Here is a 57,671-nt window from a genome sequence, read left to right as displayed (position 1 = left end):
GTTTCATAATTACCACTTTTGGTTTTTTTGAAAAGGCTTTTATTTTTAGAATTAGATAAAAATATATTGAGAGAACTAAAAAAAGGGACACAAAACAAACTTTGTCTAGTTGTTATCAAACATTTCCTTAAATTTGCTTCCATTATTTAGTTATAAAAATCAAACTATGTTACAAATCGCATTTATTAGAGAGAATCAGGAGAAAGTAATCAACGCTTTGGCAAAAAAAAATATGGATGCCAAATCCGTTGTTGAAGAAGTGGTACAACTAGACGAGAAACGTCGCGCTACACAAGTAGAGCTAGATGGTATTTTGTCTGAATCTAATAAATTATCCAAAGACATTGGAGATTTGATGAAAGGTGGCGAAAAATCGAAAGCTGCGATTCTAAAAGAAAAAACAGTTCTATTAAAAGAAAAAAGCAAAGTTCTAGCCGAAAATGCTGTCGCTTTGGCCAATGAATTAACCGAAAAATTATATACTCTACCCAATCTTCCAGCGGATATTGTTCCTGTTGGAAAAACGCCTGAGGAAAATCTAAACGTTTTTCAGGAAGGGGATATTCCCGTTTTGCACGAAGGAGCGCAACCACACTGGGAATTGGTTAAAAAATATGACATCATAGATTTCGAATTAGGGAATAAAATAGCGGGTGCTGGATTTCCAGTTTACAAAGGAAAAGGAGCTAGATTGCAACGTGCGTTAATTTCTTATTTTTTAGATAAAAACACCGATGCAGGGTACAAAGAATACCAAGTGCCGCATTTGGTAAACGAAGCATCAGCATACGGTACTGGACAATTGCCGGACAAAGAAGGACAGATGTACCATGACGCAACCGATAATTTGTATTTGATTCCAACGGCTGAGGTTCCTGTAACCAATATCTTTAGAGATGTCATTTTATCCGAAAATGAATTGCCTGTTTTATGTACCGCTTACACACCATGTTTCCGTCGTGAAGCAGGTTCTTATGGAGCGCATGTACGTGGCTTGAACCGTTTGCATCAATTTGATAAAGTAGAAATCGTTCGTGTTGAGCATCCGGATAATTCATATGCTGCACTTGACGGAATGGTAGAACATGTAAAAAACATTCTTCAAGAATTGAAATTACCCTACCGAGTTTTACGTCTTTGTGGTGGCGATATGGGTTTTGCTTCGGCTTTGACCTATGATTTTGAAGTATATTCTACAGCTCAAGAGCGTTGGTTGGAAATTTCTTCTGTGTCTAATTTTGAGACTTTTCAAGCCAATCGTTTGAAATTGCGTTTCAAAGACAAAGATGGTAAAAACCAATTGGCGCATACTCTAAACGGAAGTTCATTGGCTTTGCCAAGAGTTCTTGCTGGTATTTTAGAAAACTACCAAACTCCGGAAGGAATCGTAATTCCAGAGGTATTGCGTTCATACTGTGGGTTTGATATTATAAATTAGTAATCAGTTTTCAGTCGCAGTTTTCAGTTTTCAGAACTGCGACTGAAAACTGTGACTGCGACTAAAAAACTGGTCAATGAAAAAAATATTTCTATATATTGCATTGTTTTTCTCACTAGCGGCGTTCGCCCAAAACGAGCAGTTGGCGCAGTATTATTATGACAAAGGCGATTTTGATAAAGCATTGGTCAGTTACCAGGAACTATTGGACGGGTTGCCTTCTAATCCGTTTTATTTTCAGCGAAAAATAGATTGTCTCCAACAATTGCAACAGTTTGATCCTGCCGAAAAGGCCATTCAGGAACGATTGAGCAAATACAAACAAGCCACTCTTTTGGTCGATTTGGGGTACAATTTTCAATTACAGAAAAATGAAGCTAAAGCCAAAAAGTACTATGATGAGGCGATAGAGAAAATCAAGAAAAATCCAAATGAGGTTTACGGGGTTTCCAATTCTTTTGAGAAAAAAGTATTGCTCGAATATGCCTTAAAATCCTATCAGGTAGCCAGTGCATTGGTGCCCACTTTCAATTTTAATTATCAAATGGCATTGCTCTATGGGCAATTGGGTGATACCGATAAAATGGTGACAACTTTTCTGGACGAAGCGATGGCCAATCCCCAAAACGCCATGTTGATTCAGAGTCAATTGGCGAGATATATGTCCAATGATGGAGATTCAAAATACAATGAAAGTCTGCGAAAAGAATTAATTATAAGAGTCCAAAAAAGTCAAGATGTTTTTTGGAATCACTTTTTGAGTTGGTTTTATATGCAACAAAAAGAGTTTGGAAAAGCCTTTATTCAAGAAAAAGCCATTTATAAACGGAATCCAGAGTCCCTTTCGAACATCATCAACTTAGGTCAAATGGCAATAGAAGAAGACGATTATGAAGAGGCCAAAGCTATTATGGATTATGTCTTAGAAAACACTACAGATATAGAGCTGATTGTGCAAGCCAATACCTATTTGATGAAAATGAAAATAGAAAAGGCTTCAGAGAAAGATTTTGTAGCCATCAACACACAATTTGACGTTTTGTTAAAACAATATGGAATAGCGCCAATTACCTTATCTTTGCAGCTGATGCAGGCGCAGTTTGTGAGTTTTGAATTGAAAAATCCCGTTGAAGGAAAAGCGATAGTAAAGCGGGCTTTAGAGTTGCAATTAAATGCGTACGACCAAGCGAAATGTAAAATGGAATTGGCTGATATTTTGCTTTCGGAAGAGAAATTCAATCAGGCTTTATTGTATTATTCACAAATACAGGAAAATTTAAGCAATGATGTTTTGGCACACGAAGCAAGTTTAAAATCGGCGAAAACGAGTTATTTTAAAACTGATTTCGAATGGGCTTTGAAACAGTTCAAAGAGTTAAAATCGGCAAGTACGCAGTTGATTGCCAATGATGCCTTGGAGTATTTTTTGTTGATCAATGACAATACGGTTGCCGATTCGACTCAAACGGCTTTGAAGCAATTGGCCAAGGGAGATTATCTGTTGTATCAAAATAGAAATCAAGAGGCGATTGCTCAATTTCAATCGATTCTGAAAAGTTTCAAAGGACAGGAAATAGAAGCCGTAACTTTGTTGCGATTGGGGAGAGTCTATGAGAAAACAGGAGATTATGCTTTGGCTTTAAGCCAATATCAAGAATTAATAACCCATCATAGTGATGGAATTTATATAGACGAAGCCCTGTATTTTTCAGCAGATATTTATAACAAACAATTGCAAATGCCAGATAAAGCCAAGCCTTTGTATGAAAAAATAATTTTCAACCATCAAGACAGTATCTATTTTGTGGATGCGAGAAGGAAATTTAGGGAATTGCGAGGGGATACGATAGCCCCCTAACCCCAGAAGGGGGAACTTTATAAAAATAATTCATTCTTTAAACCCTACTTACCCCTAGTAGGATTCCCCCTTCGGGGGTTAGGGGGCTGATATGATCATATACAACGTTACCATAAACATACACGAAAGCGTTCACGACCAATGGATGATTTGGATGCAACACAAACACATTCCCGAGGTTCTGGCAACAGGGAAATTTAGTGCGGCTCGATTAGTGCGAGTGTTGATTGAAGAAGAAATGGGTGGTGTTACTTATTCGGTTCAATATACAACGGATAGTAAGGAAACATTAGAGAAATATTACCAAGAAGATGCACCTAGATTAAGGGAAGAAGGTCTGAAATTGTTTGGTGACAAAATGCTGGCTTTTAGAACGGAATTGGAGTTGATTAGTGATTATTAGTATTCAGTCTCAGTTTACATTAAAACCGTAATTATTGAAGTTTGAATTTTAGACTTAAGAGTAATTGTAGAGAATAAATTGGAGGTCACAATTTGTGACCTCCAATTCTGACAAGATGGGTTTGCGTTATGCACCAATGGCTTTTACGGAACACGGAGTATTGATGTTATCGAGTATTTTGAATAGCGACAAAACAATTCAAACAAATATTCAGATTATGAGTCCCGATAGCTATCGGGATTACAAAAACGAGACAAATGCTTTTGGATAATTCTGATTTGAGAAATGATTTTGAAATAATGAAAAAGAAAATTGTGAACCAAGGAAAGAATATAGAACTTGTTTTTCAATATGTAGATGAGCTGATGGAAAAGAAAGAAACAACGCCAGAGCGAGAAAAAATCGGATATAAAAAGTAGTGTTCAGTTAAGACATGAAGAATTTCTGGAGGTCACAAATTGTGACCTCCAATTAAAAAATTAAATAAAAAAACACTTTGCGCCTTTGTGCCTCCCGATAATTATCGGGAGTGGCCAAAAATAAAAAACAAAATGGAAAAAGTAAAAGCCAAAAAACACCTCGGACAGCATTTCTTAAAGGATGAAAGCATTGCCAAAGACATCGCGGACACCTTGAATTTGGTAGGGTATGAGGATGTGTTAGAAATAGGGCCGGGAATGGGTGTTTTGACTAAATATTTGTTGGATAAACCCATCAATACCTATGTGATAGAAATTGATGAGGAATCAGTAACTTATTTGGATGCCAATTATCCAAAGCTTAAGGATAAAATCATCTCTAAGGATTTCTTGAGGTATGATATCAACGAAGTTTTTGAGGGGAAACAATTTGCCATAATTGGGAATTTCCCGTATAATATTTCGACGCAAATTGTTTTCAAGGCATTAGAATACCGCAATCAGATTCCAGAATTTGCTGGGATGTTCCAAAAAGAAGTGGCACAACGTATTTGTGAAAAAAAAGGAACCAAAGCCTATGGAATTCTATCGGTTTTGGTACAAGCGTTTTATGATGCCGAGTATTTGTTTACCGTAGATGAAAATGTGTTCAATCCGCCACCAAAAGTAAAATCGGGAGTATTGCGTTTGCGTAGAAAAGAAGACTTCAGCTTGCCTTGTGGAGAGAAACTGTTTTTTACCGTAGTGAAAACCGCTTTTCAGCAACGTAGAAAGACTTTGAGAAACAGCTTGAAAACCTTAAATTTGTCGGATAGTTTGAGAGAAGACGAGATTTTTAACCTTCGTCCAGAGCAATTAGACTATTTAGAATTTATAGCACTGACAAAAAAAATAGAAGCCGATGGAGTTTAAAATCAGCAAAGAATTAATACAAGAACTAGAGCAACTTATTCAAAACAAAAACGACCAACAACTGGAAGTTTTATTGAATGATATGCACCATGCTGATATTGCCGAAGTTCTGGATGAATTGGACTTTGATGAAGCTACTTATATTTTCAAGGTATTAGATAGTGAAAAAACCGCCGAAATCCTTCTGGAGCTTGAAGACGATTTACGGGAAAACATCTTAAGCAGGCTTTCACCAAAAGAAATTGCCGAAGAGCTCGATGAATTGGAGACTAACGATGCCGCCGATATTATTGGAGAACTTTCTAAAGAGAAGAAAGCCGAAGTAATATCTGAGCTGCAAGACGTGGAGCATGCCAAGGATATTGTGGAGTTACTGCGTTATGCTGAGGATACTGCGGGTGGAATTATGCACAAAGAGCTGGTAAAAGTCAACGAAAACTGGAATGTACTCACTTGTGTGAAAGAAATGCGTATTCAGGCCGAAAATATCTCCAGAGTCCACTCTATTTATGTAGTCGATGATGAAGATCGGTTAAAAGGGAGATTGTCGCTCAAAGACTTGCTGACTACTTCTACCAGAACCGCCATTAGTGATGTGTACATCCGAAAATTAAATTCGGTAAATGTCGATACCGAAGATATTGAGGTAGCAAGAATCATGCAAAAATACGATTTGGAAGCCATTCCTGTGGTAGATGAATTGGGACGTTTGGTGGGCCGAATCACGATTGACGATATTATTGACGTAATCAAAGACGAGGCTGATAAAGATTACCAATTAGCCGCGGGTATTACCCAAGATATTGAAACCAATGACAGCGTTTACGAACATACCAAAGCGCGTTTGCCTTGGTTGCTTATAGGAATGTTTATCGAATTAATAGCCTCGTATGTCATTAAAGGAAATGAAGCAACTTCCCAAAAATTTTATACGCTAATTATTTTTATGCCTTTGCTCTCGGCGACAGCAGGAAATATTGGCGTTCAAGCTTCAGCAATCATTGTACAAGGTTTGGCAAACGGAACTTTAAAAGAGTTTAGCCGTAAATACTTCAGCAAAGAGATTTCTGTGGCAATGATTTCGGGAACTATCATTTCATTGTTGGTATTGGTCTATCACACCTTTATGTATGGGCAATTTCAAGTTGGGATGGCTATTTCCATATCTATCGTTGTGGTTATACTCTTCGCGGCTACTCTGGGAACTTTGGTGCCTCTTTTTTTACACAAAAACAACATTGATCCAGCCATTGCAACAGGACCTTTTATTACAACAACAAACGATGTCTTCGGAATCATGATCTATTTTGGGATCGCCAATCTTATTTTAGGATTTTAAGTATCGATATCCCTCCATTATCATTAATTAGTTAGGCTAATAAAATTTTTGGCATTCCTATTGGATTATAACAATTTGTTCGAATTTATTTAAATTTTAAAATAATAAATTCGGGATAATTCGTGTACTTTGTGGTCAAATAGTTTCGCCGCAATTCGTGCTAGCATCTAGAGTCAATACACAATAGCATTTTTGGGTTTCAGCATACTATTAACCAACTAAAGAATAAAATAAACCAAAATGAAAGTACATATTATTGGTGGCGGAAACTTAGGGGTTTCTATCGCTTTGGGAATTGCCAAATTCTCTCCAAACAATCAAGTTACGGTAACCAGAAGAAATACAGCTAGTATTCTGCATTTAGAAAAATTAGGGATCACTGTTTCGGCTGATAATACCCACGAAATTCAGGAGGCCGATGTGATTATTCTAACCATAAAACCGTATCAGGTAGATACCGTTTTGGCCGAAATACTTCCCGTAATTAACAATAAAATAATCGCCTCGGCGGTAAGTGGTTTGGCGATTGATGTGCTTCAGGAAAAAACTAAGTTAGTGCACCATGCCGTGCGTATCATGCCTAATATTGCAGCACAATTTGGCGAATCGGCTACTTGTATCTCTTTCAACGAAAAAGATAAAGCCGAGGGCGAAAGGGTAGTTGAACTTTTTAACGACTTGGGAACAGCACTTGTAATCGACGAAAAATTGATGGATGCCGCCACGGTTCTTGGTGCTTGCGGAACCGCTTATGCCTTGCGTTACATCCGCGCTTCTATGCAAGCGGGAATCGAGATTGGTTTTGATTCTCAGACCGCTTTGGCTATAGCCGCACAAACCGTAAAAGGCGCTGCGCAAATGCTAGTCGAAGAAAAAGTACATCCAGAACAACTCATCGATAGAGTAACTACACCACAGGGATGCACCATCGTGGGACTCAACGAAATGGAACACAACGGTTTTAGCTCTTCCCTTATCAAAGGTATCAAAACCTCTTTGAAACAAATTAAGGGGTAAAATCATTTGGGCGTGCCACCATAAAGAAAAGGGGCCAACTCATCGCACTGGTGAGTCGGCCCCTTTCCTTTATGCTGTCAGGCTATCCGCGCTACTTCGGTAGCTAGCTTCTATCCTTCACGCAGCTCACAAGATCTTTAGGGTAACTAGAAAATTAGCTTTCTTAAGGTCAAATGAACGCTATTCAATAATCTCTTGTTTTGTTTTGAAAATGAGGTGCTTAAGAATCTTTCGTTGCTTTTTTAATAAAAATAAGATATTAATTACAAATTAATTTGTTGTTTTCAAATTAAATAGCATATTTTTGGCATTCAATTTAGAATGAAAAATCTGTAATATTTTAATTTCGAACACATTTTATGAGAAATAGTTATATTCAATCTGTAAAAAAAGTAGCACTATATACCGGTAAAATACTGCTGTTGTTTGTTGGGTTTATTTTAGTTTACTTAGCTGCGGGCTATTGCCTTTCTAGAATAACCGTTGAAAAAGAGGAGGATTCTAAAGAGGAGATTGCTATTTATATCATGACAAATGGTGTTCATACTGATATTGTTATGCCAACCTGCAATGAAGTGGTAGATTGGAGTAAAGAAGTGAAATTTGAGAATACAATCGCCAAAGATTCTACCTGCCAATACGTTGCAATGGGTTGGGGTGATAAGGGTTTTTACTTAGAAACACCCGATTGGTCAGACTTGAAAGCCTCTGTAGCATTCAATGCGGCATTCGGATTGAGCTCAACTGCAGTTCATACTACCTATTATTCTAGAGTAGTTGAAGATGAAACCTGCAAAAAGATTATGGTTAGTAAAAGCCAATATTTGAGGTTAAAAGAGTACATCATCAATAGTTTTAAAAAGGATGAAAACGGGCACTTTATAAACATACAAACCAACGCAAACTATGGTAAAAAAGATGCTTTTTATGAAGCAAACGGAAGCTATAGTTTGTTTCACACTTGCAATACTTGGGCAAATAGTGCTTTAAAAACAAGTGGACAAAAATGTTGTCTTTGGACACCATTTGATACGGGTATATTCTTAAAATATAGTAATAAATAAAAAAACAAAAATGGTACAAAAAACATCAAATGCATTTATAGCAGCTTCATGGATAGCGCTAGGGTCTGGAGTTGTAGGATATTTAGTAGGTCTTGCAAGGGCCGAAATGCTACTAAACGAAAAGGGGTATTATTTTACGGTTCTAATGTTCGGATTGTTTGCAGTAGTCTCATTGCAAAAAAGCGTAAGGGATCGGTTAGAAGGGTATCCGGTAACAGATATTTATTATGGTATTTGTTGGTTTGGAACCATTCTTTCTATAGTTTTATTGACAGTAGGACTTGTTAATGCTACAATTCTTCCAAGTGAAAAAGGGTATTATGCTTTTGCCTTTTTATTGGGGATTTTTGGCGCAATTGCTGTTCAGAAAAACACCAGAGACAGTCTTTTAAGCGAGAATTCATAATTTCTTAGCCCCATATTTTTAGATAAAATGCTGGGATAGCGTTTACAATATTTCCAAAAACAGTTTGAAAAACGTTGCTAGTACAAGCAACGTTTTTTTTGTGTCGTTATGTCACGTCCCGAAACAACAATACTTAAAAAAACATCCTTATTTGATAATCGAAATCAACCTTTTTTTTTCCTTGGTTTGCAAACGAGCTCGAAAATAACCTAAATTATTTTCCTGTGTAAGATCAATTGCTAAGGTTTCAAATGGCTTTAAAAGCTGTAAACTCTTATTTTTGGCAATTATAAAACGCCAATCTTGCGGTTTCAGTTTGTTAAAATTCACTTGTAAATAAGCTATTTTCGGAATGGAAGGTTTCAAAGTCCATTGTTTTTGGAGATTGGCTTCCAGTACGAAAGTATTATTTCTGAAAGAAGTTTTGGTTTGTGCCAAAGGAAAATTCACAAATACTTGATGGTTGTCAATTGCCTTTTGTGCTTTCAAGTAATTAAAAACTTTTTTGGAATTCTGCGTTTGTATCGAAAAGCAAAAAGAGGGTTCGCGGCTAGTATGCACAACGACTTTCTTTATGGGATTGAAATCATCATCATAGTCATAACTAATAGCCGAATCCTTCTTTTCGACTATTCCGTTGAGAACTAACTCGGTTTTGGTTGGGTTGTGAATGAGAATTGAATCCAAATCAAAACCAATTATTTTGTTGTTTCGAACCGAATGGCGTTTGAGACTATTTTGATCCCGAATCATTTCAAAATTAAAGCCCAAAGATAATAAAGCATTAGGGTTTTGTGTAAATGGAGTTGTTTTTCGGAATTTTGGTTTCCATTTGAGTTGTCCTTCGGCGACTATTTCTTGGTCTTTCAAATTTACATTTACGATTCCATCTTCTTCTAGCAGGCTGTTTTTCTTGATCCAAACAGTAAATGCATTTGGAGTGCCAATGGTTTTTTCTGTTTTTTTAGCATCCAAAAATTGGTGTTTAAGAAACAAGTCTTCGGCTACTTGAATGGCGGTTTGCCGTTGTTTTAGATCGGTGGTACAGCATAGAATTTGATTGGAATACCGAACAACAAAAAGCCCCAAAGCTTTGGAATAATAACCAATAAAAGGATTATTCAGTTTTATTTTGGCAAAATGAGAAGCAAGTATCAATTTCTCAAAATCAGTTTCATTTTTAATTTTTGCCACAGCGAGCCATTGATTGAGAGGTTGGTTTTCGAGGTGGAAAAGAGCCAAATAATCGGGTGTTTCTATTCCGAAATTAGAAAAATCAAATTTCTTATTTATCGCAGTAGTCCCTAATTGCCATTGAGAAGGGTTTTTTAGATAAGAAAAGATAAAGTAATTCCGAATGTTTTTTACATCCGCCATTACTATTTCATCGGCATTTTTTGGGATGCATTTTTCGTCAAAATTTTTATGATAGCCAAGCCAATACAGCATCATCATACTTCCTAGGAGGATAAGAAGCAGGGTGATTTTAAAGAAAGAGCTTTTATTGCTTTTCATATTGAATGCAAATTATTTTTATTGTCTTTTTGCAATGCGATTCAACAGTTGCAATGGCCCACATATTAGACGGATTAAACAGATTTACACGGATTTTTACATTGCACATTCTGAGAAAATCTGAAATGCTTCGCCAGTTTGCTATCGCTTAATGTCATTAAGGATAAGGAAAAACGGAAATAAATCATACCTAACAGGTTAAAAGAAACCTGTTAGGATTAGCGTTTCCTAACAGGTTTCTTTTAACCTGTTAGGTGTTACAGCTCTTAACTTAATGACATTGCGCTGTCGATCTGGTCAAAAATCGTTAATCATCATTCTTAAATCTCATGATTTTAAGTTACTCGGTAACGATTATTTCTTTTTTGCTTTCGGCATACAATTCATTGACAACATCAAAGAAATATTGCAAACTATTGGTATGATCTCCTTTGATGATATAAGAAGATTCGGTAACAATAGCGCCATTTTTGAATTTGGATTCCATTGTGATTTCTCCAGCATTTTTCAAAGCAATATCAAAATAATTACTTTTAGAGTTTTTGCTGAATTCAGTTTTAGATGCTGTGATTATTTTTTGAAGATCTATCCAAGCAGCCGAATTGTTTTTAGAAATAGATTTTTTGAAATCAGCTTGCAACGGCATCACTTTTTGTTGAATAAGGTTTTCTATATTTTCCTTAGAAGTCGTGACCATAATCACGCCGTTTTTTAGTCCGATATATAGGTTTTCAAGCAGATTGTCTTTCTCAAAATGAATGGTGTAATACCCGTTTGTCAATTGGTAATCGGTAGCGGTAAATTTACTTTTGTTCAAAGGAAGTTGTAGCAATTTGTTGGCAAAAGGCTCATTTTTGGTATTCAAAAGAAACGTAAAATCGGGTTGTATTTCTTGTTTAATGCCTTTAGTTTCTATTTGCTCGTAATTTTCATCATACTCAATAGTAACGTAATCTCTTTTTACTTTTTTTAGATCATGAAGAACAAAAATAGCATTGCCGGGAATGAGATCCGAAATGGCTTTTTCGTCCAAAAACAAGGCAATAGCATCAATCATGACGTCGGCTTCATTGCCAGTAGCGTCTTTGGTATAGGATTGATAAACGGAATTTAAAGTGTTTTTTAAGATCTTGTATTCGTAGTTCATAATGGCTTGGGTGTCCATGGCAATAGAGTAGTATCCCAACACATTAGTACCTACATAATTCAATAGATTTTTATCTATTTTTGTATCAAACATAGCTTGATACGATTTTTTGGTTTCCTCATTTTTGGGAGTCATGACTTGATTCAAACGAATTCTGTCTTTTTCAAAATAACCATTGATATGGTAATTACTGTCTAAGATTCCGTTCTTATAAATCCCCATCAAAGCGGAATTATTTCCTGCAAAACTAGAGTAGAATTGGCTGGTTAATGCATCCAAATCAGCAAAAGCAAAAAAATCGGATTTAGGATTGTTGTTTTTAAAAACAGTCGAATTTACAAGGGTTGTTTCCTTGTCGGAATCAAAAGTTTCTTTAAAAATCAAAGCCACAGCTGCATTGATTTTGATACTTTCAATGGAGTCTGTTTTTTTAGATTTGAGCTCTTCCAGTTTTCTGTTGGTTTCTTCCAATTCGGCATTTGCTTTTTCTTGCGCAGCATAAATTTCTTCTTCGGTGGGCTCGACAATTTTAGGCTGCTCTGCTATCTTTTTGGTTTTCCCTTTTTTGGTTTTGTTGTTTCCTCTAGAAGTTGATGCTTTTTTTGATTCTTCCACTGGTTTGTATGCTGGCTCAGCGGCAATGTCATAGGTAGTTGCAACGGTATCTACAAAAACTGTAGCCGTGTCTATACTCGTTAAATCAGAATAAGGTTCAATGTCACTGTGTTTGTTAGGCTTTGTGTAAGTAGCATTGACTAGAATAGCAAATTTGTCATTCCAAGCCAAATGATGGGTTTTCGAGGTAGTAACGGTATTATAAGTCCCCTGTTTTTTTACCTTAATACTATCGCCGTATTTGCCTTGAATCAGTTTTTCGAATAAAGCCGCATTATTTAAGGGGATCAACATCACATAACTCATTACGGAGTCTTTGTTGATGTAATATTGATACTGCTTGTTGGTCAGATCAATACCCGTTTGGCTTAAATCTTTCGGTAAAAATTTCATTTCTTTTTCTAACAAAGTCTGCATCCAAGGGTATTCTTGTATGGTTTTGAGAGCCACTTTATCGTTTAGGTTTTTGCCATTAAAACACAAGGCGAAAGGCGCGTTTTCTGGAACTTTGTTCGCTAAATCTTGAGCATAAAGCGTTGCAGAGAAACAAATAACAAGGAATAGTAAATAATTTTTCATTTTATCTTAGTTGAGTGTAATTGTATTTTCTATTTTTTCACTACCATTAATCACGTTGATCACGGAACCGTTTAGTTTGATGGCTTTTTTACTTTTGGATGGGGTTGCATTTTTGTTTGAAAACGCTTTTATGGTGGAATCGAATTTGTAAACCGAAGTGTATTTTGCGTTTTCAAAAACTTCTTTGTCGGTTTTTTTTAATTTATCATAAAGTGCTTTTATGGGTACTTTCTGGCTGCGTATAAATTTTTTGTCAGTGAAGGTAAAGTAGTCTGTAGTGATCGTTGGGTCTATTTTTTTGCTATTTTTCAATTTTAAAAAAACGGCATTGAGATTACTGATTTTTTGAAAATCCAAATCAACGGCAAAAATATAATTCGTTAAATCGATATTGGTTTTTACATTGGAGATTCCTGTGGTATTCTGTGCCAGCGCTTCTAGTCTTGAAGCTTCTTTTTTAATTTCCTCTTTGGATGGAATGTCATAACCATTAATTTTTTCCATTTTTAAAACCGAATTAATTTTAGTTTTGCTTTGGCTAAAATTAATGACAAAATTAAAATGTCCCGATCCGTCGTCTTTCATTTTCACCTCTTCAATGACTTCAAAGCAACTTTGAAACATAAAGACGAAACACAATAAAGGTATAAAATAAACTTTTTTCATGGTTTGATTTACTACAAGGTTTTAATGATAATACTTGTAGTGAATGGTGTTACAAAGGAAAGAATAAAATTCCTTTTTTTGGATTTCTTTAATACGTTTTTATCCTATTTATTGGGATTTAATCGTTTTGTTGGAGTTTTAAAAGTAAAGTTTAGCCATAAATAACCCAAAGTTCCAGATAAAAAGGAAGCAATCAAAATGGCAATTTTAGAAGCGGTAATGACTTCTTCTCCACCTTCATTAAAGGCCAATAAAGTGATAAAAATAGACATGGTAAATCCTATTCCGCCCAGCATTCCTGCTCCCAGTATATTTTTCCATTTCAAATCGTTGGGCAATTTGCAAATCCCTATGCTTACCGCAAGGAATGAGAATAGCCAAATCCCCAATGGTTTTCCTACTACAAGTCCTAGGAGAATTCCAAGCGAGTTGGAATGGCTCAAACCTTCATACCAATCGGTATTGATGGCAATGCACGTATTGGCGACAGCAAATAAAGGAAGAATAAAAAAGGCTACGGGTTGGTGCAAAAAATGTTGTAATCGATACGAAGCAGTGTTTTTTCCACCATCCCCAAACGGAATAACAAATGCCAATAGCACCCCAGTTATGGTGGCATGGACGCCGGAATTCAACATAAAATACCACATGAAAACCCCTCCAATTAAGTAAGGAGCGAGATGATGCACTTTGCGTCTGTTCAAAATAAACAAGAAACCCATGATGGTAAAAGCAATTAATAAATTATCAAAAGCGATGGTTTTAGTATAAAATATGGCGATTACAAGGATGGCACCCAAATCATCAATAACGGCTAAAGCGGTCAAAAATATTTTTAAGGATGACGGAATTCGTTTGCCTAGTAAGGATAAAACGCCAATAGCAAAAGCAATATCGGTAGCCATAGGGATTCCCGCTCCGTTTTGAGTTGCTGTTCCGTAATTCAACGCAAGAAAAATACCCGCTGGGACTAGCATTCCGCCCAAAGCTCCAAAAATAGGAAGAATGGCATTCTTGATATTAGCCAATTCGCCATGATAAATTTCGCGTTCTAATTCTAATCCAATCATTAAAAAGAAAATGGTCATTAATCCATCATTGATCCAATGTGTAATGGAATGATGCCCGATTTCGGTGTTCCAAATTGCAATATATTCCGCTTGAAACATTGAGTTAGCCAGTAATAAAGAAACTACCGTTACAAAAAGGAGTAATAATCCACTCGCTTTTTCACTGTGAAAAAAGGCAGTAAATGTTTTGGTTAATTTCATCTCTTGGGTTGGATTTAAAATGGAAAACGCTAATTTAAGCATTGTAGGTTAATTATCTTGGGTTAAAACGTTAAACCGTATTTTTTTATTTAATTTTGAGTCTAAAATCAAGAACATTTTTATGGATATCAAAATCCTTCATATTGACAGCAATCATCCCTTACTTTGGAAGCAATTGCAACAAGCCGGTTTTATTAATCACGAAGATTTTACGTCGCCCAAAGAAGAAATTGAAGCCAAAATTCAAGACTATCAAGGCATTGTTATTCGAAGCCGCTTCAAAATAGACAAGCAGTTTTTGGATAAAGCTACCAATTTACAGTTCATAGCTAGAGTAGGAGCGGGTCTGGAAAGTATCGATTGCGAGTATGCTACATCCAAGAATATTGCACTCATAGCTGCACCCGAAGGGAATTGTAATGCGGTTGCTGAGCATACTTTGGGAATGATATTGTCGCTTTTTAATAAATTGAACATCGCCGACAGCGAGATTCGATCTGGCGAGTGGAACAGAGAAAAAAATAGAGGATACGAACTAGACGGCAAAACCGTTGGGATTATCGGATATGGAAATATGGGTAAATCCTTTGCCAAGAAGCTCCGTGGTTTTGATGTAGAAGTATTGTGTTATGATATTAAAGAAAATGTAGGTGATGCCAACGCAAGACAAGTTTTATTAGAAGTGTTACAGCAAAAGACTGATGTGTTGAGTTTGCACATTCCGTGGACACCCGAAACCGATAAAATGGTGGATTCCGATTTTATTAATGCTTTCGCAAAAGACATTTGGATTATCAATACCTCCAGAGGGAAAAACATAGTCACGACCGATTTGGTTGCGGCCATGCAATCCGGAAAGGTTCTTGGTGCTGGTCTAGACGTTTTAGAATACGAGAAATTATCCTTTGAAACACTCTTTCAAGACAAATATACTCCTGAAGCTTTTCAGTATTTATTAGATGGTCGAAAAGTGATTCTTACGCCACATATCGCAGGTTGGACATACGAAAGTCATGAAAAATTGGCGCAAGTGATTGTAGATAAAATAAAGGCGTTGTATGGGAAAAGTTGATTTTGTGAGATATTTAATTATTTAGTAATAGAGTTCTGTGTATTTTTTTCTAATTTAGGCCCCATTATTAACTAACTAAATTAATTAATTATCAATTATGGAGAATTCAAAACAAGAAACTTGGAACACACCAAATAACCCAATTCCGATTTTTAAAGTAGACCCTGTTGTGGTGTTAATTTTGAGTTTTTTGACCTGTGGATTGTATTTAATCTATTGGAATCTAAAAGCTGCCGACGTATTAAATGCAGTTGCCGGAAGAGAAGTTATTTCGCAACCCATTGCTATTTTTGCGGGTTGTTGTTATCCGATAAATGCCTATTTCTTTTATTTGGCAGGCAAAGATGGTTTGCCAGAGGTAAATAAAAGAGCTGGGTTACCTGTAAAAGATGACTCTGTGCTTTTATTGGTTTTAGGATTATTGTTTCCAATGATTGCTGCAATGATTGTGCAAAGCGAAATCAATAAATTGTATTCATAAAAATGAAATCGCCATGATTCAAAAGCAATGTATACGAATGAAGAATGGCGATACCATATTCCTTTAAAAAACAAATGTTATCTACATATGAAACGAGAACGTAAAATATTCGGAATTATAGGGGTTGTCATAACCCTTGTAATTCCGTTTTTTTTAATGTTGCACAACCAGAACAATCATCTTGAAACCGATCAGTCTTTGTGTCCTTTCAAAATGCTTACCGGTTTTCCTTGTCCGGGTTGCGGGATCACAAAATCATTGGTTTATTTCTATCAAGGAGATTTGTACAAAAGCATGTATTATCATGTTTTAGGGCCATTTGTAGTTCTTTTTTGTGTGGGAACTATTGTTTTGTTGCTCACCGAACTAATGACCAAAAAGGAATATTTAAACGGGTTGATTTACAATAAAAAACTGGCCTATGTTCTAGCCTGTTTTCTGATTTTCTATCAAATAGTAAGAATAACCTATTTTATAGAAAATAATACGTATGATTCTATTTTGAAAGAATCCATTTGGAAATAGGCATAAAAAAATCCAGAATTTTTCTGGATTTTTTTATATAAATCTGCAATCTAAAATCTGCAATCTAAAATCTGCAATCTAAAATCTGCAATCTAAAATCTGCAATCTAAAATCTGCAATCTAAAATCTGCAATCTAAAATCTGCAATCTAAAATCTGCAATCTAAAATCTGCAATCTAAAATCTGCAATCTAAAATCTGCAATCTAAAATCTGCAATCTAAAATTTACTCTTCCTTATCATTCAACTTTCGCTCCAATTCAGCTTGGTATTCTTCCATTACTGGTTTCATGGTGCTTTCTGGAATATCCGATATTCTGAGGTAAATAAGTCCATCAATAGCATTGTTGAATAATGGATCTACATTAAAAGCGACTAAGCGAGCGTTTTGCTTGATGTATTTTTTTATTAAAACAGGTAGTCGTAAAACGCCTGGCTCCAATTCGTCAATAATTTTGTCAAATTTATTTAAATCGGCTTCAGTTTCATTAAAAACAAAATCTTTGTCGGCGTCTTTTAATTTGACTTTAAATTCTTTTTTCGGGTGAATGTATTGTGCAATATACGGATCGTAATAGTGCGATTTCATGAACTCAATCATCAATGATTTTGAGAAATCCGAAAATTGATTGCTGATACTCACGCCGCCCAATAAAAATTTATGCTCCGGATAATGTAAGGTCGTGTGAATAATTCCACGCCATAACAAGAACAACGGCATCGGTCTTTGTTGGTAATCCTTGATGATGAATGCTCTACCCATTTCGATAGATTTGTGCATCATATCATGTAATTCGGGTTCAAAACGGAAAAGCCCATTTAGATAAAAACCATCCATGCCATATTTAGGGTAGATTTCACAACCCAATCCCATACGATAGGCTCCGGCAATTTTTTTAGCTTCATCATCCCATAGGAAAAGATGACGGTAATATTTGTCGTATTTATCTAAATCAATCGATTCGTTGGTACCTTCTCCCACTTCTCTAAAAGTGATTTCTCTTAATCGACCAATTTCATGAAGGATGTTTGGAATATTTTTGGCTTCAGCAAAAAACACTTCGTAATTTTTACTCTGCAATAATCGACAATCAGTGACTCTCAAAGCCTCAACTTCTGCAATCATTTTTTCGTTATTGGCTGGAGTTACAATCTTTTTAGGACTTTTGGGAGGTTTCAAGCTAGCGGTATTCAAAAAATGATTCTCTTTTTCAAAAGGATTGGCTAGCATGTAGGTTTTCTTTCTTAAGAATTCTGTGTATTCTTCAATCGTTTTGTGTTCGTTTTGTTCGGCAACCGAAATAGGTTTTCCTACACGCACCTTGATAACGCGATCTTTCTGAGTCAATAACTCTGATGGAAGTTTTGCCGTTCTTAGCGTGTCATTTATTTTAGATAAAAAATAAAACAAACGACTGTTCTTGGCATGAAAATATATAGGAACTACAGGAACCTGTGCTTTTCGAATCACTTTTATAGCGCCTTCTTCCCAAGCTTTATCCACTACAAGTTTCCCGTCTTTATAAGTAGAAACTTCTCCGGCCGGAAACATTCCCAATGGTTTTCCGTCTCTAAGATGACGAAGCGTTTCCTTGATTCCTACCACGCTGGACTTAGCGTCTTTATGGTTTTCAAAAGGATTTACCGGCATGATATACGGTTTCATCGGATCGATGCGATGCAGTAAAAAATTGGCGATGATTTTAAAATTAGGCTCTCTTTCCAGCATTAATTTCAACAACAAAATCCCATCAATTCCTCCAAGCGGATGATTCGAAATAGTAATGTAAGCACCGTCTTTTGGCAAACGTTTAAAATCTTCTTCCGGAATCTCAAATTTAATTTGGAATTCATCTAATATGGCGTTTAGGAACGGCAACTCTTTCAAGTGCTTGTTCCTGTCGTATATTTGATTTAATGTGGATATCTTTAAAACTTTCATCAACAACCAACCTGAAAAAGTACCGAAAACGCCGTACTTATCCATATTTATTGCCTTTGCAACTTCTTTCGCGGTAACTAAACCCATTTATTTTTTCTTTTTTGAGCTAATTACAAAGATAGCAAAATACTCCATTTTTTATGGTTTTTTTTGAATCATTCTTTCTACTTTTTACTACTTTTGGATTCCACATAAAAAATAATTATTCGTAGTTTTGATAAAAAACGGGTTTTGATCAACCTGTTGCTATCAAAAATCATTTCGGATATAACACAAAAACAATTCTATGAAGATAATATCATACAACGTAAACGGAATTAGAGCTGCCATCACAAAAGGATTTATTGAATGGTTACAACAGGCTAATCCAGATGTAATTTGTTTGCAGGAAATCAAAGCCACCGAAGAGCAAATTCCCGTTGCAGACATTACCGCAGCCGGCTATCCGTATCAATATTATTATCCAGCGACCAAAAAAGGGTACAGTGGCGTTGCCATTCTTTCTAAAATAAAACCCAATAATGTGGTTTACGGAACTGGAATTCAGCACATGGATTTCGAGGGCAGAAACCTTCGTGCCGATTTTGATGACTGCTCCGTGATGAGTTTGTACTTACCGTCAGGAACTAATATTGAGCGATTGGATCATAAATTTATGTTCATGGATGACTTTCAAAACTACATTGACGGACTCAAAAAAGAGATTCCTAATCTAATTATTTGCGGGGATTACAACATTTGTCACGAGGCGATTGATATCCACGATCCTATTCGAAACAAAAACACATCGGGCTTTTTACCCCAAGAAAGAGCATGGTTGGATAAGTTTATGAAATCCGGTTTTGTAGATAGTTTTCGCCATTTCAACAGCGAACCACACCAATATTCATGGTGGAGTTACCGCGCCGGAGCTCGAGGGAATAACAAAGGTTGGCGCATCGATTACAATTTAGTGAGCGACTCGTTGAAACATAAACTCAAAAGAGCCGTTATATTGCCGGATGCTATGCATTCTGATCATTGTCCTGTTTTGGTTGAGATTGACTAGGGAATATCAATTTCAATAGCAATGACAATGAAAAATGAAAATAAAAACTAAAAACAAACTAAAAATGATAAAAAAAATTTCCATCGGACTTTTAATTCTAGCATTGTCCACTTCTTGTGTTTCCAAGAAAATCTACAATGATTTAGAGACCAAATTTGCCGATTTAAAAAAGGAAAATAGAGCCATTTCAGATGAAAATGCAGCTTTATTGGCTTCCAAAAAGCAATTAGAATCTGAAAAAGAAGCTTTAAAAACTAATCTAGATGATGTCAATGCCAACTTGGCCAAAGTACAAGCTGATTATGCAGCCGCCAAGGACAAAATGAAAATCATGCAAGATTCGTATGCCGCTTTAGAGAAAAACAGCAATGAATCGCTGGAATCCAACATGAAAAAGAACCGTGAATTACTGGCTCAATTGGATGCAAAAGCAAAAGCATTGGCACTAGAACAAGAAAAATTAAATGCAAGTAGCCAACGTCTAAAAGAACTAGAAGATTTAATTGCTGCGAAAGAAGCCAGTATGAAAAAATTAAAAGAAACGCTATCTAATGCGTTAAATGGTTTTGAAGGTAAAGGCTTGACTGTAGAACAAAAAAACGGAAAAGTATATGTTTCTATGGAGAACAAATTGCTTTTCAATTCCGGTAGTTGGGCTGTAGGTTCCGAAGGTAAAAAAGCAGTGGTTGAAGTAGGGAAAGTATTGGGAGACAATCCTGATATCTCGGTATTGATTGAAGGACATACTGATAATGACCCGTATGTTGGTTCTGGGGCAATTACGGATAACTGGGATCTTTCGACCAAAAGAGCGACAGCTATAGTTGCTATTTTGAGCGAAAACAAAAAAGTAAACAAACAAAATCTTACGGCAGCCGGAAGAAGCGAGTTCTCACCATTAACAAGCAATACCACTGCTGACGGAAAATCTAAAAATCGTAGAATCGAAATTATTTTATCACCTAAATTAGACGAAATTTCAAAAATGTTGAATGAGTTTTAGGAGGAAGATGCTAAGACTTTAAGTTTAAAAAAGGTTCGCGTGAAAACGTTGAACCTTTTTTTTTGTAACTTTGGGATTATAAATTAAGGATTATGTCTACAATAGAATTAAAGAATAAGATCATCAGGCAAATGGAGTATTCCAATGATTTTGTATTGAAGCAAATTTCAGATTTATTGGATAAATGTGAAAGCGAGATTGTTGCGTCTGATACTTCGGGATTCCCCTTGACTATTTCAGAATATAATGACAGAGTAGAAGAAGGTTTGGCAGATTTGAAATATGGTAGAATAACGCCTCATGAAGATTTGTTGAAAGAGATAGAAGGTTGGGAAAATGAGCTTTAAGGTTTTTTGGACTGCAAGTGCAAAGGGCGATTTACGCAAAATTATAGGTGTTGTTTCCAATGATAAATTTACAGAAATTGTAGAAGCCCCTTTGGGTATTGTGTTTTTAGAACAATTTCAATTTGATGAATATCGTGTAGATTGCAGAAGGATAATTGTTGGAAATTACAAACTGTTGTATCAATTTAAAGATAACGTGATTATTGTCGTTAGGGTTTTTAATACCCGTCAGGATCCTAATAAGAGTTTGAAATGAAAATAATTGCATACTAGTTAAAAGAGGTTCACGTAAAAACGTTGAACCTTTTTTTGTTAATATTAGGCAAAGCCAAACTAAAAACGAAGAACTAATTTTTATCTTTGCTTTCAAAAAAACTTAGAAACTTAGACTCTTAGCCACATAGCTACTCAAAAATGAAATACACCACTTTACCGAATACCGATATCAAAGTCAGTAAAATATGCCTTGGCACGATGACTTTTGGACAACAAAACACTGAATCCGAGGGGCATTCTCAAATGGATTATGCACTAGAGAAAGGAGTCAATTTCTTTGATACCGCCGAGATGTATTCTATCCCTGGAAAGCAAGAAACCTACGGAAGTACCGAGAAAATTATTGGATCGTGGTTCAAGAAAACCAGGAAAAGAGAAGAAGTGGTTTTGGCCTCCAAGATTGCCGGACCCAATCCAGGTTTTGGCTATATGCGTGAGAAACTGGATTTTTCTCCTGCCAGTATTCAATATGCTTTGGACAACAGTCTGCAACGCCTTCAAACCGATTATATTGACTTATACCAATTGCATTGGCCAGAGCGAAAAACCAATTATTTTGGGCAACGAGGCTACAAAGTGCAAAATGATGATGCTTGGGAAGATAATATTCATGCTGTTCTGGAAGCGTTGGATGGTTTTGTAAAAGCAGGGAAAATCAAGCACATTGGAGTTTCTAATGAGAATCCTTGGGGAATGATGCGTTTTCTGGAAGAGAGCAAATACCATAATCTGCCAAGAATCAAAACCGTCCAAAATCCGTATTCTCTGTTGAACCGCCTTTTCGAAAATGCTTCAGCCGAAGTTTGCCTTCGTGAAAATGTCGGGTTATTGGCGTATTCGCCAATGGCTTTTGGAGTTTTGTCAGGTAAGTTTTTAACGGGCGAAAGTCATCCCAATGCCAGATTGAGTTTGTTTCCTCAATATTCGAGATACAGCAGTGCACAATGTGCTGAGGCGACAAGATTGTATCAGGAAGTTGCTCACAAACACGGATTGTCATTGACTCAATTGGCTCTAGCATTTGTAGAGCAACAACCGTTTTTGACAAGTACGATTATTGGAGCAACAACTATGGAACAGCTCAAAGAGAATATTGATACTATTAAGGTTTCGCTTTCTGAAGATATTCTAAAAGAGATTGATGCTATTCAAGCTGTAATTCCTGATCCTGCACCTTAAGTCTTGATAAAATAAGAATTAAAAAGCCCTGTCAGAGTTTAAAACTTTGATAGGGCTTTTTGTTCAAAAGGAATGTCTAATTCAGTTTCTGGGTTAAACTATTCAAAAATCAGTTTCTGTGTTGAAAGTTCTCCTTGGTCATTTCGAATGGTTATAATGTAAACACCTTTGGATAAATGGTTTGTTTTTATGATGTTTACAGCCTTGTTTTCCGTTTTTTGCTGTAATAGCATTTTGCCTTCCAAATCAAAAAGAGTAACTACAGTGGGATAATTCTGGTTTGATTTTTGGATAATAATTTCCGATTTTGCAGGATTGGGATATATTACAAATTGTGTTTTGTCAAAAGTATTGAGCGCCAAAGAAGTATCTGTAATTTTGAAAATGGATCCGTTATTTAAGGCAGCAATGTAAAGTTCTCCAGTATTATCCTCTCCAAAAGTCGAAAAGCTATTCCCGGTAAATACTTCGGAATACGTTACTGTTCCAATCGATCTCATCGTTCCTATTTGTGGATTGCAATAATCTGTAAAGAAATATAGTCCTTTAAAATTTGGATAGATGGTGCCGTTGTACACATAGCCGCCAGTAATGGAACAAGCTCCTGTGGAGTGGTTTATTGTCTTTATTGGAAAATTCATGGATGATTGCGAAGGGCAACCTGCAGTATTGTAAGCGGTATTGCCTTCATAACAACGCCAGCCATAATTTAATCCAGATTGTGTAGCTACTGCAATGTTGACTTCTTCAATGTTATTTTGGCCAACATCGGCAATCCACAAATTGCCCAGTTTTTTGTCAAAGGAGAATTTCCAGGGATTTCGAAGGCCAATTGCCCAGATTTCATCGGCACCTGCGATTCCTGCATAGGGATTGTCAGCAGGAATGTTGTATGGAGTTCCTGAATTTACATCTATGCGAAGCATTTTTCCCAATAATTCATTGATATTTTGTGCTCTGTTTTCGGGATCTCCTGCGCTACCTCCATCACCCATACCAATATACAAATAGCCATCGGGTCCAAATTTTAAAGATCCTCCATTATGGTTGGCATAAGGCTGTGCAATGGTTAAAAGTATAGTTCCGCTTGAAGCATTAGCAAGATTTGGATTTGCGCTATCAACAGAATACTTTGTAATTACAGTATTTCCAGATAAGTTAGTGTGATTGGTGTAAAAGAAACCGTTGGAAGCATAATTGGGGTGGAAAGCCAAACCTAACAAACCTTGTTCGCCACCGTTGCTTACCTGACCTGTAATGTTGAGAAAAGCATTTGGATTTGTGGTTCCATCCGAATTTAAAATTTTTATAATGCCACCCTGCTCGACAATAAACAATCTACTGTCTCCAGCATTTGTAATTTCTAGAGGCCGTGTAAAGCCAGTTGCGAAAGATTGTAGTCCGATAGTTTGAGAATAGCAAAAACTCAAAGAATACAACGAGAATAATAATACCATTGGTTTCATAATCAAATGGTTTAAAATTAAACCCAAATTTACATTATTTTTGTTGTAATAAACTGTAAGTTAGGTAGCTATATTTGTATTGTTGGTTTTTACTCTTATTCTAGTTTTTATTTTAGCAAACTACTTTTGGTTTTAAACCATATAAGACACATGAGTATCGCTAAGCAAATTTAAAGGCTTTAACTTAACTTACATGTCTTATATGGTAGGAATATTTTTTATCGCTCTACCGTATAGCCTTTTGCTTTTGCCAAAGCAACGATAGAAGTGTTTATGGCATTCCCCAAATCGTCTTGTGATTTTGTTTTTTTTGCTTCGGCATCAATATATTGCTGGCGTTTTTTGCCCAATTCTCCAATTTCTTTTTGGATTGCTTCTCTTTCCTTGGTTTTTTTGGTAACAATCACTTCCAATTCGGCATCCGATTTGTTTTGAAGTTCAGCGGGTAATTCCTCTTTTTTGATTTTGGCAATGGCTTTTGGATCTTCTTTTACTCGATCGACAAGATCCCAACTTTCATTTTTGTACACCGCTTTAGATTTGCTTACGGCACGTTCGGCATAATTGGCAGCAGATACGCCCTGTGCATTTTTGTCTTGTGCTTCTTGGTTCATTTTTTTGGAAGAACCCTTTGCTCCATAGCCAATATAAGTGGTATTTATCTTTACATTGCATTTGGATATTTGATCGTCATAAGGAGTTGCAACGTATTGCACAGATAAATTAGAATCAATGTTGAAGTATTTTCCTTTTCCGTAATCGGCTCCATCTTTCCAAAAAGTATTAATGCCTTCCAAACTGCTTCCACAGAAAATAGTGTTCACATAAATATCATTTTTTATCGCATCGCTGATCGCTTCTTTGTAATTTACTCCGCCTTGGTCAAAGGCTTCGTTTCCTGCAATATAGATGAGTTTCATATTGCTGTTTTCTTTTCCCCAGTGCAATTTCTTGGTTGCATCTTGGATCACTGCACCACAATATTCATTTCCACCATTGGTTTTTAATGCAAATAATTTTTCAGAAATCAAGTCCAAGTCAGTAGTAAGAGGCGTTACTTGTCTAATATAATTGGATTGTTGCGCTAATCCATCATTACCATATTCGTACAAAGCAATTTCGATATCAGGAGTTTTACCCGAATATTTAAGTGTAGTTAGCGTGTTTACGATATTCCAAAGTCTAGATTTGGCCTGATCAATTAATCCATCCATACTATTGGAAGTGTCCAACAAAAGTGCCACTTGGATTTTGGTATTTTCTCCTGTTTTTGTTATTGTAGCATTTTTTATGGGTTTGGCATTTGAATAATTACAACTTGCAAAAGAGATAGTTGTTGCCAAAAGAGCCGAGATAAATAGAATCGATTTCATAATTTCTAGTTTTTAAGAGTTGATTACAGACCAAACTTAAAAACTTAAATAGTTCCTTTTTTGAACAAATGGTGAAACAGGCTTCCCACTTGGTGAAACGAGTTGTAAAAGGAGTTTAAAATACTTTACTTTACACTGTTGATTTGAAAGTGACTAAGAGGTTGAGTTGCTTAGATTCTCAGGATCTCAGAAACTTCTAAAAAAAAAACTAAAATGCGTTTACTAACTATATATTTCTTCTTTCTTTTTACATTGTTATTGTTTCCCATCGGAGCAATGGCTCAGGATTCTTTGTCCAAAAGTAAAGCGATGCCCATGTCAAAGATGAGTAGGGTGACCAACGATTTAAAAAAATCTTTGGACAGCAATAACGAAGCACAAATCGCCCAAAATTATGAACGATTGGCCAATGAATTTCTCAATAAAGGAGATAACGCCAAAGCCGAAGAGTACTTTAAAAAGGCAATCACGAGCTACACCAAATTAAAGCTGATAGATGACAAAACCCGTGTAACCAGAAGTCTTGCCAAAGTACAGGAGTCCCAAAAAGATTATGAATCGGCGATTAAGAATTACGAAGTGGCTGGTGCAGCAACAGCAGATAAAAGTCTTGAAAAAATAAATACCAATGATGCCAATCGTTTGCGTTCCGTGGCGAGTCCAGTTGCTCAAGCTGGTTATGTTGATTCGAATATCGAGTTGCTCAAAAAGGAAAACAAAAAAGAAGAAGTTTCGGCGGCCTATGTCCAAAAAGCCGAAAATTCCTTGCAGCAAAAAAACAAGGAAGTCGCTATAGAAAGTTACAATCAAGCGCTCGCTTACGCAAAAGGCAAACCGGCAGCCATCATCAAAATTAACAATGAAATTGCCAAAGTTTACGCATCAGACAATCAGTTTGACAAGGCGATTGGTATCAACGAAAGACTTTTGGCGGAAGCCAAAACCAAACAAGATTTCAATACTCAAATTAAACAATTGCAATCGCTGTCGACTCTTTATTTCCAAAAGGAAGATCCGAATAAAGCCATCACAGCTTTGAAGGAGGCTTTTGCTTTGGCACTCCAAAAAGGAAATTCAGCCGAAGCCAAAAAGAGTTTGATTTCGTTAACTCAGTATTACAATGGAAAAGGGAATAGCAAAGAGAGTTTGGCATTATACGATCAATTTCTTCAAAATTTCGACCAATTAGTACAATCCGATACGACTTTGATTGATGCCAAAACATTTCAGGTAAGTGAAGAAAGAATTCGTCAATTAGAAAAGGAGAAATCATTGAAAGACGAGTTAATCACAAAGAAAAATACGTTCAATTATTTTCTTTTGGGTTCGATAGCCTTGCTTTTATTGTTGTTTTTATGGATCGTAAAAGCGCTTTTTTCTATTAAAACCAAGAATAAAGAAATCGCATTGCAATCGTTGCGGAGAGAAATGAATCCGCATTTTATTTTCAACAGTCTCAATAGTGTCAATCAGTTTATATCGGAAAATAAGGAACGCGAAGCCAATAAGTACTTAACTTCTTACTCTAATTTAATGCGAAATACAATGGAGAATTCCAACAAGGATTTCATTACCTTGGATAACGAATTGGAGCAATTGAAAAAGTATTTGGAATTGGAACACCTGCGTTTTCAGGATAAATTTGATTTCAAGATAAGTGTCGATCCAGAATTGGATCCAGAAAGAACGATGGTTCCCAATATGATTATTCAGCCTCATTTGGAGAATGCTATTTGGCATGGTTTGCGGTATTTAGACGACAAAGGATTACTGCAATTGCAAGTTCAATTGACCAATGGTAAAGTAGTGATTCGTATCGAAGATAACGGCATTGGCTTAACCAAAAGTCGGGAACTGAAAACGACTAATCAAAAAGCGCATCAGTCTCGTGGAATGAGTAATACAAAGGAGCGCATTGGTTTGCTGAATGAGTTGTACAGACAGTATATTTCTTTTCAAATTTCTGAGAAAGCGTTGCCGGAAACAGGAACCATAGTCGAAATTATTTTCCCATTAATTGATAAATAGGATGAATTTTCAAAAGATAAAAAGTGTTATTGTCGAAGACGAATTGGCGGCACGAGAAGTACTCAAGAATTATTTGAGTAAGTATTGCCCGCAAGTAGAAGTTGTTGGCGAAGCCCAAAACATAAAAGAAGCCGTTCCGCTGTTGCACGAATTGCAGCCACAATTGGTTTTTCTGGATGTAGAAATGCCTTTCGGAAATGCTTTTGATGTTCTCGAAGCCTGTAAAGATTTGCATTTTGAGACCATTTTTGTAACTGCCTTTTCGGAGTATTCTTTGAAAGCATTGAATCAAAGTGCGGCATATTATTTGCTGAAACCCATAAGTATTGAAGAATTAATTGTTGCGGTAAACAAAGTGCACCACCAAATTCTGAATCACGAGATTTTTAACAGAAACAAGATAATCGTTGAAAATTTTCAGGAAACCAAACCCGAAAAACAACAGGTAATCTTACCAACACTAGAAGGTTTTGAAGTGGTCAAAATGGAAGAAATCGTTCGCCTTCGTGGCAATGGAAATTTCACCGATTTGTATCTCCATAACGGAAATAAGAAAATGGTGTGTCGATTTTTGAAACATTTCTCCGAAATCTTGCCTTTGCCTTTTATCCGAGTTCACAAATCGCATATTATCAATTTGAATTGTGTGAAATCGTATAATAAAGGAGGAATTATTACCCTAAACGATAGTACTGAAATAGAAGTTTCTCCAACGTATAAAGAGGATTTCTTGAAGAATTTTAAATAAATTAATATTTTAATGTATTTATACCTAACAGGTTGAAAAAAACCTGTTAGGATAGCGTGTTCCTAACAGGTTTTTTTCAACCTGTTAGGTATTTGAGTTCTTAACTTAACAATAATGTCGAGTTATATTGAATTTTAAATTAAAAATCAAACTCTTCCTTCACCACCATAGAATCAATAACCGTAGTATCCTGTACTTTGATGTTCAATAAGGAATGAGCACGCCCCGAAAGTGTTATAGGCGATGACAAACCAATAGTATCTTCAGGAATCAACAATCCACGACGAAACATGAGATTTCTCAAGAACGTCTGTTGGTTGGTCGCATAGGCTTTTTGCAAACCTTGTTGGTCAAATTGCCACATGAATTTCTTTGGTTTTGGGATTATAGTAGCCAGAAATAAACATTCGCGTACATTCAAATCGGCTGGTCTTTTCTGGAAATAGAATTCTGCCGCTTCGCCAATCCCATATACGTTTGGACCCCATTCGATGATGTTAAAATAAACTTCCAGCATACGTTGTTTGCTCGTGATGTGATTGTTTTCGATAATGTACACCAACAGAATTTCTTCCAATTTTCGGGATAAAGTTTTTTCTCGGGTAAGGAACACATTCTTAACCAATTGCATGCTTATGGTACTCGCGCCACGGGAGAATTTTTTGGTGCGAATGTTTTTAAGAATCGACTGTTTGAAGGCCTCGTTTATAAAACCGCAATGCGACATAAAAGAGGGATCTTCGGAGGTTAACACGCATTTTTGCAAGTAAGGAGATATCAGATCCAAAGTCGTGTAGTACGGATTACTTGAACCTACATAAACAGGACGTTGCGGCACGCCTTTGTCTATGGCGCGATAGGTGAATTCGCCGTTTAATTTGCCCAGATTTACATTGCCGTATTTGGTTATTTTTAAGTCTTTTTTGTCTATTTTACTTTCAAAAATAATTTTATGGGGTTTATTTTTGTTGAACATAAAATCCAATTTATAATCAAAATCGCCGGTAGCTTCCATGCCTTGAAAATGGGTAAACAATCCATCAGGAAGGGAAGTAATGAAATCTTGCGCTTTCATTTTAGGGATGGCCACTTTGAGTTCATAAACGGTATCTTCTTCGGTGTTATATGATAGGTAAGGATGCAATTTGATTTTATTGAATTGAAAAGTAGAACTACTATCGATAGAAATGAAATCAGAACCCAATAAAAAGCGATAATCAAATCTTGCGTTTTTGATGATGACATCTTTATTGGCAATTCGTTTATGGTTCATTTTTAAGTTCGTAATCGAGGTATAACCGTCTACGTGCAATTGGCCTCGACTCATATCAATGTTTTGAATATTCAATCGAATCGAGTCAAAACTGGCTTTTAGATCGTAACGTTCGTCAAAATAGGGGACTTTAATAGCGCCCGTATCAATATTAAAAAAGCGCAAATCCCCTTTTTTATTTCTAGGGTCGGCGTAACCATTTATTCTCCATCTTTGTGCGAAAGTATTGGTTTGAACATCTATTGATGATTCTAATCTAGTTTTAAATAAGGTTAGTTTTTTGATGTCAATAGTTGCCTTTTTCCCATTATCATCTAGTTTGAAAACTAAATTTTCAAGAGACATGTCGGTTGGTACCAAGTTGAGGACTTTGGAGATAATGCGATAGGCAAATTCGGCATAATCTCTTTTTTTATTGGATATTTTTGGTTCGTTTTTGTCTTTTTTCAAGAAAGCACCAAAGTTTTTGATATTTCCTTTCTTGGTTAATAGAACATTCCCATTTTTTATTTCGAGAGTGCCGAGCTGAACATCACCAATTAGTAATCGCCATAAATTGACAGTTGTTTTTATTTTTTGAATTTTAAAAATTGTGTCTAGGTTTTTTGGTGCTAAAGTAATTTCATCCAATTCTATTCCCGAAAGTCCGTCAAAAGATGCTTTTTTTATCGCAAAATCACTGTTGTATTCCAGTTTCATAGTTGTTGAAACTTTGTCAATGGCTTGGTCCAAAAGTTCGTCTCTGAATACAAGAAAACCAATTAGGAGTAGAGCAATAACGATTCCAAGTATTTTGGAAGCCAATAGTAACTTTTGTTTGTTAGTTCTCATGTTTGAAGTGGGAAAAGGAATTTTTTGACACAGATTTAGCTCATTTTGAATTTTTAATTTTCGGATTCGCTGATTTTCAATTCACAAATTTACACAAATTAATCTGTGCAAATTTGTGAAATCTGTGTCTCTTATTTAATTGTATTTATTGTGTTTTCTGACATACTTGTTTTGGGTTTTACCCAAATAACTGGCTTGCCACATCTTCTATTTTGGCAACCAATTGGATTTTTATTCCTGTGTTTTTTAAAGTGATCTTGTTGTATTTGGATACAAAAATAGTAGAAAACCCTAATTTTTCAGCTTCTTGAATGCGTTGGTCCACTCGATTTACAGGACGTATTTCGCCAGAAAGTCCCACTTCGCCAGCAAAACAAAAATCTTTATTGACCGGAATGTCTTCGTTAGATGATAAAATGGCAGCGACTACGGCCAAATCAATAGCAGGATCATCAACCGAGATTCCTCCCGTTACATTCAAGAAAACGTCTTTGGCTCCCAAACGAAAACCCGCTCTTTTTTCTAAAACGGCTAAAATCATATTCAGTCTTTTGGCATTGTAACCCGTGGTACTTCGCTGTGGCGTTCCATAAACGGCTGTGCTCACCAAGGATTGTATTTCGATCATCAAAGGGCGCATGCCTTCGAGTGTCGTTGCAATAGCGGTTCCAGATAGTTCTTCGTCTTTGTGCGAAATTAAGATCTCGGAGGGATTGGATACTTCTCGTAATCCGCTGCCCAACATTTCGTAGATTCCAATTTCGGCGGTAGAACCAAAACGGTTTTTCAGGGAACGCAAAATACGATAGACGTGATTACGGTCTCCTTCAAACTGAAGCACGGTATCAACCATGTGTTCCAGAATTTTTGGACCAGCAATCGTTCCGTCTTTGGTAATATGTCCAATTAAGATAACTGGGATATTGGTTTCTTTGGCAAATTTGATCAATTCGGCAGTGGTTTCCCGTATTTGAGAAATACTCCCTGCAGTCGATTCTATATAATCGGTGTGTAAAGTTTGAATCGAATCGATAATGACAATTTCAGGCTGGATCGCTTCAATTTGTTTGAAGATATTCTGCGTTTTGGTTTCGGTAAGAATATAGCAATTATCTCCGTTGGGAGTGATACGCTCGGCACGCATTTTGATTTGCTTCTGACTTTCTTCCCCAGAAACGTACAAAGTTTTATAGGGTAGTTTCAAAGAGATTTGCAGCAGAAGAGTACTTTTTCCAATGCCGGGTTCGCCTCCTAAAAGAATGAGTGAACCGGGAACTATTCCGCCGCCCAAAACTCTGTTCAATTCGTTGTCAGTAGTGTTAAGTCTTATTTCTTCGGCGCTGTCTATTTCGTTTATCCGTAAAGGTTTTGGGGCTTTACTACTAGTAGACGATTCGCTTTTCCAAGCTACTTTGTCTTGTTTTTGAATAATTTCTTCGGCGATAGTATTCCACTCTTTACAGGAATTGCACTGTCCTTGCCATTTAGCATATTGTGCGCCGCAATTCTGGCAAAAAAAAGTCGTTTTTACTTTGGCCATTATTATTGTTTTTTTTCCTCAGGAGCAGGAGTCTCAATTGCAGGAGTTTCTTCTACAGGGGCTTGTTTAGAATCCTCTACTTGACCTACTTTTCCTTTTATCTTTGGTTTTTTGGCAAAGGTCTTTTTTAACTCTTCGGCTTTGGTAAACATCATGTCTTTGGTAAGATCGGCTATTTCTTCTTTATTAAATCCTGACATATAGTAGCGAACTGCTCTAGGATTATCTCCCTTTTGCTCAAACATAGTTGCCAATTCATAATCTCCTAACATGCTCTTTGGGTAATTTTTATCGGCAATAATGGATAACGCATCTAGTTCGTTGAAATCTTTGTTTTGCAAAATGGCCGCTTCAATAGCTTTAATATCATTGATTCGAACTGGGTTTTTTATGCCAAATGAATTTTCGATAATATCATATTTTTTCTTTAAATAGTCTACATAGCCTTCTTTTAGCGTAACTATTTTGGAGTCATATTCGAGAGTTGATATAGGTTGTGCCACTGCAAATATTTGATACAAAGCGCTTGGTATCGAATGTAAAACCAAAGAGAAATGAGAGGCGTCCTTGAAACTTTCAAATTTATAATTGAGATCAGGGCTTTTGATTTCTTTGACTTCATCATCCAGTTGTTTAATTCTTTCTTGCATGTTTTTTACATCTCCATCTGTTGTAGATAGATAGTAAAAAATGGGTTGTTTGAGCGTGGATAGGATTTGCGGAATTTGTTGCTCCATGCCTAAAGGTAATTCAGGACTTAACGAAATATAGGCGTTAAACAGAGGGGTACCTTGATATAAATAAAAGTTTAAAAATGCTGCGGTGGTGTCATGTCCTGCAATGATCTTGAAATTTGTGGTTCTATAATCGTGCTGTATGAGTGGGAGAAGTTCGAGTGATATAAAATCAAAAAAGGCAATACTTTTTCCTTCGGGCATGCCTGTGGTTTCATCAATACTGCCACAATCTGCTTCTCTTTCGTTTTTTTTGTTTTGACTAATTGCTACAATTATTACTTCGGGTAAATCATCCCAATAGGCACCATAGGTTAAGGTTCCCAGAAATGGATTTAATAAATAATCGCCATCCAATAAAACTAATAAAGGATATCTTTTAGTTGGATTTTTTTCATAAGAAGCAGGTAACGATATAACCAGTTCTCTTTTTTCTTGTAGTTTATCCGAATAAAAATTTTCGGTTTTAATTTGAGAAAAAGAAGAAATTGAAATAAGACTCAGTAAAGCTATAAAGAGATGTTTCATAATTTTTTGGGTAAAATGTATTAAAAAAGGCTAAGCAATATAATGAATTATTTGATCGATCGGTGTACTACGTGGTTCGATAAAGGTATTCGCCTTCAAAGTAAATATCCAGCGTGCTAAAAAAAAAGCCACTGATAGCATATAGGCGAAGCAATCAGTGGCTATTTTTTAAATGCTTTTACTCAATAAGTTAGAGAGTCGCTATTTTTTTGTTTTTTAAGTCAGTGAATTGTCGTTTTCATTCGGGAAAACTATCCAAGGCTTAAATGTTTTTGCTTCTTCAAATTCAAGAGAAGCATAAGATATTATGATGATGATGTCATCTTTTTGAACTTTGCGTGCTGCAGGGCCGTTTAAAGTGATGATTCCAGAGTTTCTTTCTCCTACAATGGCGTAGGTATCAAAACGTTCCCCGTTATTAATGTTTACAATAGAAACTTTTTCTCCTTCAATAATATTAGAAGCTTCTAATAGTGCCTCATCGATTGTAATACTCCCGATATAATTTAAATCGGCTCCTGTAACTTTTACACGATGTATTTTTGATTTTACTACTTGAATATGCATGGCAATTTTTAATTTAATGAAATAGTATCGATTAATCGAATGTTGTTAACGAAAACCGCGATAAAAGCACGGTATTTTTGATTTTTATTCTTTGTAAGACAGGTTGAAAGTGTTGCTTCATCAGCAATTTCAAAGTATTCTAGGGTAAAAGAATCGTTTTTCTCAAATTCTTGTTGTACCCACGCTGTTACCTCTGAAGTACTTTCGCTATTGAATTTTGTTTTGGCTGTTTCTAATGTTTTATAGATGATAGCAGCTTCTTCTCGCTCTTGCAAAGTTAAGCGTTCATTTCTAGAACTCATAGCAAGTCCGTTAGATTCTCTAAAAATAGGACAGCCAATGATGTTTACTTTCAGGTTGCTTTTTTCGGTCATTTTTTTGACAATCTGCAACTGCTGAAAATCTTTTTCTCCAAAATAAGCATTTGTAGGATTTACAATCTCAAATAAACGTTTTACAATGGTGCCGACACCATCAAAATGACCAGGTCTAAATTTCCCCTCCATTTTTTTTTCCAATCCATCAAAATTAAAGGATTGAGTTAGGGTTTTTCCTTCATAGATGTCGTCAACGGAGGGAGCATAAATGATAATATTTGTATTTACACTCGAAATTTTGATCACATCTTGCTCTAAGTTACGAGGGTATTTTGCTAAATCTTCGGGATTGTTAAATTGCGTTGGATTTACAAAAATACTGACCACTGTTGAGTCATTTTCTTTAGTAGATTGGCGCATTAAGGACTGATGCCCTTCATGCAAAGCTCCCATTGTTGGAACAAAACCTATTGTAGAATTTGTAGTCTTAATTGAAGATAAATAGTCGATTAAAGCTACTTTTTCATAGAAAACTGGCATGGTACTTTTGTTTAAATTAGATGCAAACATAATATTTTAGTCCATAACTGCATAAAATTTTGTAATTTTGCGTGGTTTTTATTGCCAATTAATTAATCAATTTATACTATGAAAGATAAGAGGATATTATACGTATCATCTGAAGTTGTGCCTTATCTCGCTGAAAATGAGGTTTCATTAATGTCTTATGACGTACCAAAAATGATTAATGATCAAGGAGGGCAAATTCGAATATTTATGCCAAGGTACGGAAATATTAACGAGAGAAGACACCAATTGCATGAAGTAATTCGTCTTTCGGGGATGAATTTGGTTGTGAATGATCTGGATATGCCATTAATTATTAAAGTAGCATCGATTCCTAAAGAAAGAATACAAGTCTATTTTATCGATAATGATGAGTATTTCAAGAGAAAAGCAACTTTTGCAGATGAGGAAGGGGTAATGTATCCCGATAATGACGAACGCGCCATATTCTTTGCGAAAGGAGTGGTAGAAACTGTTAAAAAGCTAAATTGGGTTCCTGATATTATTCATGTTCATGGATGGATGGCAGCGATGTTACCCGTTTATATGAAGCATTTTTATAAAAATGAAGCATTGTTTTCTGACACTAAAATAGTTACATCGGTATATGCTCAGTCTTTTGACGGTACTTTGGATATGGGAATGATCAATAAAGTGAAATTTGACGGAATTCCTGCCGAGGCTATTGCTGACTTGGAAACGCCTGATTATGAAAACATTATAAGAACTACTGTTTTGAATTCGGATGCTGTTATTATTGCTTCAGATGGAGTGTCTCCAAGTTTAACAAAATTTATAGAATCTTCAGGAAAACCTTTTTTACCTTTGGTTTCGAAAGATAATTTCGCTGTGGCATACACGGAATTCTATAAAAATATGCTCCTATAAATTAAAATATTACGAAGAAACATGCTCAAAAATTCATTTTTTAAAATAATTCCTGTCTTTTTATTTCTAGTTCTTTTAAATTCGTGTGATAAAGAATACAATGTAATAGGTGCAGACCTGATTGGGGATAGTTCATTTGATCTTGTAAAAACAGAATCTGTAGTTGTTGCTTACAATCAAAAAATTAGTCCAATCCAATCAGACGATCTTGCAATAAATGCTTTAGGGTCTTATAATAATCCTTCGTTTGGAACTACAACCGCAAATTTTGCGACACAATTAAATTTAAGTGCTGTAAATCCGACTATAGATCCAACGGCCAAAATTAAAAGTGTGGTTTTGACAATTCCTTATTTTTATGATAAAACGAAAATCATTAATACAGATGCTACAACTGGTGCAAAGACATATGAGTTAGACTCAATATATGGAGATGTAAAGGCTAAAATGAAATTAAGTGTTTACAGATCGGGTTATTTTATGAGGACTTTAGATCCTGCCGATCAATTTCTAAAGGCTCAGAAGTACTACAACAACCAAAATTCTGATTTTGATCAAGTAAAAATTGAAACTTCCACAGGGACTCCATTAAACAACGATGCTAATACAGCGCAAAATACGGAGTTCTTTTTTGATCCTGCGGAGTATTCTGTAGATGTTATTACAAATGGTGTTACAACCAAGACTTTGAAACCGCCGGCAATGCATTTAAATTTAGATACTAAATATTTTCAAGAAAAGATATTGAATGCTCCTGCTGGATCTTTAGCTACTAATGCTTTGTTTAAAGAATATTTTAGAGGTTTGTACTTTACCGTAGAGAATGCTACGTGTCTGAATATGATCGATTTTAGAAAAGGGGATGTTACGATTGTTTATGAAGAAACTGTTGATGAAAAACCAGTGGAGAAAACCATTGTATTGAATATGGCAAGTAATGCTATAGACCCAATAAGGACTGTTAGTTTGCTTACTCAAAGTAATGTAGCTGTTGATTATATAAGTGCAACTAAGGACGATGTTGTTGCAGACGACAATTTATACCTAAAGGGAGGTGAAGGTTCAATGTCTGTTATAAACTTGTTTGGACCTGATAATTTTGGACCTGATGGAGTTACAGGTGCTCCTAATACGATTCCTGATGAGTTGGATATAATGAGAACAAAGAAATACTTAATAAATGAAGCTAATTTGGTTTTTCATGTTAATTCTGTGTTAATGAAAACCAGTCCAATTCCGCAAAGAATTTATTTGTATGATTTTACAAACAATCAGCCTATAGTAGATTACGGCGATAATACTACTGTTGGGTCGAATGCCAAATATTCAAAATATGTATATGGTGGTATTCTGGATAAAGCAACAGCTGCTAATGGTGGGGGGTATTTTTATAAATTTAGAATAACCAACCATGTTAGGGGTTTGGTGAATAATCTTAGTGCAAAAAATGTTCAATTGGGAGTTGTCGTTACCGAAGATATCAATACTTACGTTTTTGGTGATTTAAGAACGCCAACTACAGTTTTTACTAAAGCCCCGAAAGCTTCTGTGATGAATCCGTTGGGGGTTATTGTTTATGGAGCTACATCGAATACTTCTGCTGTTCCGGAGGCTAAAAGATTGAAAATGGAAATTTATTATACAAAACCTAATTAAGAAAGACTATGTGTGGAATCGTTGGATACATTGGTTATAGAGAAGCCTATCCTATTATAATAAAAGGATTAAAAAGGTTAGAGTATAGAGGGTATGATAGTGCTGGTGTTATGTTATATGATGGCGAAACTATAAAATTATCTAAGACAAAAGGAAAAGTTTCTGATTTAGAGGAAAGAGCTTCTAAAGAAATAACTTTAAATGGAACTATAGGGATAGGTCATACAAGATGGGCTACTCATGGAGTGCCAAATGATGTAAACTCGCATCCTCATCTTTCTAATTCTGGAGATTTGGTTATAATTCACAACGGAATTATTGAGAACTATGCTCCTTTGAAAGAAGAGTTGAAAAAACGAGGATATACTTTTTATTCAGATACGGATTCTGAGGTTTTGATAAATCTTATTGAAGAAGTTCAAAAGAAAGAAAAATTAAAATTAGGTAAAGCAGTTCAGTTAGCTTTAAATCAAGTAGTGGGTGCTTATGCAATTGCAGTTTTTGATAAAAAAAATCCAAACGAAATAGTGGCCGCCCGTTTGGGGAGTCCTTTGGCTATTGGTGTCGGAGAAGGAGAATATTTTATCGCTTCGGATGCTTCGCCTTTTATTGAGTACACCTCAAATGCGATTTATCTGGAAGACGGAGAAATGGCAAACATCAGGTTGCATAAACCAATGAAAGTTCGTAAAATTAAAGATGATTCTATTGTTGATCCTTATATTCAAGAACTTCAATTGAATTTGGAGCAAATCGAAAAAGGTGGTTACGATCATTTCATGCTAAAAGAAATTTACGAGCAACCAAGTGTTATAAAAGATACATATAGAGGTAGGCTTCATGCCAATGAAGGAATTATTCAAATGGCAGGTATTGAAGATAACTTAGAGCGAATATTGAATGCTGATCGAATTATAATTGTTGCTTGTGGTACCTCTTGGCATGCAGGTTTGGTGGCTGAATATGTGATTGAAGAGTTTACTCGAATTCCAGTAGAGGTAGAGTACGCATCTGAATTTAGATATAGAAACCCAATTATCAGTAGTAAAGATGTTGTGATTGCCATATCTCAATCAGGAGAAACGGCTGATACAATGGCGGCTATAAAATTAGCAAAAGAGCACGGAGCATTTGTCTTTGGTGTTTGTAATGTGGTTGGTTCTTCTATTTCTAGAGAGACTCATGCAGGAGCTTATACACATGCTGGACCAGAAATAGGGGTGGCTTCAACTAAAGCATTTACTACCCAAATTACGGTGTTAACCATGATTGCATTGCGTTTGGCTAAGGCCAAAGGGACATTGTCGCATTCAGATTTTCAGATGTATTTGCAAGAATTAGAAATAATTCCTGAAAAAGTGAAAGAAGCTTTAGAAACCAATGAAAAAGCGAAAGAGATTGCTGCCGTATTTAAAGACGCGCCTAACTGTTTGTATTTAGGACGTGGTTATAATTTTCCAGTGGCGTTAGAAGGGGCTTTAAAACTAAAAGAGATCTCTTATATTCATGCCGAAGGTTATCCTGCTGCCGAAATGAAACACGGGCCAATCGCTTTAATAGATGAGCAAATGCCGGTTATTGTAATAGCTCCAAAACAAGGACATTATGATAAAATTGTAAGTAATATACAGGAAATAAAATCAAGAAGTGGTAAAATCATTGCTGTGGTAACCAAAGGGGATACGCAGGTTCGTGATTTAGCGGATTATGTTATTGAAATCCCCGAAACTTCGGATGCATTGTCTCCATTAATCACCACAATACCTTTGCAACTGTTGTCTTATCATATTGCAGTGATGAGAGGTTGTAATGTTGATCAACCTCGAAATTTAGCAAAATCGGTTACGGTTGAATAGATAATTTATATTTTTTTTGAAAAAAGCGAGATTTATTTCTCGCTTTTTTTTTGGCTTTATTTTTTTTACGAAATCGATGTAATTTTATGATTTATTTAATAGAAATACATTATTATTATGTATGCATAGTATATTTTGAGGATATGTCATTGAATTATTATTAAAAATGTAATTTTAGAATATATTGAATTGTTGTTTTTATTGCTATTTTGCTAATAATTATTTTATTTATTTTATATTTTGTTGTTGATAATTAAAAAATAAGTGTAATTTGCTGCCATTAATCAACAAAATTTAACCAAATGAGATTGTATTTACTTTTTTTGACATTGTTCTTTTGTGGCATATCGTTTGCCCAAAATTCTATTACAGGTGTTGTAACAGATGAAAATAATCAACCTATTGCAGGCGCCAATATTACTGTTGTTGGGGCAAAAGAGGGGGCTATTACTGATTTTGATGGCTCTTTTAAGCTAATTACGACACAAAAACCTCCTTTTTCAATTGATGTTAGGGCTCTTGGGTATGTTTCGTCCAATGTAAGTGTAGAATCAATTACTCAAAAAGTTAAAGTTCAGCTTAATTCTGAAGAAACAAAACTTAATGAAATTGTAGTTTCTGCATCTAGAGCGCCAGAAAGAGTGCTTCAGTCTCCAGTTACAATTGAGAGAATGGGTATTCGAGAAGTAAAAAGCACTACTGCTCCTACTTTTTATGATGGTTTGGAAAATTTAAAAGAAGTGCAATTTAATACGAGTAGTATTTCTTTTAAAACAATAAACACTAGAGGTTTTGCTTCCGTAGGAAATACACGTTTTATGCAATTGGTAGATGGAATGGATAATTCATCACCAGCATTAAACTTTGTTTTGGGGAATTTAATAGGTCTCTCAGATTTAGATGTTGCCAGTGTAGAGCTTTTGCCTGGTGCTTCTTCTGCGCTTTATGGGGCAAATGCGTTTAACGGAATCTTGTTTATGAATAGTAAAAGTCCTTTTATCAATCAAGGGGTTAGTACTTATCTTAAATATGGTCAAACATCACAAGATGTTGCCGGAACAAATGATTATGTTGATTTTGGATTAAGAGCAGCTACCGCTTTTAGTAAACATTTTGCAATCAAAGCCAATTTTAATTATATGAAAGCCACCGAATGGATTGCTGCTGATCAAAGAAGCATGACGGGAGGTTCAATTGGGCATGACGGAAATCAAAACTATGATGGATTGAATCTATATGGGGATGAGGCTAGTGTATTTATTGCAAATGTTGGGCAGGTAAGTAGAACGGGATATCGTGAGCAAGATTTAACGGATAATAAAGTGCATAGTGCTAAAGCAGATTTCTCTATGCATTTTAAACCATGGGTAAATGATACTGAGATTATTCTTCAATACAAACTTGGACTGGGGAGTACTATTTATCAAGGAGCCAATAGATATGCTTTGAAAGATTTCTTTATGAGTCAAATCAAATTGGAAGTAAAAGGGAAAAACTTTTTTGTAAGGGCGTATCGTTCTGCTGAAGATGCTGGAGATTCTTACGACATGCGTTTTGCAGGTTTGAATGTAAATAGAGCGGCAAAATCAGATACAAACTGGTTTACTGATTATGGTAAATCTTTTCAATTGTCTTCGGCTGTGTTGGGGCTTAATGCAAATGATGCGGCGAATTATGCAAGAAACTTTGCTGACAATAATCTTTCGCCAGGTTTGCCATTGGTGCCAAATAGTAATGTTACCAATGGGGTTCTTGATCCAAGAGGGGCGAGATTTGCAGTTGGTTCACCTGAGTATAATAGTGCGTTAGCGTCTATTGTGACCAATCCGGATTTTACAAAAGGAGCAAAATTTATCGATCATTCCAAAATATACCATGCTGACGCCAATTATAATTTTAAAGAAATGATAAAATTTGCCGAAGTTCAAGTGGGTGGTTCTGCACGCCAATACGAAATGAACTCTGAGGGTACTATTTTTACCGATTATGATGGTCCAATTCGTTACAATGAATTTGGAGTGTATGCGCAAGGGTCTAAGCTGTTTTTAGAAGATCGTTTGAAATTAGTTGCTTCTGTGCGTTATGACAAAAGTCAAAATTTTGATGGAAAAGTTTCTCCAAGAGTCTCTTTTGTTTACTCTGCGGGAGCTAATAAAACACACAATTTTAGAGCGTCTTACCAAACCGGTTTTAGAAATCCAACTACACAGGATCAATACATAGGTTTGGATTTAGGACCGTATGCTTTAATTGGTTCTGCACCTGAAAATTTGGATCGTTATTCAGAAGTTTTAAAAGTAAGTGCTGCTGCTCAAGATCCGGCAGGATTAAATCAGCCTGCAACGGTTACAATGGGTGGTCAAAATGCATATCACAATGCTTACACTAAGACTTCAGTTGATGCATTTGACCAAGCAGTTGCTGCAGGGTCAAATAAATTAGCTGCAGGAGCTAAGTTGCAAGTGGCTGATATAAATTTGGTAAAACCAGAAGAAGTTCATGCTTTTGAAGTGGGTTATCGTACTGTTATTAATAATGATTTATCCGTTGATATCAATGGATACTACAATATCTATAATAATTTCTTGAATACTGCTAGAGTGGTTGGGCCTTATTATGGAACTGTAGGAACTGATTTTGCAAATCCAGAAACGGCTAAGACATTAGATGCGCTTTCATATCGTGATAGAAGAGTGTATCAAGTGTACACGAATACTGAAGCAGATGTTTCCTCGCTTGGTTTTGGGGTAGGTTTGTCTAAAAAAGTATATAAAGATTTTGAAGTAGGTGTAAATTATAATTATGCACAACTTGATTTTGACCAAGCGGAAGATCCAGGTTTTGTAACTGGATTCAATACGCCGAAACATAAAGTAAAAGGTTCGATAGGTAATGCAAAATTGTTTAAAAATTTCGGATTCAATGCTAATGTAAGATGGAACACAGAATACTTATGGCAATCTTCATTTGCTGACGGTATGATTCAGGAAACTACTGTTTTTGATGCACAAGTAAATTATTCTATTCCAAAATTAAAATCTATAATTAAGCTTGGGGCTACTAATATAGGAGGGAAAGATTATATTCAAGTAATTGGATCTGGTGCTGTTGGGCAACAATGGTTTGCTTCATTGACAATCAATCCGTAATAATTTAGGTAAGACAAAATTTTAAAAATATATAGCATGATAAAAAATTTCAAATGGCTACTATTGGTTTCTTTAAGCTTTGTAGCATGTAATAACAATGATGACGATTCGGCGCCTGTAGAAATTCCTATTACTCCAGGGACGGCAGTTTTAACAAAATATGTGGCGTTGGGAGATTCGTTTGCGGCTGGATACAGTGATGGAGCTCTTTTTAAAGCTGGCCAGGCAAATTCGTATGTAAATATATTGGCGCAACAGTTTATTCCAGCTGGAGGTGTTGCGATTACGACACCTTTTATGGTGGATAATGTGGGAGGTTTTTCTAACGGAGGGGTTCAGGTTCTTCCTAAATTTCCGACAAGACTAACTTTTAATGGAGCCGGACCTGTGAATGTGTCGGGTGTTTCGGGAACGGCGATCACCGCTCACTTAACTGGTTCATTTAGTAATATGGGGATTCCAGGAGCGAAAAGCTATCATTTAATTGCACCTGGATATGGAAATCTTGCTGGAGTTTTTGCTACTCCTGCTACTGCTAGTCCATATTTTGCTCGTTTTTCTTCCTCACCTACTAGCACTACTCTTACTGTTTTGGATGATGCAATGGCGCAAAATCCAACATTCTTTTCTTTGTGGATTGGTGGTAATGATGTTTTGGGTTATGCAACAACTGGTGGGGACGGAACGGATCCTATAACTCCAACAGCGAATTTTAATTTTGCTTACGATAAACTCATTACTGGTTTAACTGCAAAAGGTGCAAAAGGGGTTGTTGCTAATCTTCCTTATGTGAGTGCGCTCCCGTTTTTTACAACCGTAGGATTTAATCCAGTAACTCTTGTTGCGGCACAAGTTACTGCTTTAAACGGGGCTTATGCAAGTTACAACGGTGGTTTAGTAGCTGCAAAAAACGCAGGACTAATTACTGAGGCCGAAAGAGTACAAAGAACTATTAATTTTGCAGTTGGAAAAAATGCAGTTGTGATGATTGATGAATATCTTACAGACATTACTGCGGTAAGCCCTGGACTAATAAAATTAAGACAGACTACTAATAAGGACTATATTGTTTTGAGTTCTCAAGGAACGTCTGCCAAGGATCATTTATTAGCAGGAAACGGAACGTCTGCACCTTTAAAAGATAGATGGGTATTGTCAGAAAGCGAAGTAAAAGAAATAAAAACAGCTACAGATGCTTATAATATTACGATAGAAGCTACCGCTACCGCTAAAGGTTTGGCTTTTGTGGATACGAGAACTACCATGGAGCAATTGTCTACAGGAGGAATTCGTTTTGGAAATTTTCAAATGACGTCTGCTTATGTAACAGGAGGTGCATTTTCTCTTGATGGGGTTCATCCAAGTGCTAGAGGATACGCATTAATTGCAAATCTTTTTGTGGATGCAATTAACACTAAATATACTGCGACGCTAAGACATGTAGATTTGAGCGTTTATCCAATTCAATACCCAGCAATAATTCCGTAATAAATTGTAATTCTATAATTAAAAGCCGCCCGTTCATGACGTGGTGGCTTTATTGTTTTATGCGAATTGTATTTTATATGTAGTCTGTAATGGAGTCTTTTAGGTCTTTTAAGCCGGGTTTCTAATCATTAGGGCAAAAAAATAAAATATTTATAAAAAAAATTATTGATTTTATATTTTAAAAATTATCTTTGCACTCTGAAAAAAGTATCCAATCGAGCTATTTCGATGGGCTGTATTTCATAAACCTAAATAGCTATTTAATAAACACATAAGTAATGTCAAAAGTAATAGGAAAAGTTGCCCAAATCATTGGACCAGTAGTCGATGTAGTTTTCAACGGAAAGGATGTTGAACTTCCGAAAATTTATGATTCGTTAGAAATCACAAAAAAAGATGGTACATTATTAGTACTTGAAGTACAATCTCACATTGGTGAAAACACAGTTCGTACCATTTCAATGGACTCAACAGATGGTTTGAGCAGAGGTTATGAAGTAGTTGGAACAGGAAATCCTATCCAAATGCCAATCGGTGCAGATGTTTACGGTCGTTTGTTTAATGTAATTGGAGATGCTATTGATGGTTTGCCAGAATTGCCTAAAACAGGTGAAAATGGAACGCCTATTCACAGACAAGCACCAAGATTCGAAGATTTATCAACTTCTTCTGAAGTTTTATTCACAGGTATTAAAGTAATCGATTTGATCGAGCCTTACTCAAAAGGGGGTAAAATTGGATTGTTTGGTGGTGCTGGTGTTGGTAAAACAGTATTGATTCAAGAGTTGATCAACAATATTGCAAAAGGTCACGGTGGACTTTCTGTATTCGCAGGAGTAGGAGAAAGAACACGTGAAGGAAATGACTTACTTCGTGAGATGTTAGAGTCAGGAATTATAAAATACGGTGATGAATTCATGCACTCTATGGAAAATGGAGGATGGGATTTATCTAAAGTAGATATGCCAGGAATGAGAGAGTCTAAAGCTACTTTCGTTTTCGGACAAATGAATGAGCCTCCAGGAGCTCGTGCTCGTGTGGCACTTTCTGGATTGTCTATTGCAGAATATTTCCGTGATGGTGCAGGTACTGATCAAGGAAAAGACGTATTGTTCTTCGTTGATAATATCTTCCGTTTTACACAAGCAGGTTCTGAGGTTTCGGCTCTTCTAGGTCGTATGCCATCTGCGGTAGGATATCAGCCGACTCTTGCTACTGAAATGGGTGCGATGCAAGAACGTATTACATCAACAAATAAAGGTTCTATTACATCTGTACAAGCGGTTTACGTTCCTGCGGATGATTTAACAGATCCAGCTCCGGCAACTACATTTGCTCACTTAGATGCTACTACTGTATTGTCTCGTAAAATTGCTGAGTTAGGTATTTATCCTGCGGTAGATCCATTAGATTCTACTTCAAGAATTTTAGCACCTCACATTATTGGTAAAGAGCATTATGACTGTGCACAAAGAGTAAAAGAAATTCTTCAAAAATACAAACAATTGCAAGATATTATTGCGATCCTTGGTATGGAAGAATTATCTGAAGAAGATAAATTATCTGTTTCTAGAGCAAGACGTGTACAACGTTTCTTATCTCAACCTTTCCACGTTGCTGAGCAATTTACAGGATTGAAAGGAGTTTTAGTAGACATCAAAGATACTATCAAAGGATTTAACATGATTATTGACGGTGAATTAGATCACTTGCCAGAATCTGCTTTCAACCTTAAAGGTACTATTGAAGAAGCTATCGAAGCTGGAGAAAAAATGTTGGCAGAAGCTTAAATTAGTATTCAGTAGCCAGTATTCAGTATTCAAACTGGGACTGTAAACTGAGACTGTAAACAAAAAAAGTATGTTATTAGAAATAGTATCACCAGAAGCGAAATTATTTTCAGGAGAAATCACTTCTATTTCTGTTCCAGGAGTAGATGGTCGTTTTCAAATGTTGAATAATCACGCACCAATAGTTTCATTGTTGCAAAAAGGAACGGTTAATATTACTGCTCCTAGTTTTAATTTAAACGAAGAAACGGCACATTTATTTACCAAAGTAAATGATCAAAATTTTACTTTAGAAATTACCTCTGGTACTCTTGAGTTAAAAGACAATAAAGTAATTGTTTTAGCAGATTAAAACCGTGCAGTGTCTAGTCTTGAAAAACTGATGCTGGATTAATGAAAATAAAGTTACAATTTTTAAACAGTAGTAAGCAAAAGTTTACTACTGTTTTTTGTTTTATAAGTCTTCATTTTAATTTGGTTTTGTAAATGCATTTGATCAGGAGTTAGTGTATAATTGGAATAATGTGGGCGTTGTTGATTATATTCATAAAAAAAACACTCAATTCGTGATAAAAGTATTTTTCAGCTAGAAGCGAAAGATTAGGCATCCTAGGAAATAGGTTTCCCGCTGTCCTTCCAAATTTTTTATTTTTCTTAAAGAACAAAAAATAAAAAGATTTTCCCTCCCATCGGGGCTAATTGGGTTTTATGGTTTTGTTCTTGTGATTAACCTAAAAATTCAACAATCTTTTAGCCCAATAATTGAATAAAGTCTATTTTTGCAGCATGATAAAATGTCCGGTCCCGATAATTATCGGGGGCTATCGGGAGCAAGCATTTTCATCAACAAAAACAGAAGAGAACGTAGATAATATGAAGAAATTTTTAATCGTTGGCCTAGGTAACATTGGCTCCGAATATGTAAACACCCGACACAACATTGGCTTCAAAGTCCTAGATTTTTTTGCCCGAAAAGAGGGAATCAATTTCGAGACCGTAAAACTAGGCGCACTCACCGAATACAAATTCAAAGGAAGAACCTTTTTACTTTTGAAACCCAATACCTATATGAATTTGAGTGGGAAAGCCGTAAAATATTGGATGGACAAAGAAAACATTTCGTTAGAAAACCTATTGGTCATTACTGATGATTTGAATCTTTCGTTCGGAACCATTCGCATCAAACCAAAAGGTAGTGATGGAGGTCATAACGGGCTTAAAAATATCAATCTTATTCTGAACACCCAACAGTACACCCGTTTCCGATTTGGCATCAGTGATGAGTTCAAAAAAGGGCAACAAATCGATTACGTTCTTGGAGATTGGGATGAAGAAGAAAAAGTTAAACTTCCCGAAAGACTAGAACTCGCTTCCGAAATCATAAAGTCTTTTGGAACCGCTGGACTTGAAAACACTATGAATACCTTTAATGGGAAATAAAAAAAGGGAGACGATATTTAATTGTCTCCCTTTTTTATAAATATTAAATAGATCTATTCTATGATAATTTTACAAACACCTTTTCGATTCCCATCTATGATCGACACTAGATAGATACCAGCTGTCACATTCTTTAATTGAATGTTTTCATTGAAATCGCCCTTGTTTTCAAATTTATTCTCGTAGATTTTTCGTCCCAACATATCATTGACCACAACCGCAACTCCGGTTGTGTTAGCACTCGTAAAACGAACGGTGAAATTTCCTTTATTGGGATTGGGGTACAAAACAAAATCTTTAATTTCGAAACTTGACGTTGCCAATCTAGTATAGGAACTCGTACAAATCTGTATGGATGCGGTGTTTATTGTTCCAGTATTACCTTGTCCAGCATCTCGGAATCTTAATTTCCAGGTTCCTTGTGGGTTTTCGCCATTAAAAGTTGACATAATGCCAACAGGAACAACCGTTTGGCTCGTTGTTGTGCCGCAAGTCAACGCCTCTCCTAAATCGTCATAAGCCAACACTAAACTACTATTAGTTGCGCCACAAGACTTATCAACCAATTTTACAATTGTTCCACTTGGACTAACTACCTCTATTTGAACATCCCCTATATAAGTATGGGTAAAACCAACATTAAAATTAACATCGGTAATTTCCGAAGAAGTGGCTGGTACTACAATTGTTTTCTCAGTATAAGCAGCTTGAAAATCAGGTATCGGATATGGAGCAGCAAAAGTATATGTATTACAAGATGTAGTTACAGCGTAGTTTATTGCAAACGGGACACTATTCACCGCATAATAAATATTCCCCGTAGGTTCTATCAAAATTCTACAATTTTTAGCAGTCGTTGTGGGCGCAATAATAACTTCCGAACCATCGTTTGACGTATTACCAGCCAAGAGTATTGGAAAAGTCAAACCTCCATCGGTAGACAGTTTAATGTTTACATTGGCCGATCCCGATAAAGAACTCGTGCCGTTCACACTCCAAGTTACAGCTTGCGACGAACCCTGATCCCAACTGACATCTACAGTATTTTGAGAAGTTACAACAAATGGACCTTTAGTATCATCTACCGTAACCTTCATAGCATCCGAATTCGTCTGTCCAGAACCAATAGCCGCATTATCTCTTGCTGTAAATACAAAATTTAAGTCTCTTCCAATAGAAGAAACGGACTCCCATGACGAAGTCAATTGACCCGCCACCACTCTGCTTAAAGCCGGAAAATAACGATTAGTGGAATTACTAGGCAAAAAAGACCTAAAATTAGGCCCATTGGGTTTAGCAGCATACGCCAAACTATTCTCGTTGATTTGACTATTGCCTGCTGAATCATTTTGCTCCCAACAATAAGTCAAGGCGTTTCCATTGGGATCTGAAGCTAGTCCGTTTAAAACAAAAGCTGTACTTTTCGGTATGGTATAATCCGATCCTGCATTAACCGTTGGCGTTTGATTACTTAATGTCGTACTAACTGGACATGTTTTAGATGTCAAATTATTCTGAATTTGCAAAATACTAGCATACGAAAAATAATCATCCGATTGATTTTGAACATCATAACCATCCGAAATTCCAGCATAGCCCATAATAGTAGAACCACTTCCTGGCTCTACACTCACTCCAGTCCCTTCTACAGCATGGGAGAAAGTATGGTTAGCCCCTAGTTGATGCCCCATTTCATGGGCTACATAGTCTATATCAAAAGTGTCTCCTGTTGGCTCATTGTTAGATGGTGAGGTAAAGCCACTTCCTTTTCCGTATTCATCAGACGGAGATGGGTTTACACACACACAGCCAATACAACCGGCACCACCACCACCTCCAGAAGCTCCAAACAAATGGCCAATATCATAATTCGCATTCCCAATAACCGAAGTTAAAGTAGATTGTAATTCCAAATTCCAAGCTCCATTAGCTCCAGCCGTCGCGTCTGAATAAGGATCTGTAGCAGCATTGGTATATACAATCAAATTATTATTGGCTATAATTTCTAATTTCAGGGCTAAATCTTTATTAAAAACCCCGTTTACCCTTGTCATGGTATTATTCATCCCTTCTAAAGCTGTCGCAACTGTTCCGCCAAAATAAGTGGTATATTCACTTGTGCAAGACAAAGCCAATCGCATGGTTTTAAAAACGCCATTATTCGACTTTATTTGACTGGTTTTTTTAACTAGTTCTTTATTCAATGCAACATCAACCGTTCTGCAGCTTAAAGGCAAAGCTGTCTTGCTTCTATTTTTGGATGTCAAAACCGCATACATTGATTTATCATCAGCAAAAGGCTCTATAAATTCAGAACCACTATCACCTCTTAAAACCATAGTTTGAATCCCTTTTGGAGAAACGCTAAAACAAATAGACGCAGTAGGATCTGTAATTCCGGTTCCTGAATACGCCCTAATTTCAGGGTATTGCGCCTGTAGTTCGGGAGCAAAATTAGAAGATTCCACCACTACAAATTGTTCCATTTTCCCAAAACTATTCGGAATAGCAACCGATATGCCTTTAGCTCCCGAACTTTTAGAATGAAGAGCCGTCAACTTCTGTCTAAATTCAGTTTCATTTAACTTAAAAATCAATTTACGATCCAATTCCGAATTATTTTCATGCTTTTGAGTATAACTCACTGCTGTCCAAGGTGATTTTCCTTGGGAATACCCAATAAAGCTAACAACAAATAACCCCAAACAAAGTAGTAATCTATTCATAATTATATAAATTTGATACACAAAAATAATTCATTTACAATGGAATACACAACGATTTAAAAACGATTTAAAAAATTAGTTTTGTCAAAGCGTGACATTGCATCGTTTTTATAGATTATTTCAGTACATAAGTGTGAAAATCCATAAAAATTGAAACTTCTTACTGTCCGTTTTAAAATAGATAGTATAAATTTGCAAAATCTTAAAACATATACTTTGAAGATTTTTCATTCCATAAACGATTTCCATACCATAGCTAATGGAACTATAAAAAAAACGATTCTGACTCTAGGAACTTTTGATGGCGTTCATTTTGGTCATAAAAAAATATTAGAGAGAGTTACCCAAAATACCGAAAGCGGAAAATATGAAAGCCTGGTACTTACTTTTTTTCCGCATCCCCGAATGGTTTTACAAGAGGAATCAGAAATAAAATTATTGAATACCCTTGATGAAAAAATACATTTGTTACAAGAAATAGGCATACAAAATCTGGTCATTCACCCATTTGACGAAAAATTTTCGAGATTGACCGCGGAGGAATTCGTGAAGAACGTATTGGTAGACCAATTTCACATTCAAAAAATAATTATCGGACACGACCATCGCTTTGGAAGAAATAGAACAGCCAATATTGATGATTTAAAAGCTTTTGGGAAACAATATGATTTTGAAGTCGAAGAAATTACCGCTCAAGAAATCAAAGAAGTTTCTGTAAGCTCCACAAAAATCAGAAATGCTTTGATGGAAGGGAATGTGGCTTTGGCCAATGAGTATTTAGGCTATAATTATTCCTTAACGGGTACTGTAATAAAAGGAAAGCAATTGGGTAGAACTATAGGTTTTCCTACAGCGAATTTAAAATTAGAAGAAAACTTTAAACTCGTTCCTCAAAATGGCGTTTATATCGCAAAAAGCATCCTTAACGCTAAAACCGTTTTCGGAATGATGAACATAGGCTTTAACCCAACAGTTGACGGTAAATTCCAAACCATTGAAATTAACTACTTTGATTTTGATGAAGATTTATACGGTCAAAAAATAACTGTTTCTATAATTGAAAGAATTCGTTCGGAGCAAAAATTCGACTCCGTTGAACTACTGAAAGAACAATTGGAAAAAGATAAAAAAATAGCAATAGCGTACTTTAATAAACTTTAGATTTCGTTCAAATTCTTTTTAATACTTTCATAAAATAATTCTAGGTTTTTTTTGTAAATTTGATAGGTATTGTATTATTTATCAAATAGGTACTGTTTTTTTAACTTCTAAAAACCAATCACATGAAACTACCGAAAGAACTATATAACGGATGCATTATTTTTATTGGTATTGGCCTTTATTTCATGTCAATGGAGGCTTTGGGTTTGACTAATCTGTTTTACTTACGCCTCCTTAACATATTATTTGTGTTTTATGGAACCAACAGAACCCTAAAATCGAACTTTGCGGAAGGCAAAATTGTTTTTGTTACTAATGCTGTTTCGGCATTGCTAACATCACTTATTGGAGTATTTCTAAGCATCGTCGGACTAGTCGCTTACAGTTTCGCAAAAGGTGGGGATTCCTATGTAAAAACATTATCGGAAACTTTGTTATTTGGCGGAAACCCATCGGTAATGACTTATAGCATTAGCATCTTTTTTGAAGGAATCGTATCTGCCGTAATTGTTTCCTTTATACTCATGCTGTATTGGGACACTCGTTATGCTTCGGATAAGCACTAGGTTTTATCAAAAAAATCTATTTCAAGAATATTGAGATTAAATTCCATCCTGCGTTTCTAAAAAAAAGTTCATCAAATAAATGCATCATTCTGATTTTAATTTTGGATTGCATCACTAGACAAAAATAACTGGCTTTATACCGAAAGATCTTCGTTTCTAACAAATAGTAAACGCTATTGTATTTACTAAAAAAGCAACAAAAAAGGGTAAAACGCAAAGACAATAAGGATTCAACCTTTAAAAGTAAATCATTATGAAACTTCCAAAAGAATTTTATAACGGATGTATTATTTTCGTCGGAATTGTGATTTATTTTTTGCTGATGGAGTTTTTAGGGCTGGCTCATTTGTACTATCTACGCCTTTTGAATGCATTCTTTATTTTTTATGGAGTAAACAGAACGATCATGATGAATCTTGCAGAAGGCAAAAATATTTTTGTTCCTAATGTCATTTCGGCAATGACTACTTCGTTTATTGGCGTAATTTTAAGCGTCATCGGATTACTTATTTATAGCTATATTCGAGGCGGTGATTCCTATGTGCAATCTTTATCAGAGCTTTTTTTATTTGGCGGAAACCCAACGGTAAACACCTATTGTATTTGTTTGCTTTTTGAAGGAATTGCCTCTTCCGTAATTGTTACCTTATTACTCATGCTGTATTATAACAATAATTTTGCGTCAGATTAATAGCACACAAACTCATATAACGTTTTTCCCATCCCTTACCACAACCCAATAGATTGTATTTTTAAATCCTTAAAGGCAACTCGTATGAAAGTAAAAACAGAAATTAAAAATGGATACCTTATTTTTATAGCAGTAGGGACTTATTTTCTAATCATGGAATTTCTAGGATTGGCGCATCTTTTTTATTTAAGACTACTTAACATCGTTTTCGTATTTTATGCAGTAAATAACACTTTACAATCAAGAGTAACACGTGGCAAGAAAAAATTTGCTCCTAATGTTAAAGCTGCATTGGTAACTTCGCTTGTAGGCGTGTTTCTAAGCATTGCAGGGTTGTTTATTTACAGTTATATGCGAGGGGGTGATATTTATGTACAAAAGCTACCCGAATCCTTTTTATTTGGAGGAGACCCATCCATTAACTTATATTGCTTCAGTTTGTTTTTTGAAGGAATTGCTTCTTCGGTCGTTATAACAATGTTGCTTATGTTTTATTGGAATAACAAATTTACAACCGATTAAACAGCACTTTGTAAAATATTCACAACAAGTCTTTTTAAAACCATTTCATTGGTTCTTTAGAACTATTTGATTACTTTTGAGGCATCAAAAAAAAGGATCAATGAGCATCACAAAACACGACTGGACGAAAGAAGAAATTATTGCAATATATAACAAACCGATGATGGATTTGCTTTTTGAAGCAGCAACTATTCATCGAGAGCACCACGACCCTAATGTGGTTCAAGTATCCACTTTAGTTTCCATAAAAACAGGGGGTTGTTCTGAAGATTGTGGCTATTGTCCTCAAGCAGCAAGATACAACACTGGCGTTGAAGGCAACAGCTTAATGTCAGTAAACCAAGTAAAAGAACAAGCTATTCAAGCCAAATCTGGAGGTTCTTCCCGCGTATGCATGGGAGCTGCTTGGCGAAACGTAAAAGATGGTCCTGAGTTTGATCAAGTTCTAGAAATGGTTCGTACCATTAATAAAATGGACATGGAGGTTTGTTGTACCTTGGGTATGATTACCGAAAATCAAGCCCAACGATTGGCAGAAGCAGGTTTATATGCCTACAATCACAATTTAGACACCTCTGAAGATTATTATAAAGAAGTCATTTCGACTCGTGGTTTTGAAGACCGTTTGCAAACCATAGAAAACGTACGTAAAACTAGTGTTACGGTTTGTAGCGGAGGAATTATTGGAATGGGGGAAAGTATAGAGGACAGAGCCGGAATGCTAGTTGCCCTTGCTACATTAAACCCACAACCGGAATCGGTGCCAATCAATGCATTAGTTCCGGTAGAAGGGACACCGATGGAAAACGAAAAACCAGTAGAGATTTGGGAAATGATTAGAATGGTTGCTACAACCAGAATTGTGATGCCTAATACTCAAGTACGTTTATCTGCCGGAAGAATGAATATGAGCCGTGAAGGTCAAGCGATATGTTTCTTTGCTGGAGCCAACTCTATTTTTGCAGGTGACAAGCTACTGACAACCCCTAATTCAGATGTTAATGAAGACATGAAAATGTTTGACTTATTGGGTTTAAAACCGCAAAAACCTTTTACTAAAGTGGTACAACCACAAACCGTTGAAGCAGTAGATTCACAATTTGAATCTCTTGGCGAAAAACCAAAATGGACAAGACCAAATCATACTATTGAAAAAAATCTGGAAGCTTCTATAAAAGGAAAATAGATTATTTTCATAATTATAAGTAAAATCCCATCCCATTATTATTGTCGGATGGGATTTTTTTTTACAAGTTATCTTCTTATTTAAAAAAAAATTCTCAACAAATTGACTAGTAATGTATTGAATTTTTTCATATTTTACCATCTCTAAAAGCCAGTCGTAAATATGATAACAAAACCTGTAAAAGAATGGAATAAACTCATCCAGAAATATCTTTTTTTTTACCGTGATGGTTTTTTTGAGTTACCCTATTTATCCAACACACCAAGAATAATGGTGGACAGTCTAATAAAAATACCCGTTACACGGCACAAACCCTTGGATCAAGCAATTTATACCAATAATCCATTTTGCAAAGGAGTAATGCACTATCGTGAAATTGAAGATGGATTATGGGTTTTGGCAACAAATATCGACATCAAACAAAATGTCATTGCAAAAACACTGTACGATGATGCCGAAGTAAGCGATTATTACTTTCTGTCTTTTTCGGTTTTTGAATATGAATTTCCCACCGGAAACACTTCTGCCGATACTGCAACACTTTTAAGCAAATGCTGGACTTTTTACAAACCCAAAACGGAGGTTTCCACTTATTTTTACAAAGGCACGACGGGTAAATTTTGTAACTTCGTTTTTAATAAAAAATGGGCAGAAAATAATCTTTCCTCACAAATACTTTCCAGAGGACATGAACTTCAAAATTTTCTAAATACCGATACAGGCTTTCTAACTTGGCTGGATGTCGTTCCGAATATAGACGATACATCAAAAGAAATTTGGAGGATTTTAGAAAAAAACAATACCGATTCTTTTGACGCAATTAATCTGAAAATTGAAATTCATAAAATAATTACAGCTTTTTTTAAGACTACCTTAGAGGACAATCGCATCCAAGAATATAAATCCCTAAGTAATATCGATTATTCAAATGTGGCCAAAGCAGAAAAAATAGTACTGCATCATTTGACATCTCCTTTTGTTGGTGTCGAAAACATGGCCCTTGATGTAAATGTGTCGCCTACAAAATTAAAATCTATTTTTAAATCTGTGTTTGGCACGTCAATATTACAATACCATAAAGAAAAAAATATGCTACTAGCAATACAGTTGATGCAAAATTCGAATTTGCCAATAAAAAACATTGCAGTGGCAACAGGCTATGAAAGTGCCAGTAAATTTACGGCAGCATTCAAAAATCGTTTTAACATTCTCCCCTCCGAAGTATTGCGCCCTAGTTAATATATCGTTATTTACATTAAAACGTTGTTCACTAGAGAGGTTGACAGTGTAACTGATGCTTTTCTCGCAGAGACGCAAAGCCGCAAAGAAATCGAACGCAAACTTTGGGTCTCTGCGAGAGATCTATTCAGTGCAGTACTATACACAAATCCCTTAACTTAACTGCATTGTACTCAACCGGTACCAGAGTATAACTTCATGTCTATTTTTTAAGAAAACCACATTGATCTAAATTATAACAAGAACATCCCTATCAAACGCAAATATGTCGTAATGGGCTACATTATTAGATTCTTAACATTTAATTTTGCAGTTATTGTTGTTTTAAACAACATTGAATCTTCAAAACAGAAACCATTAATTTCTAAACCTTTTTAAATGAAAAAAAACTTACTGTTACTCTTTGTGCTTTTAACCGCGCAAATAAACGCTCAATGCTGGCGCTCCATACGCACAGGCACCTACCACACCATTGCCATAAAAACAGACGGGACTTTATGGGCCTGGGGGAATAATTCGCAAGGACAACTAGGCGATGGGACAACCATACAGAAATATTCTCCAACACAAATAGGAACGGCTACTGATTGGAAAACAATAAACGTAGGACAGAATCATAGTACTGCTATAAAAACAGACGGGACTTTATGGGCTTGGGGGTATAATGTGCTGGGACAGCTAGGCGATGGGACAACCACAGCCAGAAATTCCCCAACACAAATAGGAACGGCAACCGATTGGAAAGCCCTAGCCGCAGGATCGAACCATACCACTGCCATAAAAACAGACGGAACCTTATGGGCTTGGGGGTATAATGGGTATGGACAATTAGGCGATGGGACAACCACAAACAGAAATTCCCCAACACAAATAGGAACGGCAATCGATTGGAAAACCATAGCCCTAGCAGCGAATCATACTGTTGCTATAAAAACAGACGGAACCTTATGGTCTTGGGGATATAATGCATCTGGACAATTGGGAGATGGGACAAACACAACCAAATATTCCCCAACACAAATAGGATCGGCAACCGATTGGAAAACCTTAACCGTAGGACAGAATCATAGTACTGCTATAAAAACAGACGGGACTTTATGGGCTTGGGGGTATAATGTGCTGGGACAGCTAGGCGATGGGACAACCACAGCCAGAAATTCCCCAACACAAATAGGAACGGCAACCGATTGGACAACTATAACCGCAGGACAGTACCATACTACTGCTATAAAAACAGATGGAACTTTATGGGCTTGGGGATATAATGGGTATAGACAATTAGGCGATGGGACAACCACAAACAGAAATTCCCCAACACAAATAGGAACGGCAACAGATTGGAAAACCATAACCGCTGGACAGCACCATACTATGGCTATAAAAACAGACGACACTTTATGGGCTTGGGGATATAATGCATCTGGACAATTGGGAGATGGGACAAACGTGATTAAAAATGCACCAACAGCCATAAGTTGTTCACTATACGCAACGACTACCCAAACCAATGTGACTTGTAATGGCAGTATAATGGGTACTGCTTCGGTAACGGCTTCGGGAGGGACAAGTCCGTATACTTATTTATGGTCTAACGGAAATGAAACCGCTTCGATTACAGGATTAACTGCTGGAGATAATTCTTGTACCATTACCGATAATATTGGAGCTACTATTGTTAAAAACTTTACCATAACAACAACAACCGACACTACAATCCCAGTAATCTCTGCCAATGGAGATAAAAGTGTAAATATAGATTCAGGGGCTTGCGGAGCAAGCGTAATTGTTTCGGCAACTGCCACAGACAATTGTAGTGTAGGTGTAGCAACAGGTGTTCGAAGTGATGCATTGGCATTGAATGCCGTTTATCCAATAGGAACCACAACCATTACTTGGAATGTAAGTGATAGTAATGGGAATGCTGCGGTTGCAGTTGTCCAAACCGTTATCGTAACAGACAATCAACTTCCTGTGATTACTGCCTTCGGAGCTATACATGTAAGTACAGACGCAGCTGTTTGCGGAGCAAGCGTAGCAGTTGCTACGGCATTAGCATCAGACAATTGCATTGTAGGAACACCAAATGGGGTAAGAAGTGACGCAAAATTACTTGCAGAAATTTATCCAATAGGAACAACAATCATTACTTGGAATGTAAGCGATAGTAATGGGAATGCGGCGGTTGCAGTAATTCAAACGGTAACGGTTATCGATAATGAAGTGCCAGTAATCACTGCTAATGGCGATAAAAGTGTAAATGTAGGTTCAGGGGTTTGCGGTGCAAACGTAGTTGTTTCGGCAACTGCCACAGACAATTGTTCAGTAAACACACCAACTGGAATAAGAAGTGACGCAAAATTACTTACTGAACTTTATCCAATAGGAACAACAACCATTACTTGGAATGTATCTGATGCCAATGAAAATGCGGCGGTTGCAGTAACTCAAACGGTAACCGTAAGCGATAATGTAATCCCAGTAATCACGGCTGATGGCGATAAAAGTGTAAATGTAGGTTCAGGGGTTTGCGGTGCAAACGTAGTTGTTTCTGCTACAGCCACAGACAATTGTTCAGTAGGCACACCAACTGGAATAAGAAGTGACGCAAAATTACTTACGGAACTTTATCCAGTGGGAATCACAACAATCATTTGGAATGTAAGTGATGCCAACGCAAATGCAGCGGTTGCAGTAACTCAAACGGTAACCGTAAGCGACAATGTAATCCCAGTAATCACTGCTAATGGCGATAAAAGTGTAAATGTAGGTTCAGGGGTTTGCGGTGCAAACGTAGTTGTTTCTGCTACAGCCACAGACAAT

Annotated in this window: 47 protein-coding genes and 1 pseudogene; 35 read left to right on the top strand and 13 right to left on the bottom strand. The window is 36.1% G+C overall.

What is annotated here, in order from left to right; genetic code table 11:
* The first annotated feature begins 166 nt into the window (after positions 1–166).
* The 10 genes from serS (at position 167) to yiaA (ending at position 8,856) form a co-directional block, all read left to right on the top strand.
* Complete coding sequence (gene serS / locus FNW52_RS14025; protein WP_143378076.1) at positions 167–1,438, top strand: serine--tRNA ligase; 1,272 nt, start codon at positions 167–169, stop codon at positions 1,436–1,438.
* 76 nt (positions 1,439–1,514) lie between these two features.
* A complete protein-coding gene (locus tag FNW52_RS14020; RefSeq protein ID WP_143378075.1) occupies positions 1,515–3,296 on the top strand; it encodes a tetratricopeptide repeat protein in 1,782 nt (593 codons plus the stop codon).
* 91 nt (positions 3,297–3,387) lie between these two features.
* Positions 3,388–3,699, top strand: a complete 312-nt coding sequence (locus FNW52_RS14015; protein WP_143378074.1) for a DUF4286 family protein — start codon at positions 3,388–3,390, stop codon at positions 3,697–3,699.
* Positions 3,700–3,814: 115 nt separating this feature from the next.
* Positions 3,815–3,970 (top strand): hypothetical protein, encoded by a 156-nt coding sequence (locus tag FNW52_RS21150; protein ID WP_143378141.1) that lies wholly within the window; start codon positions 3,815–3,817, stop codon positions 3,968–3,970.
* Positions 3,957–4,118, top strand: coding sequence for a hypothetical protein (locus FNW52_RS21145; RefSeq protein WP_255515601.1), 162 nt, complete (start codon positions 3,957–3,959; stop codon positions 4,116–4,118). Before FNW52_RS21150 ends, FNW52_RS21145 begins: the two co-directional genes overlap by 14 nt.
* Before the next feature lie 132 nt (positions 4,119–4,250).
* Entirely contained in the window at positions 4,251–5,030 is a 780-nt protein-coding gene (gene rsmA / locus FNW52_RS14005) for a 16S rRNA (adenine(1518)-N(6)/adenine(1519)-N(6))-dimethyltransferase RsmA (RefSeq protein WP_143378073.1), read from the top strand.
* On the top strand, positions 5,020–6,369 hold the full coding sequence (gene mgtE, locus FNW52_RS14000; protein WP_143378072.1) for a magnesium transporter: 1,350 nt from the start codon (positions 5,020–5,022) through the stop codon (positions 6,367–6,369). Before rsmA ends, mgtE begins: the two co-directional genes overlap by 11 nt.
* 240 nt (positions 6,370–6,609) lie before the next feature.
* The gene (gene proC, locus FNW52_RS13995) at positions 6,610–7,386 is read left to right on the top strand and encodes a pyrroline-5-carboxylate reductase (RefSeq protein WP_143378071.1); all 777 of its coding nucleotides are present in this window, start codon (positions 6,610–6,612) and stop codon (positions 7,384–7,386) included.
* Between the two features lie 359 nt (positions 7,387–7,745).
* Positions 7,746–8,450: a TIGR02117 family protein gene (locus FNW52_RS13990; protein ID WP_143378070.1), complete on the top strand. Its 705-nt coding sequence runs from the start codon at positions 7,746–7,748 to the stop codon at positions 8,448–8,450.
* A 10-nt stretch (positions 8,451–8,460) separates the two neighbouring features.
* A complete protein-coding gene (yiaA, locus tag FNW52_RS13985) occupies positions 8,461–8,856 on the top strand; it encodes an inner membrane protein YiaA (RefSeq protein ID WP_143378069.1) in 396 nt (131 codons plus the stop codon).
* Between the two features lie 147 nt (positions 8,857–9,003).
* On the opposite strand, the gene FNW52_RS13980 is transcribed toward yiaA, so the two are convergent.
* From FNW52_RS13980 to nhaA, 4 genes are all read right to left on the bottom strand, one after another.
* On the bottom strand, positions 9,004–10,371 hold the full coding sequence (locus FNW52_RS13980; protein ID WP_143378068.1) for a hypothetical protein: 1,368 nt from the start codon (positions 10,369–10,371) through the stop codon (positions 9,004–9,006).
* Positions 10,372–10,711: 340 nt separating this feature from the next.
* A complete protein-coding gene (locus FNW52_RS13975) occupies positions 10,712–12,712 on the bottom strand; it encodes a hypothetical protein (RefSeq protein WP_143378067.1) in 2,001 nt (666 codons plus the stop codon).
* 6 nt (positions 12,713–12,718) lie between these two features.
* A complete protein-coding gene (locus FNW52_RS13970; RefSeq protein WP_143378066.1) occupies positions 12,719–13,216 on the bottom strand; it encodes a hypothetical protein in 498 nt (165 codons plus the stop codon).
* A gap of 266 nt (positions 13,217–13,482) precedes the next feature.
* On the bottom strand, positions 13,483–14,649 hold the full coding sequence (nhaA, locus tag FNW52_RS13965) for a Na+/H+ antiporter NhaA (RefSeq protein WP_143378065.1): 1,167 nt from the start codon (positions 14,647–14,649) through the stop codon (positions 13,483–13,485).
* Positions 14,650–14,770: 121 nt separating this feature from the next.
* Here nhaA and FNW52_RS13960 point away from each other — a divergent pair, with 121 nt between their 5' ends.
* The 3 genes from FNW52_RS13960 (at position 14,771) to FNW52_RS13950 (ending at position 16,727) form a co-directional block, all read left to right on the top strand.
* On the top strand, positions 14,771–15,721 hold the full coding sequence (locus FNW52_RS13960; protein WP_143378064.1) for a 2-hydroxyacid dehydrogenase: 951 nt from the start codon (positions 14,771–14,773) through the stop codon (positions 15,719–15,721).
* Between the two features lie 97 nt (positions 15,722–15,818).
* Positions 15,819–16,202 (top strand): DUF4234 domain-containing protein, encoded by a 384-nt coding sequence (locus FNW52_RS13955; RefSeq protein ID WP_143378063.1) that lies wholly within the window; start codon positions 15,819–15,821, stop codon positions 16,200–16,202.
* 87 nt (positions 16,203–16,289) lie between these two features.
* The gene (locus FNW52_RS13950; protein ID WP_143378062.1) at positions 16,290–16,727 is read left to right on the top strand and encodes a DUF2752 domain-containing protein; all 438 of its coding nucleotides are present in this window, start codon (positions 16,290–16,292) and stop codon (positions 16,725–16,727) included.
* A gap of 225 nt (positions 16,728–16,952) precedes the next feature.
* On the opposite strand, the gene FNW52_RS13945 is transcribed toward FNW52_RS13950, so the two are convergent.
* Positions 16,953–18,755, bottom strand: coding sequence for a lysophospholipid acyltransferase family protein (locus FNW52_RS13945; RefSeq protein WP_143378061.1), 1,803 nt, complete (start codon positions 18,753–18,755; stop codon positions 16,953–16,955).
* A 199-nt stretch (positions 18,756–18,954) separates the two neighbouring features.
* Between FNW52_RS13945 and FNW52_RS13940 the strand changes: the two genes are divergently transcribed.
* The 5 genes from FNW52_RS13940 (at position 18,955) to FNW52_RS13920 (ending at position 22,521) form a co-directional block, all read left to right on the top strand.
* Positions 18,955–19,716 (top strand): exodeoxyribonuclease III, encoded by a 762-nt coding sequence (locus tag FNW52_RS13940; RefSeq protein ID WP_143378060.1) that lies wholly within the window; start codon positions 18,955–18,957, stop codon positions 19,714–19,716.
* A 64-nt stretch (positions 19,717–19,780) separates the two neighbouring features.
* Positions 19,781–20,719 carry an OmpA family protein gene (locus FNW52_RS13935; protein ID WP_143378059.1) on the top strand — a complete coding sequence of 313 codons (939 nt, stop codon included), beginning with the start codon at positions 19,781–19,783 and terminating at the stop codon, positions 20,717–20,719.
* 92 nt (positions 20,720–20,811) lie between these two features.
* Positions 20,812–21,066 (top strand): hypothetical protein, encoded by a 255-nt coding sequence (locus FNW52_RS13930; protein ID WP_143378058.1) that lies wholly within the window; start codon positions 20,812–20,814, stop codon positions 21,064–21,066.
* Positions 21,056–21,322: a type II toxin-antitoxin system RelE/ParE family toxin gene (locus FNW52_RS13925; RefSeq protein ID WP_143378057.1), complete on the top strand. Its 267-nt coding sequence runs from the start codon at positions 21,056–21,058 to the stop codon at positions 21,320–21,322. The genes FNW52_RS13930 and FNW52_RS13925 overlap by 11 nt, the downstream gene beginning before the upstream one ends.
* Before the next feature lie 158 nt (positions 21,323–21,480).
* Entirely contained in the window at positions 21,481–22,521 is a 1,041-nt protein-coding gene (locus tag FNW52_RS13920; protein ID WP_143378056.1) for an aldo/keto reductase, read from the top strand.
* 98 nt (positions 22,522–22,619) lie between these two features.
* Here the strand turns inward: FNW52_RS13920 and FNW52_RS13915 are convergent, their stop codons facing one another.
* Both FNW52_RS13915 and FNW52_RS13910 read right to left on the bottom strand, forming a co-directional pair.
* Complete coding sequence (locus FNW52_RS13915) at positions 22,620–23,987, bottom strand: sorbosone dehydrogenase family protein (RefSeq protein WP_143378055.1); 1,368 nt, start codon at positions 23,985–23,987, stop codon at positions 22,620–22,622.
* A gap of 218 nt (positions 23,988–24,205) precedes the next feature.
* Complete coding sequence (locus FNW52_RS13910) at positions 24,206–25,360, bottom strand: VWA domain-containing protein (RefSeq protein WP_143378054.1); 1,155 nt, start codon at positions 25,358–25,360, stop codon at positions 24,206–24,208.
* 213 nt (positions 25,361–25,573) lie between these two features.
* Here FNW52_RS13910 and FNW52_RS13905 point away from each other — a divergent pair, with 213 nt between their 5' ends.
* Positions 25,574–27,388 carry a histidine kinase gene (locus FNW52_RS13905; RefSeq protein ID WP_143378053.1) on the top strand — a complete coding sequence of 605 codons (1,815 nt, stop codon included), beginning with the start codon at positions 25,574–25,576 and terminating at the stop codon, positions 27,386–27,388.
* Between the two features lies 1 nt (position 27,389).
* Complete coding sequence (locus FNW52_RS13900; RefSeq protein WP_143378052.1) at positions 27,390–28,136, top strand: LytTR family DNA-binding domain-containing protein; 747 nt, start codon at positions 27,390–27,392, stop codon at positions 28,134–28,136.
* Positions 28,137–28,275: 139 nt separating this feature from the next.
* Here the strand turns inward: FNW52_RS13900 and FNW52_RS13895 are convergent, their stop codons facing one another.
* From FNW52_RS13895 to panC, 5 genes are all read right to left on the bottom strand, one after another.
* A complete protein-coding gene (locus FNW52_RS13895) occupies positions 28,276–30,240 on the bottom strand; it encodes a transglycosylase domain-containing protein (RefSeq protein ID WP_143378051.1) in 1,965 nt (654 codons plus the stop codon).
* A gap of 178 nt (positions 30,241–30,418) precedes the next feature.
* Positions 30,419–31,780, bottom strand: a complete 1,362-nt coding sequence (radA, locus tag FNW52_RS13890) for a DNA repair protein RadA (RefSeq protein WP_143378050.1) — start codon at positions 31,778–31,780, stop codon at positions 30,419–30,421.
* Positions 31,781–31,782: 2 nt separating this feature from the next.
* Positions 31,783–33,042, bottom strand: a complete 1,260-nt coding sequence (locus FNW52_RS13885) for an alpha/beta hydrolase (protein ID WP_143378049.1) — start codon at positions 33,040–33,042, stop codon at positions 31,783–31,785.
* 216 nt (positions 33,043–33,258) lie between these two features.
* On the bottom strand, positions 33,259–33,609 hold the full coding sequence (gene panD / locus FNW52_RS13880; RefSeq protein ID WP_143378048.1) for an aspartate 1-decarboxylase: 351 nt from the start codon (positions 33,607–33,609) through the stop codon (positions 33,259–33,261).
* Between the two features lie 8 nt (positions 33,610–33,617).
* Positions 33,618–34,496, bottom strand: a complete 879-nt coding sequence (gene panC, locus FNW52_RS13875) for a pantoate--beta-alanine ligase (protein ID WP_143378047.1) — start codon at positions 34,494–34,496, stop codon at positions 33,618–33,620.
* Positions 34,497–34,574: 78 nt separating this feature from the next.
* Here panC and FNW52_RS13870 point away from each other — a divergent pair, with 78 nt between their 5' ends.
* The 8 genes from FNW52_RS13870 to pth all read left to right on the top strand — a co-directional run bounded on the left by FNW52_RS13870 (position 34,575) and on the right by pth (position 46,760).
* Positions 34,575–35,381, top strand: a complete 807-nt coding sequence (locus tag FNW52_RS13870) for a glycogen/starch synthase (protein ID WP_143378046.1) — start codon at positions 34,575–34,577, stop codon at positions 35,379–35,381.
* Positions 35,382–35,402: 21 nt separating this feature from the next.
* Positions 35,403–37,037: a DUF4270 domain-containing protein gene (locus FNW52_RS13865; protein WP_143378045.1), complete on the top strand. Its 1,635-nt coding sequence runs from the start codon at positions 35,403–35,405 to the stop codon at positions 37,035–37,037.
* Positions 37,038–37,045: 8 nt separating this feature from the next.
* Positions 37,046–38,893: a glutamine--fructose-6-phosphate transaminase (isomerizing) gene (glmS, locus tag FNW52_RS13860; RefSeq protein WP_143378044.1), complete on the top strand. Its 1,848-nt coding sequence runs from the start codon at positions 37,046–37,048 to the stop codon at positions 38,891–38,893.
* Between the two features lie 302 nt (positions 38,894–39,195).
* The gene (locus FNW52_RS13855; RefSeq protein ID WP_143378043.1) at positions 39,196–42,042 is read left to right on the top strand and encodes a TonB-dependent receptor; all 2,847 of its coding nucleotides are present in this window, start codon (positions 39,196–39,198) and stop codon (positions 42,040–42,042) included.
* 36 nt (positions 42,043–42,078) lie between these two features.
* Complete coding sequence (locus FNW52_RS13850) at positions 42,079–43,530, top strand: SGNH/GDSL hydrolase family protein (RefSeq protein WP_143378042.1); 1,452 nt, start codon at positions 42,079–42,081, stop codon at positions 43,528–43,530.
* 278 nt (positions 43,531–43,808) lie between these two features.
* Positions 43,809–45,320, top strand: coding sequence for a F0F1 ATP synthase subunit beta (gene atpD / locus FNW52_RS13845; RefSeq protein WP_116760256.1), 1,512 nt, complete (start codon positions 43,809–43,811; stop codon positions 45,318–45,320).
* A gap of 70 nt (positions 45,321–45,390) precedes the next feature.
* On the top strand, positions 45,391–45,672 hold the full coding sequence (locus FNW52_RS13840; RefSeq protein WP_143378041.1) for a F0F1 ATP synthase subunit epsilon: 282 nt from the start codon (positions 45,391–45,393) through the stop codon (positions 45,670–45,672).
* A gap of 521 nt (positions 45,673–46,193) precedes the next feature.
* Positions 46,194–46,760, top strand: coding sequence for an aminoacyl-tRNA hydrolase (gene pth / locus FNW52_RS13835; RefSeq protein ID WP_185965985.1), 567 nt, complete (start codon positions 46,194–46,196; stop codon positions 46,758–46,760).
* A gap of 53 nt (positions 46,761–46,813) precedes the next feature.
* On the opposite strand, the gene FNW52_RS13830 is transcribed toward pth, so the two are convergent.
* Positions 46,814–49,486, bottom strand: coding sequence for a reprolysin-like metallopeptidase (locus FNW52_RS13830; protein ID WP_143378039.1), 2,673 nt, complete (start codon positions 49,484–49,486; stop codon positions 46,814–46,816).
* A gap of 216 nt (positions 49,487–49,702) precedes the next feature.
* Between FNW52_RS13830 and FNW52_RS13825 the strand changes: the two genes are divergently transcribed.
* From FNW52_RS13825 to FNW52_RS13795, 7 genes and pseudogenes are all read left to right on the top strand, one after another.
* Positions 49,703–50,647 carry a bifunctional riboflavin kinase/FAD synthetase gene (locus FNW52_RS13825; RefSeq protein WP_143378038.1) on the top strand — a complete coding sequence of 315 codons (945 nt, stop codon included), beginning with the start codon at positions 49,703–49,705 and terminating at the stop codon, positions 50,645–50,647.
* 122 nt (positions 50,648–50,769) lie between these two features.
* Positions 50,770–51,213: a hypothetical protein gene (locus tag FNW52_RS13820; RefSeq protein WP_143378037.1), complete on the top strand. Its 444-nt coding sequence runs from the start codon at positions 50,770–50,772 to the stop codon at positions 51,211–51,213.
* 253 nt (positions 51,214–51,466) lie between these two features.
* On the top strand, positions 51,467–51,904 hold the full coding sequence (locus FNW52_RS13815; protein ID WP_143378036.1) for a hypothetical protein: 438 nt from the start codon (positions 51,467–51,469) through the stop codon (positions 51,902–51,904).
* Positions 51,905–51,988: 84 nt separating this feature from the next.
* Complete coding sequence (locus tag FNW52_RS13810) at positions 51,989–52,426, top strand: hypothetical protein (protein ID WP_143378035.1); 438 nt, start codon at positions 51,989–51,991, stop codon at positions 52,424–52,426.
* A 100-nt stretch (positions 52,427–52,526) separates the two neighbouring features.
* Positions 52,527–53,612, top strand: coding sequence for a biotin synthase BioB (gene bioB, locus FNW52_RS13805; RefSeq protein WP_143378034.1), 1,086 nt, complete (start codon positions 52,527–52,529; stop codon positions 53,610–53,612).
* A 162-nt stretch (positions 53,613–53,774) separates the two neighbouring features.
* Positions 53,775–54,851, top strand: a complete 1,077-nt coding sequence (locus FNW52_RS13800) for an AraC family transcriptional regulator (protein ID WP_143378033.1) — start codon at positions 53,775–53,777, stop codon at positions 54,849–54,851.
* A 378-nt stretch (positions 54,852–55,229) separates the two neighbouring features.
* Positions 55,230–57,671, top strand: a pseudogene (locus tag FNW52_RS13795) (hypothetical protein); the annotation flags it as partial.

The sequence above is a fragment of the Flavobacterium sp. ZT3R18 genome (assembly GCF_007097385.1).
Classification (GTDB): Bacteria; Bacteroidota; Bacteroidia; order Flavobacteriales; family Flavobacteriaceae; genus Flavobacterium.
This window is presented reverse-complemented; position numbering and strand designations above follow the sequence as displayed.

What these genes read in the sequence shown, in the direction of transcription:
- serS (WP_143378076.1), top strand. Translation starts at nt 167, where the DNA reads ATGTTACAAATCGCATTTATTAGAGAGAATCAGGAGAAAGTAATCAAC.
- FNW52_RS14020 (WP_143378075.1), top strand. Translation starts at nt 1,515, where the DNA reads ATGAAAAAAATATTTCTATATATTGCATTGTTTTTCTCACTAGCGGCG.
- FNW52_RS14015 (WP_143378074.1), top strand. Translation starts at nt 3,388, where the DNA reads ATGATCATATACAACGTTACCATAAACATACACGAAAGCGTTCACGAC.
- FNW52_RS21150 (WP_143378141.1), top strand. Translation starts at nt 3,815, where the DNA reads ATGGGTTTGCGTTATGCACCAATGGCTTTTACGGAACACGGAGTATTG.
- FNW52_RS21145 (WP_255515601.1), top strand. Translation starts at nt 3,957, where the DNA reads ATGCTTTTGGATAATTCTGATTTGAGAAATGATTTTGAAATAATGAAA.
- rsmA (WP_143378073.1), top strand. Translation starts at nt 4,251, where the DNA reads ATGGAAAAAGTAAAAGCCAAAAAACACCTCGGACAGCATTTCTTAAAG.
- mgtE (WP_143378072.1), top strand. Translation starts at nt 5,020, where the DNA reads ATGGAGTTTAAAATCAGCAAAGAATTAATACAAGAACTAGAGCAACTT.
- proC (WP_143378071.1), top strand. Translation starts at nt 6,610, where the DNA reads ATGAAAGTACATATTATTGGTGGCGGAAACTTAGGGGTTTCTATCGCT.
- FNW52_RS13990 (WP_143378070.1), top strand. Translation starts at nt 7,746, where the DNA reads ATGAGAAATAGTTATATTCAATCTGTAAAAAAAGTAGCACTATATACC.
- yiaA (WP_143378069.1), top strand. Translation starts at nt 8,461, where the DNA reads ATGGTACAAAAAACATCAAATGCATTTATAGCAGCTTCATGGATAGCG.
- FNW52_RS13980 (WP_143378068.1), bottom strand. Translation starts at nt 10,371, where the DNA reads ATGAAAAGCAATAAAAGCTCTTTCTTTAAAATCACCCTGCTTCTTATC.
- FNW52_RS13975 (WP_143378067.1), bottom strand. Translation starts at nt 12,712, where the DNA reads ATGAAAAATTATTTACTATTCCTTGTTATTTGTTTCTCTGCAACGCTT.
- FNW52_RS13970 (WP_143378066.1), bottom strand. Translation starts at nt 13,216, where the DNA reads ATGGAAAAAATTAATGGTTATGACATTCCATCCAAAGAGGAAATTAAA.
- nhaA (WP_143378065.1), bottom strand. Translation starts at nt 14,649, where the DNA reads ATGAAATTAACCAAAACATTTACTGCCTTTTTTCACAGTGAAAAAGCG.
- FNW52_RS13960 (WP_143378064.1), top strand. Translation starts at nt 14,771, where the DNA reads ATGGATATCAAAATCCTTCATATTGACAGCAATCATCCCTTACTTTGG.
- FNW52_RS13955 (WP_143378063.1), top strand. Translation starts at nt 15,819, where the DNA reads ATGGAGAATTCAAAACAAGAAACTTGGAACACACCAAATAACCCAATT.
- FNW52_RS13950 (WP_143378062.1), top strand. Translation starts at nt 16,290, where the DNA reads ATGAAACGAGAACGTAAAATATTCGGAATTATAGGGGTTGTCATAACC.
- FNW52_RS13945 (WP_143378061.1), bottom strand. Translation starts at nt 18,755, where the DNA reads ATGGGTTTAGTTACCGCGAAAGAAGTTGCAAAGGCAATAAATATGGAT.
- FNW52_RS13940 (WP_143378060.1), top strand. Translation starts at nt 18,955, where the DNA reads ATGAAGATAATATCATACAACGTAAACGGAATTAGAGCTGCCATCACA.
- FNW52_RS13935 (WP_143378059.1), top strand. Translation starts at nt 19,781, where the DNA reads ATGATAAAAAAAATTTCCATCGGACTTTTAATTCTAGCATTGTCCACT.
- FNW52_RS13930 (WP_143378058.1), top strand. Translation starts at nt 20,812, where the DNA reads ATGTCTACAATAGAATTAAAGAATAAGATCATCAGGCAAATGGAGTAT.
- FNW52_RS13925 (WP_143378057.1), top strand. Translation starts at nt 21,056, where the DNA reads ATGAGCTTTAAGGTTTTTTGGACTGCAAGTGCAAAGGGCGATTTACGC.
- FNW52_RS13920 (WP_143378056.1), top strand. Translation starts at nt 21,481, where the DNA reads ATGAAATACACCACTTTACCGAATACCGATATCAAAGTCAGTAAAATA.
- FNW52_RS13915 (WP_143378055.1), bottom strand. Translation starts at nt 23,987, where the DNA reads ATGAAACCAATGGTATTATTATTCTCGTTGTATTCTTTGAGTTTTTGC.
- FNW52_RS13910 (WP_143378054.1), bottom strand. Translation starts at nt 25,360, where the DNA reads ATGAAATCGATTCTATTTATCTCGGCTCTTTTGGCAACAACTATCTCT.
- FNW52_RS13905 (WP_143378053.1), top strand. Translation starts at nt 25,574, where the DNA reads ATGCGTTTACTAACTATATATTTCTTCTTTCTTTTTACATTGTTATTG.
- FNW52_RS13900 (WP_143378052.1), top strand. Translation starts at nt 27,390, where the DNA reads ATGAATTTTCAAAAGATAAAAAGTGTTATTGTCGAAGACGAATTGGCG.
- FNW52_RS13895 (WP_143378051.1), bottom strand. Translation starts at nt 30,240, where the DNA reads ATGAGAACTAACAAACAAAAGTTACTATTGGCTTCCAAAATACTTGGA.
- radA (WP_143378050.1), bottom strand. Translation starts at nt 31,780, where the DNA reads ATGGCCAAAGTAAAAACGACTTTTTTTTGCCAGAATTGCGGCGCACAA.
- FNW52_RS13885 (WP_143378049.1), bottom strand. Translation starts at nt 33,042, where the DNA reads ATGAAACATCTCTTTATAGCTTTACTGAGTCTTATTTCAATTTCTTCT.
- panD (WP_143378048.1), bottom strand. Translation starts at nt 33,609, where the DNA reads ATGCATATTCAAGTAGTAAAATCAAAAATACATCGTGTAAAAGTTACA.
- panC (WP_143378047.1), bottom strand. Translation starts at nt 34,496, where the DNA reads ATGTTTGCATCTAATTTAAACAAAAGTACCATGCCAGTTTTCTATGAA.
- FNW52_RS13870 (WP_143378046.1), top strand. Translation starts at nt 34,575, where the DNA reads ATGAAAGATAAGAGGATATTATACGTATCATCTGAAGTTGTGCCTTAT.
- FNW52_RS13865 (WP_143378045.1), top strand. Translation starts at nt 35,403, where the DNA reads ATGCTCAAAAATTCATTTTTTAAAATAATTCCTGTCTTTTTATTTCTA.
- glmS (WP_143378044.1), top strand. Translation starts at nt 37,046, where the DNA reads ATGTGTGGAATCGTTGGATACATTGGTTATAGAGAAGCCTATCCTATT.
- FNW52_RS13855 (WP_143378043.1), top strand. Translation starts at nt 39,196, where the DNA reads ATGAGATTGTATTTACTTTTTTTGACATTGTTCTTTTGTGGCATATCG.
- FNW52_RS13850 (WP_143378042.1), top strand. Translation starts at nt 42,079, where the DNA reads ATGATAAAAAATTTCAAATGGCTACTATTGGTTTCTTTAAGCTTTGTA.
- atpD (WP_116760256.1), top strand. Translation starts at nt 43,809, where the DNA reads ATGTCAAAAGTAATAGGAAAAGTTGCCCAAATCATTGGACCAGTAGTC.
- FNW52_RS13840 (WP_143378041.1), top strand. Translation starts at nt 45,391, where the DNA reads ATGTTATTAGAAATAGTATCACCAGAAGCGAAATTATTTTCAGGAGAA.
- pth (WP_185965985.1), top strand. Translation starts at nt 46,194, where the DNA reads ATGAAGAAATTTTTAATCGTTGGCCTAGGTAACATTGGCTCCGAATAT.
- FNW52_RS13830 (WP_143378039.1), bottom strand. Translation starts at nt 49,486, where the DNA reads ATGAATAGATTACTACTTTGTTTGGGGTTATTTGTTGTTAGCTTTATT.
- FNW52_RS13820 (WP_143378037.1), top strand. Translation starts at nt 50,770, where the DNA reads ATGAAACTACCGAAAGAACTATATAACGGATGCATTATTTTTATTGGT.
- FNW52_RS13815 (WP_143378036.1), top strand. Translation starts at nt 51,467, where the DNA reads ATGAAACTTCCAAAAGAATTTTATAACGGATGTATTATTTTCGTCGGA.
- FNW52_RS13810 (WP_143378035.1), top strand. Translation starts at nt 51,989, where the DNA reads ATGAAAGTAAAAACAGAAATTAAAAATGGATACCTTATTTTTATAGCA.
- bioB (WP_143378034.1), top strand. Translation starts at nt 52,527, where the DNA reads ATGAGCATCACAAAACACGACTGGACGAAAGAAGAAATTATTGCAATA.
- FNW52_RS13800 (WP_143378033.1), top strand. Translation starts at nt 53,775, where the DNA reads ATGATAACAAAACCTGTAAAAGAATGGAATAAACTCATCCAGAAATAT.